Below are 57,671 nucleotides of genomic sequence, written 5' to 3'. Positions count from 1 at the left end.
ATTCAGCAAAACGAACATCACCTGAAACAATGGAGAGTAGTTAAGGTTTCTTTCTGGCTGTAAGGTTTCTACTACTTGCTCAAATGGCACATCTTGGTGAGAGTATGCTTCCATTGCTACTTGGCGTACTCTTTGCAGTAACTCCCAAAAGCTAGGATTGCCAGAAACGTCAGTACGCAATACCAAAATGTTGACAAAAAAGCCGATGAGAGATTCTATTTCACTACAGTTGCGGTTAGCTATTGGAGAACCGACAAGAATATCTTGTTGATTGCTGTAGCGCGATAGTAAGATGACAAAGCCAGTTAACAAGGTCATGAATAAGGTTGCACCTGGCTTTTCACTGAGACTTTTAAGTTTTTGAGTCAGACGATCGTCTAAACGAAAACGCTTGATACCGCCTCGGTTTGTCTGTATTGGTGGGCGTACTCGGTCGGTTGGAAGTTCCAGCAGGGGAGGCGCACCTGCTAATTGTTGCTTCCAGTAGTTGAGTTGAGTGTCTATGACTTGACCTTGCAACCATTGTCTTTGCCAAACAGCAAAGTCTGCATACTGGATGGGCAGATTGGGCAATGGAGAAGGCTTACCAGTTGAAAAAGCTGTGTACAGGGCTGTGAGTTCGCGCCACAAAATACCTTCAGACCAACCATCAAAGGCAATGTGGTGGACACTCAGAAGTAGGACATATTCATTTTCACCCAACCGCACTAAGGAAGACCGCAACAGCGATCCTTGCTCTAAATTAAAAGGTTGTTGAACTTCGTTTTTAACTAGTTGTAAAACTTGAGTTTCTCTTTCTTGTTCAGGAAATTCCTGAAGGTTTACTACAGGTAAGATCAATTTGAGGCTGGGAGAAATTACTTGAACGGGCTTGTTTTCCACAGCCACAAAGGTAGTTCGCAATGCTTCGTGGCGTTGGATGATTTCATTGAAACTATCTTCTAATGCAGTAATATTTAACAAACCCTGAAGCCGAAAAGCAAAGGAAACATTATAAGTAGAGCTATCTGACTGCAACTGGTAAAGGAACCATAATCTTTCTTGAGAAAAAGACAAAGGCAAGTCTTCATTGTAAGATACAGGTACTAAAGCTGGAGCTTGATTTTGTACTTCGAGAATGCTTGTGATCGCTTTCCAGATATCTTCTCCTGTTTTTACTGACTTATTTAGTTCTAGTGGATTTATTTCCGCAGAGTTGTTCATTTTAGTCTTTTTGCTTCAGGTTTTCAGGGATATACTGGAGTTTCTAAAAATGATCAGCCTTGCTTTTCATTAATTAGCTTGACAATACTCGCTACACTTTGAAAATTTTCGGCATTAATATCACTAGCTACAAATTTAATCCCAAAAGTATTTTGTAGTTTTAGCACAAGTGTCATGGCATTGACAGAATCCAGACCTATGCCAAAAAGATTGCTAGAGTCTGACAAATCTTCACTATTCAGATTTGGTAAAACACTTAGGACAACGTTTTTAGTTTTTACCTCAATTAAATCAATGCTTTTCATAATTTTATTGGTTCTGACAAGTTATCAATTAAATTTTTTCTTAATATTTTACCTAATGGATTTTTGGGAATTTCATCACGAAATTCAATAATCCTTGGGATTTTAAAATCAGCTAACTTGCCACTACAATAAGTTAAAATATCTTTTTCGTCACAACTATCTCGATTTTCAGGTACAATAACAGCTTTAATAATTTCTCCTGCATACAAGCCTTTGATCCCAACAACAACGGCTTCTTTAACTTGATGATAAGTTATCAAAATATTTTCTATTTCTAATGGATCGACTTTGTGGCCACCTGTATCAATGAAGATTTGCTTTCTTCCAGTAATGTAAATGCGTCCGGCTTCATCTTTGTTACCTAAATCACCCGTAAAAAATGACCCATCTTTAAATACTTGTTGATTTAGTTCTGGTTTATTACTATATCCTGGCGTCAGTGCTTGACTTTTGATGACTATTTCTCCAATACTGCCAGTTGGAAGTTCTTTACCTGCATCATCAATAATCTTAATTTCAATATTTTTTAAAGGACATCCTACAGAATCGTATGTGTTTTTTAGGTCTTCATCTAGATTAATCGCCACCGAACCGGCTTCTGTGCAACCGTAAAGTTGTCTCACAGAAATGCCGAATCTTTGAAAAAACTTATCAAAAATCTCTTTTGATAAAAAGTTTCCCGCAGAAAAGCACAGTCTCAGTGTAGAAACATCCAATTGAGTGTCATCTGGTGTTTCTGCTAAAGTATTAAATATGTAAGGAACAGCAGGTAAGATGGTAATTTTCTCTTTTTCTATAAGTTCTAATACTCTGGAGCGTCTAAAAACAAATGGTACTTCAATGGTTTTTCCTTGATGTGAAACTTGTTCTAAAATCACCAGAGTTGCACCATTACAAGTAGCTGCTAGTAGGCAATTTCCTAAGCCATGTGCGTGATAAAGTGGCACTACACATAAAATATTATCTGCTGGAGTTATATTAGTAGTGTCAGTAAAATTTTTAACTTCGTGATATAAATTATTTTGAGTTCTACAAACTTTCTTTGGTCTACCTGTAGAACCAGAGGAATATTGATAAAGTACATCACCTGTAAAAGTAGAGGTACTTTCTGTAATTGTTGAGTTATTTACTTCTTTAGTAAGTAGAGCAACATCATCAAGGACAATTAATTCTATTTTTTTGTCTATTTTTGAGATGATTTTACGACTAATTTCTGCACCATCGCTATTGGTAATAATTGCATTAGCATTGCTGTCAATAATGTAGTATTTAAGTTCATCCTCTTTGAGAAGAGGATTGATTGGCAAAGCTACAGCATTTAGTTTAACGGTGGCATAAAAGGCGAGCGCAAATTCTGGAATGTTAGGTAAAATTAAGGCTATACAATCACCTTGGACAATACCAATTTTGCTTAAACGGTTACTTAAATGTGTAATATAAGCATAGAGTTCTTGATAACTAATCTTTAATTGATTGTAGGATATTGCAGTTTTATCAGGGTAATTTTTGACAATTTCGACAAGCCTTTGTTTTAACATTCTTATTCTTCCATTACTTGTTAAAAGTATACAGGCTTAAGTAAGCCCGCCCTGAGTTAGAAAATAAACCGTTCATTATCTTTGATAAAATAGCTTTGTGGGAACTTTTCTGTAATCATCATTATCGGTTGTTTATTAGAAAAAACTCGATAAGTCCGAGAAAACATTTTATCTTCTTTTGAGATATTAAAATAATGAAATAATTCTTCAGATGTTTCTATACCTGAATCAATTATTTCTTTAAAAGTTTCAAGTTTATGCTCTAACCAGAGCCTACCTATTGGTTCCTGCGATTCAATTAGTCTAGACTTGAATCTACTATCTAGTCTTTCAGGTACGATTATAGATTCAGCATAAATAAAGTTATTTAAACTAATCTTGCCGCGTAATAAAACTTTTCTGTTAATTACTTGAGTATTTACTTCTAAATCTAAAGCGGGAATAGGTTTTGTAGTTTTAATTATTTCTTCTGATAATTTAACTAATTGAATTTTTTCTAATAGATAAGCTTCTAAGATTTCTGTCAATGTTCCATCAGTTGTAAGTAAAATCCTTTGAAAAGAACTTAAATTACGTGGTTCAATATATTTTGGTGTCAAGATTTTCTGCATCTTTCTAATTAATAGTTTGTATAAATATTATGTTGGCAGGAATGTATATAAAACTTGTATATCTACTTATAGCATCAATGCTGAGTCATGGACGGTGAACAAGAGTATTAGTCACTTGCAAAAAGCCTTATGCTTGTGTTTAGTCTGAAGTTGATATTAACAAATTTAAATTTATTTATTATTTATTGATTTTTTCAAGTATACAACAAAAAGATAATCTCAGTTTTATCAATAAAATGCAATAACATTTAAGACAGTTAAGAAGATAGTTAAAACATTTAATTAAGAAACTTAAGAAACTTAAGAAACTTAAGCCAACACCGCCGACTGGACTCAATACTTCTCGGTTAAGAACCAGAGTAAGCGCATCTCAAATGCTATTGACAAACCGATTTAGAGGCCTCATTATATTGGGATAAACAAGCAGCAAGAATCGTCACGTCGCTTCTCTAGCAGACGCGCAGCGCAAAAAATACAGCGTCCATTATAAATCCACTAAATTTATTTATGGGGATTAGCTCCTGCCTTCTACTTTGTCTACGACACGCTGCACGAACGTTCTTCTGCCTCCTTTAAAAAAGTTTGGCGTTCGTGATCCACAAGAGTAGGAGAACTTGCTTTCTCACCTTTCCTTAGCACGATTATCATTTAATTAAAAAACTTGAGGATTTTAAATATTTGACAAAAGTTGCTTCATCTTAGCTCCTAACGGATGTAACCGCTAAACTCTCACCCATTTCAACACTTTGGGATCTTTATCATAACGATACATTAAGCCGTCCCTAGTAGTGATAGATTCTCCTTTGCTTGCCTTACTTCTAATAGTGGAAACCGAATAGTGCGTTAATGCATTTATTTCCTTATGAGAAAGCCTTTTGCTTGTACTGATTTCTAACTCATTTTGGGATTTATCTTGAGATGAATTATCTATTGCAATCTCAGTATTTTCGGAAGTATTGGTGACAATTTCTTTTGTTTTTTGCAACCGATAATCCTGCACAGATACAAGTTGCCAACTGGAATCTTGTGCCAGTTCTAAAACCCACTGATGATAATTAAATAGACTTTCTCTATGTCCAACACTAATAAACGTTGTTTTGGTATCTTGTAACTGTTGATATAAACTTCCTTCATTTGCTAAATCTAAGGCACTTGTTGCTTCATCTAAGATAGTAAAGTTAGGATGAGTAACTAATAGTCGTGCAAAAGCAAGACGTTGTTGTTCTCCCAAGGATAGAATATTCTCCCAAGGGACTTCTGCATCAAAGCCGCCAACTTTTTCCACCAAATTTTGCAGGTTAACTTCTTGCAAAACATCTTCGAGTTCCCGAACGCTGACTTGACGAGTTGTCTGCGGATAAAGTAGTTGTTCGCGTAAAGTTCCCAAAATGATATAGGGGCGTTGAGGTAAAAACAAGACTTGTTCCAGAGGAGGTCGCAACAGACGACCCGTTCCCGCATTCCACAAACCAGCGATCGCTCTCAACAGAGAACTTTTACCTCGCCCACTCGGACCAACAATCAATAAGCCTTCTCCTGGTTGAACAGAAAGTGACAAATTTTCAACGATTACCTGTTCATAGTTTGGCGTTTGTAAGGTGACATTCTCGAAAGCTAAACGGTTTTCTTCTATTGTTTTAATAGTACTGACATTCTCTGGTTGTTTGGTAACTGCTTCTAACGCATCTGAAAACTCAGATAAACGCTCAACATAACTGGAAAATCGTCCAGAAGTCCCAAATTCTCTAATTAATGTTGCCATAGCTGAGGCAAACTGATTACAAGCTACACTGGCTTGGACAACTTCTCCAAAATCAGCTTGACCGCTCATATATAAAGGTGCGAGTACCAGATATGGGAATATTTGGATAGCAGACTTATATGCTCCGTCAAAAAGTTCTTGATTCTTCTCCCAATTAATCTTGCGTTCGACATTTTTCAGGAGATTAATAAATCTTCGTTGAATTATATTAGATTCTTGGTTTTCTCCCTGAAAAAAAGCTATTGATTCAGCGTGATTACGAACATGAGTCAGACAATAATTGTATTCTGCTTTCCGTTCTAATTCTTCTTGATTAATTTTATTCAGTTGTTGACCTAAGTAAATAGCAATCCAGTTGCCTACAATTGTATAAACAACCAAAACAATTGCAATAAATTGGGAAATTGACCAAAGAATTACTAAAAAAGTAGTCATTTCCAGCACTTTTTCTAGGAAAGTAGCTGAAAAACTCAAAGCATTACTGGTAATGGGTTCGATTTCTTGGGATATTCGTTGATCTGGGTTATCAACATCGGCTCTAAAGTTGATTTTATAATAGGCACGATTGCTCAAATATTTTGATAATATGTGATTATTTAACCATTTGTACCAATCAAGAGCGATTTTTTTTCTAACAAGTTTAGAAAATCCGTTTAAGAGTGTTATGCAGACAAGAGCAGCGGCGAAAACTACTATTGTATTAATAAAGTTAGGATAATCTTTCTCTTCAATGACATCGGTTATATAGCGAGTAACGAAGCTATTAAAGGCAGTTACGCCCACTAGCGCGATTATTAATAAAATCAGGAGAATCAGCATCCCCCATATCCGAATCACCTCTGGAAATACTCTTTCCCCGGACTCTGTTGGATACCAGTAAGGCTGAACGATCGCTCTGACATTCTCCCAAAACTTATTAGAAGCCGGAGGAGAAAGATCGTTCTTTAAGGATTGACCGCGAGAAACTTTGGTTTGCATATTCTAAAATAAGCTGAACATCTTTTTTGGATTGAAAAACAGAAAAATTTAAATGATTAAACAACACAAGATTTGATATATAGGAATCCGGTTTGATTACTGAAATCACTTGCGTTGGTAGTCAATAGGCAAAAGGCAATAGGCAAGAGGATTTCAGAAGATTAAGGTGTACCGAATTTTTTTCAAAAATTATTTCTGAAAGGTTAAGGTGTTCAGATCCCCGACTTCTTTAAGAAGTCGGGGATCTCGCAACCCAGTAAAATTAATGAGACAGATAACTAGTACCACGAGGCGGAAGTCAAAAGTGTTATGGAATAAGCTCTTTAAAGATTTTAAATGGTTGCTCTATTTCCGCCGTGTTGTACTAGTACCGTGCGGCGTAAATACACATACCATTTTTAAGCCTAGCGTGCAGTCAAATTTTCGTAGCTTTTAATGGTCTGCTTATTTCCGCCGTGTTGTACTAGTAGAGCTTTTAGAGGTTGTTTTAAAAGTGTTTGGCTGTGCTTTTAAGTCCTTCTATATCTCCCCTAGCCCCCCTAAAAAAGGGGGGAATCGGAATTAAAGTCCCCTTTTTAAGGGGAGCCACTGCGTTGGGCGGGCAATGCCCGACTTGAAGCACGTGGCGTGGATTTAGGGGGATCTGAACTTTTGATACCGATAAGGGACTTTTAAAACATCCTCTTAATCAACCACCACTATGCAACGCCAAATTTAGGATATCAAAGAAACTGCGTCATTCTGACTAGAAGCTGTATCAGCAGCCATTGCAACTGCATTACTAACATTAGGCAGTTCATCTTCCACAAACCGTAGGCGAGGGTACAAGTAGGCAATAGAGGTTTCTAAAATGGTCAAGACTCCTATAATCATCAATAGAAGTCCCATCCCACGACCTGACCCAACACCGATGATTTGTCCGATGCTTCCTGCTAAATAACCGTTAGTAGCCATTAAGGGTTCAAAAACCTTTTCGGCTAAAGGCCCAATCGTGATGTAGCCTAAAGGGAAAGCGGCTGCTTCAATCGCTCCTTTGATCGCAAAAATTCTACCTTGTACACTAGGTTCAACTTTATTTTGCATGACAGCTTGTGTGGAACTGGAAACGATCGGTTGTGTTAGGAAAAATAAGAAGATACCAGCAGTGAAAATGACAAGAGAGGGTTGCAAACCGGCGACGAAAATAAATACGCCACTCAAAAGCATACACCCGTATATGGCATATATGTTGCGTTCTAGCCCTCCCCAAATGCTGACGAGCAAGCCACCTGCCACAATCGCAATACCAAATAGCGAAAGAATAGTTCCCAAAAAGCTTACTGAAACGAAATTTAACACTAGCGGAATAGTGATGACATTAATACCTCCCACAATATAAAAGCTGGAAGCTGAGAATAATACTAATCCCAGCAGTCCTGGTCGAGCGATCAAATATGTAAATCCGTAAGTTGCTTCACTTAGGAATGAAATTTTTACAGTTGCAACAGCACTTGTATTAACTTCCGGGAACCGAACCAGCATCAGGGAGACAACAGCAATAAATACAGCGCTTACGTGAAACAAAATAATCCCTTGCAAATGGACAATGCTTAGTAAAACACCTCCGAGAGTTGGTGCAACGATCAGGGAAATACCATACATCAGACTCATTAGCCCGTTGGCACGATTAAGGTGCTGTTTCGGCACTATTAAGACTGTTGATGCTGTATAAGCAGGTGTGTGAAAAGCCATGAAAACAGCAGTGAAGGTATTGGCTAGGTAAATGTGCCAGACTTCTAACCGACCGATGACAAATAAAACGCCGATCGCGATCGTTCCTAAACACGCCAAGACATCAGCAAAAATCATTGTCTTGCGGCGATCCCACTTATCTACCAGAGGCCCAGCGATCGGGGAAATTAAGATTAGCGGTAGAGTATTGAACAGAGAGACTAAAGCAAACTGGGTAACTGAGCCAGTGCGATTATAAACCCAGATATCTAAGGCAAAGGCAGTGGTACTAGAACCAATCAAGGCGATCAACTGTCCTAGCCAAACAATGATAAACAGCCGCATTTCCCGTAAAACAGTCAGTCTGGTTTTTTCCATAATTTGTAAATTTGACATATATAATTACTGAACTTATTGGTGTAAGAAGGGAACTCTTAACTGGGAACAGGGCAGAAGGAAATAAAGTTTGTAGTCAGGACTTTAGTCCTTTTTTTCTGAAGACCTACATTAGAGGTTGTTTGAAAAGTCTAATTTATTACTAGCCCTGGCGACTATAAGTCGCGGCTATACAGACAAAACCCGCCTACGCGGGTTGAAAAGCTTGATTTTGTGTTAGTCCGCGCAGGCGGACTTTGCTTGTGTAGCCGCGATTTCCAATCGCCCAGAACTTTTCAAATATCCTCCTACACGGCATTGAGAATTATGCCGCTCAAATAGTAGGGAAAGGTCACTCAGGCGGCATTCTGAATTAGTAATTAGCAACTCAAGCAACACTAGAAACTGAGTTACCGCACGACTAATAGTAGTAGCATCAAACAAATCGATTTTGTAGCACCATTTCCCTTCAATACTTCCTAATGTTGTTTGTTGAAGATAAATATCCCAATCAAATTCTGCTGTTTTACTTTCAACTGACCAGGGATGAACAGTTAAATTTGTCAGTTTTAAATCTGATGGAGGCAAGAAGTTAAACATCACTTGATATAGCAATGAATGGCTTGGTTCTAGTTTTGGCTGTAGTGCTTCTACTAACTTCACGAAGGGAATTTGCTGGCGATCGCAGGCTGCCAAAAAACATCCACGCACCTGAGACAGCAACTCGCTCAGACTTGGATCGCCCCCTAAGTATGTACGTATTGGCAATGTGTTAATGAAGCATCCAATCAGTTCTTTTGTTTCCAATTGCTGGCGATTGGCAAAGGGAGTGCCCACAATAATATCTGACTGTCCGGTGTAATAAAATAGTACTATTTTAAAGGCCGTTAGCAGAGTCACGAATAGAGTTACATTGTGCTGTTGGCTCAGATGTTTAAGAGCATTTGTTAGGCTCTTAGGGATGATGAAAGTTTGACTTGCACCTTGAAAAGTTCGTATTCGTAAGCGCGGACGGTCAGTAGGTAACTGTAGTAAAAGTTTGCTGTTTCCTAGTTGCTGCTTCCAGTAGTCAAGGTCAGATACGAAAGCAGGACGAGCAACCCACTGCTGTTGCCAATGGGCAAAGTCAGCATATTGGATGGGTAAATCGGCAAGCGGTGAGGGCTGACCATGAGAAAATGCTGCGTATAATTTTGTTAGTTCCTCTAAAAACACACCCACAGACCAACCATCACAAACTAGATGATGGATAGTTATTATTAGTAAATGCTCGGCATCAGATAGCCGCAGCAACTTAATACGTAATAAAGGCTCTTTTTCTAAATCGAAAGGCCGGTTTTTTTCCTCATTCACAAATCTTTGAGCCAGAGTCTTTCGCTCAGTTTTAGACTCAGAAAGTTTCCGCAAATCTACTACCGAAAACGGCAATACGGGCTGTTGAGCAATTTTCTGAACCACTTGTCTATCTGCGATGGGCTTCTCTCCGAGACGCTCCGCGAACGCCCCGCTGGAAGCTATCGCAAAAGTAGTCCGCAGAGTTTCGTGACGACGCACAATTTCCACAAGGCTTTGTGCTAGGGCGGTGACGTTGAGTAAACCCGTCAAGCGATAAGCCAGGGGAATATTATAAATGGGAATGCCCGGATTTAATTGAGCTAATATCCAAAACTCAAGCTGAGTTAGAGAAATTGGCAACTCTTTTGTGTTTCTGGCTACTGGTTTGAGAGATGGAATCAACTCATTTTGGTGGGATTCTAAAATCTGTTGATCTAGCTCAACTACCGTCGGGTAGTCAAACAAACAGCTGATGGGTAACTCCACCTTGAAGGTTTCTCGCAATCTAGAAATGACTTGCATTGCTGATAAGGAATGCCCTCCCAATGCAAAGAAGTTGTCGTAGATGCCAACTTGTTCCAGCCCTAAAACATCGCTCCAAATTTCTGCTAGAACCTCTTCAGTTGCAGTACGGGGTGGGATTAACTCTGTAGAAACGTTACGTGTTTCCCGACTCAAAGGTGCTGGTAAAGCGCGGCGTTCTATTTTACCACTGGGGGTTAGAGGTACATCCAGCAATTTTACAAAAGCAGAAGGTAGCATATATTCGGGTAGCTTTTGTTTGAGGTAACAAAGCAGTTCGCTCGTGTCTAGGTGTTGTTTGGGGACAATGTAGGCGACTAGGCGCTTGTTTCCTGGTTCGTCTTCTCTGGGGATAACTACTGCTTCTCTTACCTGTGGGTGTACGGCGAGTACGGTTTCAATTTCCCCTAGTTCAATGCGAAAGCCCCGCACCTTCACTTGATTGTCAATTCTACCGAGAAATTCGATATTGCCATCAGGTAAATATCGAGCGCGATCGCCTGTTTTATACAAACGACTCCCGTCTTTATCAATGAATTTCTCAGCCGTCAATTCTGGGGAATTAATATAACTTCTAGCGATCGCCACGCCGCCAATATACAGTTCTCCAGCAACTCCAATGGGTAATAGTTGCAGATGGCTATTAAGGATGTAGATTTGCGTATTTGCGATCGCGCGACCAATGGGCGGAAGTGGCGAAGCATCTTTTAAAGTAAAACTTGTTACCACATGGCTCTCCGTTGGCCCGTACTGATTTTGCAGTGTACAACCAGGAAGTTCTCTAAAAAAGTTGACTAAAACAGGAGTAACTTGTAACTGTTCTCCAGCAGTCATAATCTGTCGCAAAGATGCAGGATAGGATTTAGCAATAGAGGCAGCATTGGCTAACTGCTGGAGGGCGACGAAGGGCAAAAATAGTCTTTCTATCTTTTCTCTGGCAATTAACTGTAATAATGCGAACCCATCTTTCTGTATTTCTGCGGTGATTACAACTAAAGTTCCGCCACTACACCAGGTGGAGAAGATTTCTTGAAAAGAGACATCGAAGCTGATGGAAGCAAATTGCAAGGTTTTGGCACAACTTAAAGCACTTTCGCCCATTTGCCAATATAAAAGGTTCACTAGAGAGCGGTGACTCATAGCTACACCTTTGGGTTTGCCGGTTGAGCCAGAAGTATACATGACATAAGCCAAGTTCTCTGGTATCACTCCACTAACAGGATTTTCCTGGCTATTTTGGCAGAAATTCAATGTATCTAAACAGACTACTGTTAATGGTTGCCCAGATAAAGTAATTGATGAATCTGTCAGCAACACCGATGCTTGAGAATCACTCAACATATAAGTTAAGCGTTCTTGGGGCGATCGCGGATCTAATGGTACATAAGCACCACCAGCTTTGAGGATTGCCAAAAGTCCTATTACCATCGATAAAGAACGCTCAACGCAAATCCCCACCCGCACTTCTGGTTTTACCCCAAGTTTTTGGAGGTGGTACGCTAACTGATTAGCCTGAGAATTTAACTGCTGGTAAGTCAGTTGTTGGGATTGAAAAGAAACCGCTACTGCATCTGGTGTTCGTTCCACCTGTTCTTCAAATAACTGAGCAATACATTTGTGGGGATAATCTACTTGGGTATCATTCCATACCAAAAGTTGGCGTTGCTCGGCAGCAGTTAGCATGGGTATCTCGCTTACCGTCTGCTCAATGTTAGTTACCATCCCCTCTAACAAAGTCACAAAATGCCCCATCATCCGGTTAATTGTTTCCCCATCAAAGCGGCTACCATCATAAAGAATGCGTAGGGATAATTCTTGTCCTGGTACAGCGATGACTGTGAGCGGATAATTGGTTTGTTCAATGACGCGCCGTTTGGTAATCTGGATACTGCCACCTAGATTTGATAAAGACGTATCTTGTGGGTAGTTCTCAAATACTACAATGCTTTCAAACAAAGGTGATTCTGGGGGAATTTCACTAACAGCCTGAATTTCTACTAACGGACACCAAGAATACTGCGATCGCTCTACCTGTTGAGCCTGCAATTTCCTCAGCCATTGCCATAAAGGCTTTGCTGCTGGGATTTTCACCCTCACTGGTAAAGTATTAATGAATAGTCCCACCATCGATTCCACCCCCGATAAGGTGGGAGGACGACCGGAAACAGTTGCGCCAAATAACACCTCAGACTCATCAGTATAGCGACTGAGTAAAATTGCCCAAGCTGCTTGCACGAAAGTTGAAAGTGTCAAATGATACTGCTGTGCCTGGGACTGTAAAGCCGCAGTTATAGTTGCCGATAAACAGCACTGCTGCTCGTGGTAAGTTTTTGGTTGTGGTACAATCTGCGCCTCACCCCGATTTAGTTGCAAACGGGTAGGATTAGTAAAGCCTTGAAGTTGTTGTCGCCAAAATATTTCTGCTGCTTTAAAATCTTGTTGCTGTAACCAATTTATGTAATCTCGGTAAGGACGGGGAGTATTTAAATACAAATATTTGCCTTTAAGTAAAGCATTATAAAACGCAAAAACTTCTTTGCAGAGAATTGGCCAACTCCAGCCATCAATTAGTAGGTGATGAAAACTCCAGACAAATTCGTAAATATCATCAGCGATTTGAATTAAGCTAAATCGCATAAGTGGAGCTTTGTCAAGAACAAAACCTTGGACTCGATCTGCTTCTAAAAAAACTTCTAACTGCTCTTGTTGTTCTTCTAAAGATAACGAACGCCAATCATAATTATGCCAAGGCAACTCCACACCCTTACATACTACTTGCAGAGGTTTTTCTTGCTTTTCCCAAACTACAAGTGTACGCAGAACTGGGTGACGCTTCATAACTCGCAAACAGGCTTGCTGAAGCACTGTAATATCAATATTTCCAGAGAGCGTTAAACAGAACTGCTCAAGATACACCCCAGATTCCGGCTCATACAGAGTGTGGAAAAGCATACCCTGTTGCATAGGAGAAAGAGGGTAAATAGATTCAATATTCTTATTTTTAATTATTTCCAGTTTGGTCATAATTCATAATTAATAAACTACCCATCTCCTATCCTTCTCTCCGACTCTGCACCTCTGCGTGACACTAAAACTGAAAATAAACAAAAGGTTGAGGATTAATGGCTGTCAGTCGAAATATTGCTGAAACCAACACCCCAAAGAAAACAGCAAAACTCCAACTAGGAATTTTACGCCACCAATCAGCAAACCAACCCTTATAAGCTGCCCAGTGGAGCATAATTAAAGGTATAAAAATCCATGCAATTTGGAGATTGAGATTTTGAGAACCAAGAGAAGTCAAGGACAAAAAAGATTTCTCTATTTGGATCGCACTGCTAAGATCGTTACTTCTAAAAAAGATGGCAAAAGCGCAAAACCAGTAAAATGTAATGGGCATACCTAGCATCTTTCTTAAAGGTAGCAATGCCTTATAAGAAGCAACCCAATCTGACCATTGTTTTTGAATAACTAAGGCGATACCATTTAATCCACCCCAAATTACAAAATGCCAAGCAGCGCCGTGCCAGAGTCCTGATAAAAGCATCAAAATGAGAAGATTTCTGTATTTAAAAAGTTCTGTACGTTCAGATTTTGGTCGCCTTCTCATTAAAGGAACATAGATATAATCTCGTAACCAACTGTAGAGAGTAATGTGCCAACGTTGCCACAAATCAGTTATATTACTGGCAAAGTAGGGAAAATTAAAGTTTAGAGGTAGTTTGTATCCAAGTAACCCAGCAGTAGCGATCGCCATATCTGAATAACCAGAAAAGTCGCAGTATACTTGGATAACAAAAGCAATAACAGCAACCCAACAACTCAAGAAAGTATAATTTTCTGGATTACTGAAATACTGTTCTACTAAAGGTGAAAGATTATCCGAAACGCACGCTTTCTTGAAATACCCCACAAAAAAAAGTATTAAACATCCCCTAAAATCAACCTCGCCTAAATTTTTCGGGGTTAGCAGTTGCGGTAAAAAAGTAGAAGCCCGGACAATAGGCCCTGCAACCAGTTGCGGGAAAAAAGTTACAAATAGAGAAAAATCCCAAAAATTTCTCACAGGTTTGAGTTTACCTAGATAGATATCCAGGGAATAACTCAGAGTTTGAAAGGTGTAAAAACTAATGCCTGCTGGCAAAATAATATTAAGGATTTTAAGACTTAGGGGTAAACCCAAAAAAGCTAATAAACTGGCAGCAGAATCGGTGAAGAAATTATAGTATTTAAAAAATCCTAATATTCCGAGATTTGCTACTAAACTAAGTATCAACCATGCTTGACGTTGTTGCTGATTTTGTGGCTTATTTAGCAAGCCATCCCAATTCCAAAAACTTGTAGTTTCTTTTTTTTGTACTACCTCAGTGCTGAGAATATCTTGTATTTGCAAATCACTAACCTGCGGTCTAGATAGCATTAAACCGACAAAGTAATCAATGACTGTCGATAGCAAGAGCAAAAAAAGGAAGCGCCAATCCCAAGCACTATAGAAGATATAACTACAGATTAACAGCCAGAATTTACGATGATTGTGTTTCTGTAAAGCCCAATAGACGCAGAAAACAACCAGAAAGAAAAATAGAAACCGAAATTCCGTAAATATCATAAATTATTTAAGTATTGAGCAAATTTTGATGCTAATAAAAGTGTGAATTCTTGAGCGCCTTGGTAATTGAGATGGGCGCTATCAATTCGGCGATCCACCTCATATAAATTACTAAACTTATTGGGATTATTAAAAGCAAATAGGGTATCTATATATCCTGATTGATATGCTTTGTAAAGAGCAGATGGGTTGGAATCAGTCTCTAGGAGTGGCGGAATAAAAAAGACAGCTTCAATTTTCTTATTGTTAATTTGCTGTTGTTCAATTCGGGAAGCAATATTTTTCACCATTTTCGATCCATATATTATGGATGGATTATTAAATGCACTTTCTGAATTTAAAGTGGCTAATTTTATTTGTTCATTTTTGAGATTTTTTTGATAAGTATCCAAACCATTTGTTCGGAATATAGTCTTCCACTTCTCAGCTTTTTTTTGCCAATCTATGGCGTAATATCCAGATTCTTGTAGGAGTCTATCTTCAGATACTTTTGCTAATGGATCTGCATTTGATAAATCTAAATTTAATATTCTTTCCTGCCAGAAAGTGGAAAGCTGACCAATTCCTAGCCATCGGTAGATAAAGCTTTGGAAATTGGCGTAAATATATGGAGCTTTTACTTGCCAACTATCGATTGATGATTCTAAAATTAATTGGAAATTTTCTATAGTTTTACGAGGAGTATGCCAGTATATTTCTTGAGCAGAAGTAGAGCCAATATTGGTAAATAAGTCAACTGAACAATCTAGAAATATCCACTTTAAGTTTGCTGGTTTTAAAGCCAGAATTTTTTGTAAGTAAAAATCTATTTCTGATACGTTTGCACCTGCTATGCCAAAGTTGAAAGATTTTACACTTTTACCCTCTGTTATCATGTATTCATCAAATAATTTTGGAATTACCCCAAAGTAAGTAGTACTTGGCCCCAGAAAAATAGCGTCATAATCATCTTTGTGTTCAGTTAAATATTGCCATTTAACACTAATTTCACCAAGATTTTGGATAGTCTTGTAATAGGGTAAAACTATATTTAAGAATCCAGAACAAAGAAATATAGTAATTATAAAAATTAAACTATAACCAAACATAACTAGTGGTCTTAACATGATTTTTCCTTAGATATTTACAACTACATCTATTTCTGTCTTTGTTAATTGCCAGTTCACCTTCAGGTTGAGCCAGAAATTCCAAAGTGTCACACAAGCGATTGCTACCAATTTAGCTATGTATTCATTCACTTGAAATTGATAAAATAGCAAATTTACAATTAGGCTATTGAAAGTCAGTCCAATTAAACAAATGAGATTAAACTTAACAAAGCGTTGCAGCTTTTGACTGTTTTTCTGCTGAAAAGACACATCACCAAATGTCCATAAATCATTCCAAAGAAAATTATTAATAATTGCTATTTCTGTGGAAAGGATTGCACTCGGAGTTAACGCCAAACATAACGAGCTATGAAAGCAATAGAATGCTCCCAAGTCTACAAATACTCCACTAAAACCGACTACAGCAAAGCGGATAAACCTGCTAAAAAGTGCGGAATGGAGATAAAAGGGGACTTTACCTCTCAGATAATTAATATTAAAATAGTCAAGATATTGCTTCATTCAACTTCTACTTTTTTATGTTTTCTGATTTTTGTCGAGTTGCCAAAATCCTTCAAGTGGGTAGACTAATTTAAGTGAGTTAGTTTTATCTTGCTGGAGTTGATGAGCTAAACTATTTTCCAGGTCGTCAACAAAGAAGATAGATTTATAATCTTGAGGCATTATTGGTAATTGGTTGTTTTGTATGGGAAGTAAGGAAATTTTTGGTTCTAAACTATGACTTAATGTGAGGATGACTCCCAAGTTATAATCATTTTTATTACTTACTAATAAAACATTATTATTAGATTGGTTAATACGTTTACTCATTGCCAGTAAATTCTTGCCACCTATTTGTGGCCACCAAGTTTCAGCCTGAAAAAATCTAACATCAGAAACTAGCCCAAAGACGAGTAATCCCACCAGAATGAATTGCCAAAAGGTTTTCTGCCAACTCTTCGCCAAGAAAAGATGGAAAGCTAAAATATAGACTACAGCAATTTGAATACTGAGGTATAACGGTATTTGATAACGAAAATGAATAGAGCGAATTCCCCCAAAAGCTAGATCATAGAAAAGCAATGTTAACCCTGGAAATCCCCCTAATAAAGCAATAAATAAATTAGTGTTAGTTGATAAATATTTGGTCAAAAAAATAATAATATAAATAATTAAAAATAAGCTAAATATTATCGTAGGAATACTATAGAATAAAGGACTTTCAGAAGCTAAGTTATTGACCCAAGCATCATCAGAAGCCAAATTAAAGTCAAAAAATATACGGCTAATTCGACTAAGCCAAATCCCAATCAGGTCGAAAGGACTATCTGTTTTAAATGTTATCCACGACAAGAGATTTGTGGCTGTGTGAACCTGGGTAATGAGTACAATAAGCCAGGGTGAAAACATCAAGCAAGCGGCAATAGAACTCAGCAGATAATTACGCAGAGTTTTGTTAAGGAACTTCCAAATAAAAAAATATCCAATTAACTCTTGTGGGGTGGGCGTCTCGCCCGCCCTATGGACTGGGCGGGCAGGATGCCCACCCCACAATATTGGATAATTTATTTCTTGAAGTTCCCTAAAGCGAAACCATTGGCTAATAAGTATATAAATGCCATGAGCGATCGCAACCATTACTGTCAATAAATGGGTGTACAATCCTAAAGCTAGGGCGAGAGCATACACAGCCCAACTCAAGTAACTTTCTCGGCGCATGGCTCGTAATAAAGCTGCACTTGATACTAGAATCGTCACCATCCATAAACCGTATTCTCGTGCATCTTGGGCAAAGAAAACCTGCAAGGGAGAAACCCCCATCACAGCCATTGCTACCCACCCCACGAGTGATGATTCAAATAACTCTAAACACAGCCAATACACACTAGGAAATACCAACAGACTAATCACTGCCGATAAACTCCTGACTCCCGCCGGCAAATCCCCAAAAACTTGCGCCCATAATCTCACCATCACATAATACAAAGGTGGATGTTGCGGGTCTGAAGTTATTAAATAACGCACTGTATCAGCAACATTTCGATCTGGGTTAATGCGTTGATATTTGTCTAAAGTAATAACAGTAATTACACCTTCATTATTGTCCAAATCGCTAAAAAATTCTTGTTTAACCTCTGCTAATGAATGACCAGATATCGCCAGCGATGTAGCAGTTTCATCGTACCAATACACTTTTTGCCCTAAATGGGTAAAGCGAAAGAAAATACCTAATCCAATCAGGCTAATTACCAGAAATTTTAACCAATTTGGAGGATTTGACCTTGCTAGCAATTGTATCAACCCTTTTTAAAGTAATGTATTAATTACGAATTACGAATTACGAATTACGAATTAGTAGCTATCCTTTTGGCTGCTTGAAATATTCCTGTGCAAGAATAGGTGGATACTTAGGCACTTCATCTATATCCAAACAAGTCTTAATAGAGTTAATTGGAGCATCGTAATTAGGGCCAGTAAAAAAAGCGCACGAGTATCTTTGTTTAGCACTATGAGATTGAGTTGGAACTATAACTCGATGTCGTGTAGCGCTAAACTTATCGTTCGTCCATCGCTGCATTAAATCTGCCACCAATACGATAATTGCATCAGGAACGAAGGGCGCTACAACCCATTCTCCAGCATTTGTATATACTTCTAACCCTTCGGAATCTTGAAATAAAAATGTCAGAGTACCTATATCGGTATGTTCTGCCAGATAAACTTTTCCTAGTTCGGGAGGCTGATATATAGATGGATAGTGATGCAAAACTATGCCGTGATTCTGTTCAGAATATAAATTTGTAAAGTAATCTTCTGGAATTCTTAGAGAAATAGCTAAAGCTTGGAATACTTTCAAGGCGCTTTCGTGACAACCCGTGAAAAATTCCAGCATCACTTCACGAAATTGAGTCGGATTTTTAGGCCATTTATTCGGTTCAAAAAAAGGATCTTCAATCGCACCAATTTCATCGGGAGTAATTTCTTTTCCAAAATGAAATCCTTCAGTCATTAGCTCATTAGCGTTGTGTTGATCTTCACTTTTTTTAAAATTATGATATCCGCGAAGATTCCGGTCTGGAAAGAAAGATACTTGTTCTTTTTCATGCTCAGGGAGTGCAAAAAAAGACTCTGTTTGTGAAAAAACTTGAGCGATTAGACTTTGAGAAATACCATAATTTTTGAGGTAGAAACATCCGACTTCGTGAATAGCAAGAGAAATTTGTGCAGCGACAGCTTCTTTTGCGGTTGAGTCACCTGTAAGAAAAGGATTGAAATCAATGATAGGAATTTGCATACAAACGATATCCTCTTTAGTTAATCTCAGTCAGTTTCAAGTCGTAAGAGTTCCAAAATGTTCCTAGTAGGGCAGAGTGTTCAATACCTTGGATATGATTTCGTACTGCCACCATTGATAAAGGGTTAACTAGATAAATAAATGGCAGATACTCCTGAGTAATTTGTTGAGTTTCTACATAGATAGCTTTACGCTTTGCTTCATCTACCTCAGACGCAGCTTGAATGTATAAATTACTAATTTCCCGTTCCCAATCTGCTATCTGTCGCCCTATTATCGGCGTTTGTCCTGCTTGGGATTGTTGATTAAAAAAGTGCCAACCCTCTTCAGTCAACCAAACATTGGCCCAATCATTTGGTTCCTGCCCGACAGCAACCTCAAGCAATTGACACTCCCAATCGAAAGTTTGAGTCAATTTGTTGATGAAAATGCTAGCAGCTACGGGATTAAAATCAACAGTTATGCCAAGGTTACTCAAGTTTTGTTTTATGTGTACTCCCATCGCCTGCAATGCATTATTATTAGCATTTGTCATTAAGCTAAAGCGGACAATATTGCCTTGCTTGTCTAATAAATGACCTTGATTGTTATATTTAAATCCTGCTTTTAGAAGTAATTCTTTCGCTTTTTGAAGATTGTAGTCATAGACAGTTTGGACGGGGAAATAATACTTGCTTTGTACAGCAATCGGTGAATTTTGCAGTTTACCCAATCCCTTATAGATATTGTTGAGTATTTGTTGGCGGTCAATTCCATAGGCAACTGCTTGTCTAAATTCTACTGTATTGAACCAACGAGATTTTATGGGATCGACGAGTGCTTGACCATTCCTACTGCCTTTATTGAGATTAAAAGTAATAGCAGTTGATCCGACAAAAAGACCGCCATTATAGATAGTAAATTTTCCTTTACTTTCCTCATGTTTTAATAATGAAAAATAATCAGTATTGACGCTGATGTAATCCAATCCTCCAGAACGAAATTGGATTAAAGAAGTATCTTGATTAGGAATAATTTGCCCAATTACACGCTCGATATATGGTTGTGAATTGCCTTGAGTATCTTTGCGCCAGTAGTAAGGATTTTTGCGGAAAACTATTCGCTGGCTCGGAGTATAAGATTCTATTGTATAAGGGCCGTTGACAATAATATTTTCTGGGGGAGTATCAGTTCCCCAAGTAGACATAAATTTAGGACTGCCTTTCTGGTCTTTTGTTTTGACGCTTTCCCGAAAAATATGGGCTGGTAAAATTTCTAGTTTTGTAGCCCGAATAAATGGAGCAAATGGTTCAGGTAATGTAAATTCTACTCGCAAATTATCAAGTTTTCGCACAGTAGGGAAGGTACGATTTTTACCAATTATGAAGAAGTCTTTAGCGTAAGTAGGAATGTCTGGATTACGGTAAATTTCATTGTAGGTAAAAACGACATCTTCAGCCGTTAGTGGTTTTCCATCTGACCATTTTAGCCCTTTTCTGAGGATGTAAATTACTTTTTTATTGTCTTGGGAAGTTTGCCAAGATTTGGCTAGATTAGGTTCAATTTCTCCACGGGCATTTTCTTTAACTAGCCCTTCATAAGTATAGTTTAAAATATAAGCCGATTCTAGAATTAAAGCTGGATTGAAAGTTGTGGGTTCAGTTGGGAAAGAGACAATAATTTCAGATATTGGTGTTGCTTGGATTTTTAAGGTAATTTGATGATAGATAATTATGGCGATCGCAGTTACAAAAGCCAGTAAAATTACTAGCCAACGATGACGCATTAAAGTATATTTTTTAGTATTTTTTAATAACTGATAATACGACATCGCAAAAACACTCCACAATTTATCCTTCACTAGGTTGAAATAACAACCTATGGGCATCTTCTAATAAAGTTGGTATTTTGTCAGCATGGGGACTATGACGCAGACAATCGCCCAGATCAAATTCTCTCACTCGTTCTGCTGTCAGACCAGGAAACCAAGGATCGGCAGTATTTAAGTGATTGTAACGCCTTGTAGCATATTCCCACATATCAAAAGCGATCGCTAAATTTCGTAACCATAAAATAACTGGAATATTAATCTCACCAGGAGTTTGGGGATATTTGGGTAAACCAGTGTGCCAAGTAGAATACCAGTCTTTTCCCAGTGAGGCGATCGCTTCTTTTTCTAAACGGTTTAAAATTGGTAATAAAATCTCATCCGCTTTGTCTAAAAGTTCTATAACCTGCAAGTGTTCGTCAAAATCTGATGGTTTAGATGCCCCTAAGCTAAGAGTATGCACTTGCGGATGACTCAAACAAAACAAATCGTTAAACACCATCGCGCTGAGAGGATGGCACAAATCCAATAACTTTTGTGGAGGCTTATAGAGCATACCACCTTTATCTGATGGGCTAATAATAAACACCCCCATATCGTGACGTGTGGCTACTTCAATAGCAGGCCAATTAAATTGATTAATGTAGTACCAATGGAGATTTACATAATCAAATTGATTGGTTTCAATAGTTTTAATAATTAAGTCTGTTGGTGCGTGGGTAGAAAAGCCAATGAACTTTACCTTACCTTCAGCTTGCAATTGTCGTGCTACATCAAGACAACCATTAGGACGAATGCTATCTTCAAATTGTTGGTCATAATTAATGCCATGCAGTGTTAATAAATCAACGTAATCTAGCTTTAAGAAAACCAAAGATTTCTCAAACAAACGGCGAAATTCTTCAGAGTCAGATATAGGCGCAACCTTAGTCTGCACAATAATTTTTTCTCTAGGCAACTTAGGTAAAATCGCTCCTAATTGCATCTCAGAAGTTCCATACATTCTGGCAGTTTCGATGTGATTGATGCCAACTTCTAAAGAACGGCGAATAGTGGCTTCTAGATTCCGTTGATTTTCATCGGGAATTTTATCTTGAGGAAGTTCCTCAGATTCAGTATAGATGTAACGCATTCCGCCGCAAGAAAATACTGGCATTGCTAATTCTGTACGCCCAAATCTACGATATTGCATCATAAATGTGTTTTGATAAGAGCGATTTATTAATGACTTTTTGCCGAAATCAAACCCCGCATTACTTTGAGATGAAACATCAAGTATGATTTTTCCAGATATTGCAGGTGAGGTTGAACTAACTCATGTATCTTGGAGTATTTAGAAGGTGGCATACTTGGATAAAGATGATGCTCTACATGGTAATTATTATTCCAGTAATAAAACCTAACGATTGGGTTAGAAATCATTGTTCTTGTATCATTCCATAGGTTGTGATTTAAGTCAGACTCACAGCCATAGTGATCTGTAATGCTGAAAATAAACCCGAATGGAGAAGCAAACGTTATTAATGGTATCCAGTAGCCAAAGAATAAAATCCCAGGAAAAATTACGGTTAATCCTGCCATTAATATAACCCAACCCAATAGTAGCCAATTATTTTGTAAGACAAATTGACGTTGTTCTGGTGTTTTAAAATAGCTCAAATAAAAGCTAGTTGGTAAAGATGATTCCTCTTCTGTATGGCTTTTCAAAGAGTCTAAATATAAATCTTTTGTCACTAGCCACCAGTTCTTCCAGACCGCCAGGGGATAAAAATATGTCAAGGCAAGAAAATAGGTCTTAATATTAGGAAATGTTTGCCAGGCTGAAGTATCTCCTACGATTTTACCTTTAATTTGTGCTTCTCGATGATGCCCGATATGAATATATTTGTGAAACGAAAAATTCATCAATAATACTAATGATAAGAAGGTTCCAACGAATCGATTAACCTGTTTTGATTTGTACAAACTACTATGAGAGCAGTAATGTATTGCCGCAAAAAAACAGACAAATAAAAATCCTTGAACCAACCAGATTAATAACCATGCTGCCCAGTTATTCAACCAGAAACCAATAGCTGCGAGGATGAAATATGTACTAATGACGACAAATGTTTGAATAATCGGTCTAAATCTAGGAATCTCATGCAATAGACGTATTTCTTCATTAGATATTTGAGTAAGTTCTCTAATACTAGGTCTGGTATTCTCAATTATTTGATTGTTTTCTGTAAGTTCCATTTTTTTTCACTTCTAAATTGATATTTTGTTGGACAGAGCAGATGAAATATTAGATAAGTAGGCGAGTATAAATCGAAGTAGATTAATTAAGTATTAGCCGTAGGGTATGTTATGCCGTAGGCTAACGCACCTTGGATTGTTGATGGTGCGGCGCTTGGCGACAACACACCCTACATGAAAATTCCTTAACTGTTTAATTGATATTGGATTGCTTCTGCGAGTTGAACTATAGTAGGTTTCTCAAACAGGTAGATTAAAGGAATATCTACTTGGAAAGCTAACTGTAGTTTGTATATAACTTCAAGAGCTTGAGAAGAATGTCCTGCCAATTCAAAAAAGTTGTCTTGAGTGCTAATTTGTTCTAGCCCTAAAATTTCTTTCCAGATAGTTAACACAACTTCTTCGATAGGATTTTGAGGTGTAAGAAAGTCCTTCGATATCGGGAATATAATATTTTGAATTGGCAATTTTGGAGCTTCAGATATTAAAACAAGTTCAGCGAGACGTTGATTGTAATTGGTCGTTATTTTTTCCAGCAAAGTCTGAAAATTATCGACCATCTTAGTAATAGTGGACTCTGCAAATAAATCGGTTCTATATACAAGCAAACCTTCAATACCTGTTGATGTTTCTTCGAGTGTTAAATCTAAATCAAACTCTGCGGTATCCTTGGTATCTCTGCCAATAAACTGCTCCTTCAAAACTAGATTGGCAAATTCTAAATTATCCCCTGGCGTATTTTGAAAGACAAACATTACTTGATTTATTAATGTGTAACTAGAGTCTCTCACTGGCTGGAGTTCTTCTATTAGCTTGATTAAGGGCATTTCTTGATGAGCATAAACACCCAAAGCTACCTCGCGCACTCGGCCAAGTAGTTCCCGAAAGCTGGGATTTCCTCCTAAGTTGGTACAAAATGGCAGTAAATTGACAAAGAAACCAATCAGTTTCTCAGTTTCTACTCTGGTGCGATTGGCAAGGACGCTGCTGACAATGATGTTTTCCTGTCTTGTATAAGAGAAAAGTAATGTTTGGAATGCTGCTAACAAGGTCATAAACGGGGTTACGCCTTCCTGTTGACTCAGCGCCTTGAGGGCATCGGTTAATTTCTTTGAAAGAACTACTGGTTGACTTGCACCTTTGAAAGTTCGCACCGACGGACGGGGATGATCAGTTGGTAGCTTCAGTACAGATGGATTACTGCCTAAATGCTTTTGCCAAAACTCAAGCTGAGACTCTAATACTTGCCCTTGTAACCACTGTCTCTGCCATTGGGCAAAGTCGGTATATTTGATGGGTAACTCAGAAAGAGGCGATCGCTTATCCTGAGAGAAGGCTGCATAAAGTTCTGCTAGTTCTTGGGTGAGGATACTAAAAGACCAACCATCAGCAACAATATGGTGGGTGACGGCAACGAATAGATATTCTTGTTCATCCAAGCGCCAAAGCTTGCTGCGTAATAAAGGGCCTCGTGCCAAATCGAAAGGCTGCTTAATTTCCTTCTCAGCCTCTTGTGTGGCTTGAGTTTCGCGCTCAGTTTCGCTGATGTGCCGGAGATCGATTACGGAAAAGTCAAAGATAGGCTCATTCACAACAGCATAAACGACTTGCCCATTTTTCACCTGAAAGGTCGATCGCAATGTCTCATGTCGCCGGACAATTTCTCTTAAACTATCTGATAATGCTTTCTCGTTCAGCGCGCCTGTGATGCGATAGACCAAAGGCAGATTATAGATGGAATTCCCTGGATAGAATTGGTCAAAAAACCACAACTCTAGCTGAGTTAAAGAAATTGGTATTGGTTCGTTTTGGGGGGGAAGTCGTTTTAAAGATAACTCCTGCCCGTCTGGTGCTTTAGCTATGACGATTTTTTGGGCTAAAGGTGCGATCGCTGGAGATTCAAATAAACTTAAAAGGGGTAATTCTATGCCAAAGGCTTTGCGCGTTAAAGCAATAACCTGAGTTGCTAGTAAAGAATGTCCCCCCAAATCAAAGAAGTTATCGTCAATGCCAACTTGTTCTAACCCTAAAACATCTCTCCAAATTCCAGCTAAAATTTCTTCGGTGGGATTACGCGGTGCAACAAAAGTTTGACCTAATTCCGGTCGGCTGGTTGTGGGTTCTGGTAGGGCGCGACGGTTTACCTTACCATTGGGTGTAAGTGGGAAAGATGCCATTTCTACAAATGCTGACGGAATCATATAATCTGGCAATTGCTCAATTAAAAAAGTCCGCAGTTGTTCGACTGTTACTGACTCTCCCGGAATTGGCACAAAGTAAGCGACTAAATATTTTTCCCTGGCACTTTCGCCATGCACTTTTGCTACTGCTTGGTTAATTTGGGGATGTTTGCTCAAAACGGCTTCAACTTCTCCCAATTCAACACGGAAGCCCCGGATTTTTACCAAATCATCTATGCGTCCCAAAAACTCAATATTCCCATCCGGTAAGTATCGAGCTAAATCCCCAGTTTTATAGAGGCGGGGATTGGGGATTGGGGACTGGGGATTGGGGAGAATTTCTGCTCCTCTGCTCCTCTGCTCCTCTGCTCCCCCGCTTCGACTGAAGGGATTGGGGAGAAATTTTTGATTGGTCAAATCTGGACGGTTGAGGTAGCCACGAGCTAAACCATCACCACTGACGTAGAGTTCCCCAGGAATGCCAATGGGTAAGAGTTGGAGATTGCTATCTAAAATATAAACTTGCACATTGACGGCAGCCTTACCAATGGGGGGATAAATCGGCCATTCATCTGGTTTTTGGCTAAAAGTATAAGCTGTAACTAAGTCTGCTTCCGTGGGGCCATAGAAATTGTAGAGTGTACAATTTTCCAGACGCTTAAACAGCTTAATCATCGGCTGAGTAATTTGGAGTTGTTCGCCACAAGCGATCGCTTCCCGAATATTCTGAAATAGATGTGATTGCTCTCCGTATATTTCTGCTAATTGCTGCCAAAGGCTAACTGGTAGAAAAACTTTGCCAATGGGGTTGTTTCCGAGTAAGTGGATTAATTTATCTAAATCTTTGCGATCGCATTCAGAAATCATATACAGGGTACCTCCAAAGCCCCACGCCACGGATATTTCGTGATAGCTGACATCAAAACTGAGGGAGGCAAACTGAAGCACACCAATACCTGTAGCCATTTTTGCCTGATGGTGTTCTACTAAATTGGTGAGCGATCGCTGAGTAACAAGAGTGCCTTTAGGAGTGCCAGTAGACCCAGAGGTATATATGATATAGGCTAAATTATCACCTGCTACTTCAACTTGCAGATTACTCTCAGATTCTTTGGCGATTTCGTCCCCATGTTGATCTAACACAATTAGACGATGAGCCAAGTTGCCATTAAATAATGACTGCAAATGCGTTTGAGTTAAGACGACTGGTGCTTGAGAATCGTTGAGCATGAAGGCTAAACGCTCTTGTGGATAGGTAGGATCGAGGGGAACGCAAACTCCCCCAGCTTTGAGAGTTCCTAAAATAGCGATCGCAGCTGCTAGCGATCGTTCCACACAAATACCCACCGGTACATCTGGTTTCACACCGAAGCGTTGTAAGTAATGGGCGATTTTATTGGCTTGCTGGTTTAACTCTTCATAAGTCAACTGTTGGTTTTCATATACCACCGCCAAAGCTTGGGGTGTTTTTTTAACTTGTTCCTCAAATAACTGATGGATGCAACGATTGATGAGATGTGCTGGTGAGTTATCATTCCACTTAACTAACAGCAAATCTTGTTCAGATGGAGTGAGTAGCGGTAACTCGCCTGCGGTGCGGTGAGGATTGATGGTAATTCCTTCCAACAGGGTGAGGAAATGACCAGCCATGCGATCGATAATGTCTGCATCAAAGCGTTGGCGATCGTAGTAAATTTTCACCGTCATTTCCTCGCCAGGAATTGCCAGCAGTGTCAGAGGATAATTGGTTTGTCCCCTGTCTTGTAGCTTCCCGATGCTCAAGTTTCCAGGAAGTTGCTGCAACGTTGCATTTACCGGATAGTTTTCAAATACAACAATGCTTTCAAACAACTGTTGAGTTCGAGGAATTTCACTCACACCTTGAATATCTACCAGTGGGGTGTATGAATACTGCTCCCGCTCTATATATTCTTGTTGCAACAACCCCAGCCAATTTAACAAATCGGTTTTCTCAGGGATTTTCACCCGTGCCGGCAGAGTATTAATAAATAACCCCACCATTGACTCTACACCAGATAAAGTATGGGGACGACCAGATACAGTAGTGCCAAAAACCACATCAAATTCGCCACTGTAGCGACTGAGTAATAGCCCCCAAGCGGCTTGTACTAATGTGGCAAGGGTCAGATGATGTTGTTGAGCAAAGGATTTTAAAATAGTTGTTGTTTCAGCTGATAGATTTTGCGATCGCACCTCAATATCTTGTTGTTGGTGAAAACTCTGTCCTAGCGATCGCTCACTTACCAAAGGCGTAGGTGCAGAAAAACCCTCAAGATTTTGTTGCCAAAACGCCTTCGCTCCAGCTAAATCTTGTTGTTGTAACCAATTAATATAATCTCGATAAGGACGAATAGGAGCTAAATATAACTGTTGACCATTTTGAATTGACTCATATAAAGCAAACAATTCTTTGAAGATAATCGGCCAACTCCAGCCATCAAGTAGTAGGTGATGAAAGCTCCAAATAAACTGGTATGTTTCATCAGCTACCCGAATTAAAGCAAAGCGCATGAGGGGAGCTTTGTCAAGTTCAAAACCTTGTTTTCTATCTGTATCTAAGAAAGAATTGAGCCGGATTTCTTGCTCTTGTTGAGAAAATATTCGCCAATCTAAATTAGACCAAGGCAAATTCACTTGTTTACGCACTACCTGCACTGATTGTTTGCGATTTTTCCAAACAAAAAGAGTCCGCAAAGCCGAATATCGCTCTACCAAACGTTGCCAAGCCCGTTCAAATATACTTGGATCTAAATTGCCATGAAGAGTTAATTTAAACTGCTCAAAATATATTGTCGATTCCGGCTCATAGAGAGTATGAAATAACATCCCCTCCTGCGTAGGCGACAGGAGATAGATAGATTCAATATCTTTACTTTTACTTTGGTTTTGTGCAACTACCATTGTTTTATTTCTTTAAAAAAGATGATATTAATTACTTAATTTATCTCTATCAAGCCATCCTAAAATCTTCTCTGTCTCTTTTCTTTACGCCCTTTGCGCCTTTGCGGTTAGTTAAAAAAAAGTAATTGTCACAAATCAAATAAAACCCATCAATCTAAAACCTAACAAATCCCTTAAAAAGCAGACGTTGACAATCCGCCATCGACGGGAATAGTAACACCCGTAATATAACTAGCACATTCTGACGCTAGAAAGGCAACCAAATTAGCAACCTCATTAGAATAACCGCGACGACCAAGAGGAATATTATTATTCGTTGCTGCGATGATTGAATCCACTGTCCGGCCTTCCTGTTGGGCAAACACTTCTAAATATTCTCTATGCCTTGGAGTATCAATCAGACCAGGATTAACAGCAGTAACTAAAACATTCCACTTAGCAACTTGCGTAGCAACAGTTTTAGTAAAATTTATTAATGCAGCATTCCCCACTCCCGATTTTACAAGACGGCTAGAAGGTTCTTTTCCTGATGTTCCTACAATATTGATAACGCGCCCCCATTGCTGATTTTTCATTGTAGGTAGCACCAAATTAGTCATGCGAATATAACCCAGTAACTTGCCTTCAAAGACAGTTGACCAATCTTCATCAGACAGATTTTCTACTGGTTCATTAGAAAATCTAGCACCTTCAGAATTATTAACCAAGATATCAATTTTTCCAAATTGGCTGAGAGCTTCTTGGACTAAATTTTGGGAATCACTTGCATTTTGGACATCAGCACAAATGGGGATAACTTTTGCTTGATAACCAACCAAACCTTGATAAGCTTGTTCTAATCGCTCAGAATTTCTCCCACAAATTATTAACTGACAACCTTCTGCTGCCAGCTTTTGGGCAACGCTATAACCAATACCAGCACTTGCTCCTGTCACTAAAGCTACTTTCTGTTTTAATCCTAAATCCATGATAAATATGCCTTTAAGAAGTAGCGATCGCTGTTTGTGAAAAAATATTTTTGACTGAGAAATCAGAACTAGGTTTAATCAAAATTTCAATCAAAGATACTGTTTCATCAGAAAGATTATGTCCTCCATAGGGAACATTAGCAGGAGCATAATAAACACTACCATGTTCTAACTGTCGTTCATGTTTTTCTATGGCGATCGCTAATTTACCATTCAGGATTATTCCCATTATTTCACTAGTAGATGAGCGAATTGGTATTATTCTTTTGGGAGGAATCTTGGTAATTAAAATCTCAAACCAGGAACCAACAACAGACTGGCGATCGAAACCTGTAACTTCGTCTTGATTGGGTGTAACTTTTAAAATCTTCTCCTCAGCTTCTTCAGAATTTGTGATGCGTTTTACATCAAATGCTAATGCTGTTTCTGAGAAATGATTGATAGAACCATGAAGAACATTAGAACCAGCTACATAAACTTGTCTAAGGGGTTCCAGAATTTCTTTAGTCCCGTTGAGGTTAAATTCCAAACGTCCCGCAATTTGCATTCCAATTTGACTTTCGGGATGTTTATGTAATTCAAAAGTAGCTCCTGGGGGAATAGAGACTAACTGCACAACTGTGTCTTCACACTGAAATACAATTAACTCTACGTCGTGATTAATTTTGATGGTTTTTGGTTGGGGAAAATATTTAGACATGACTTACTGTTAATTTAATTTTTTCTGAAAAATTGACCAACTCATCCGAATGTTTCCATAGGTGGAAACAAACTCTAAATCGTAAGCTTTCACAGCATTCTCATTAGTAATCGCAAAATCGGCTAAACCCTGCATTACCTGCATCGCTGAATCGCTGGTAGAAGGAGACAAATCTACTTGTATTTGTGTTTGATCTTGAGCATCTGGTAAGAGTTTCGTTAACAAAGGTAGCGGAGCCGGATGAGTAACAATTCTAGAACCTTTGAAAGCTACCTCTTTATTTTTTTTCTTAGCTAATCCATAGACTGGAGTAGGAAATATAAAAACGAAGCCTAACTCAAAATTAGGCTCCATGTAAAACTCATTAACTCGGTCGTAAGCATGAGGAACTAAAGCCATATCTACCTTGTCTTGCAGCAAAGCTTCTCTGACTTCTGTAAAAGTATCAAATAACTGAGTTGATACAGTTACTTGTTCTGAATTTAGATGGTTAGTTATGTGTTTGGCAGCGTAGTCACTACTAGTCGCAGCAGGTCCCAAAGTACCTATGACTAAATTTTTGGAAGGAGGGATACGAGGTTGAAATTCAATCTGAAATTCCAGCATAGTTTTTCCTAAGTGATGATCATGATCTTTTTTGGTGACGAGTTATTGGCAGCTTGGTATAAATAGCCTCCTGAAACTTAGCCACGTCAAATTCAGCAATGCTGAATATTCCTAGCTTTTCAAATACCCGCGATGAAACACTATCTTGTGTAATATAGTTAACGCGAATGTCCTCATGTAAAGATTCAAGTAAAAGTTGGATGTTAGCTAGGCGTGCGTCTGCAATGGCTTTAGTGTTAGGTGCATCTGGATCAAGTGGATGACCGTAACTACGAACGTGAAAACGACATTCACGAGGGCCTGCGGGAACTAACGAAAAAACTTGGACGTGTTCGGGAAACACGCTCAAAGACATAGGCATTGGTGTCTGCTCTTGAGACGACATGGAACAGAAAGCCGAGTAACATAGAGGCTCAGGCAAAGATTGGGTGCTAGTTGCAATATCTTGTAGCTGCTTCTCACGCTCCCAGGAATGCCGCGCTACAGTTTTCATGCTGTGATAGTATGTCCACTCAATTGGGGTTAAGCTCTGTGAAGGTGGATCACGATGGGGGATAATCATGCCATTGATTCCCTCACAATCGCTTGAAACCCCAAATCGCCGGGTGAGTCCTTTATGCATCATTGGGAAGTGGTAATCTTCAAGAAAGTTTTCCCACAGCAATTTATAATCAACCTCCACATTAATGTCATACCGACCCGGCCCACCAATGGGTTGCATATCTTGAAGTTTGTAGGGGTCTAATAAGTGGGGTTGATACCAGGTATCAGCTAGTCTCGAACCTTCCCAAGTAAAGCGGATGAAAATAAATCCGTAAAAAACTTCAATATCAATGGGTTCTAAACCGTAATTGGGCAAACCAAAGTGAGGATAATTGCCTCGCTCTCTGACATCCTTGAGTTTTCCCGCAAATATTCCGCCATCCGTACCCCGAATCACATAAGCTCGTTCACCAATAATGTCTAGCCAAGTGAAGTTACCCGCTTTTGGAACTTCATTCAGATGGCAAACAAACTGCCAGGTCGGTTTTATCAGGTGTTCTACTTCTAGAGCAAATAGTTCTGCATCGCCATAAATCCAAATAGGTAATGCTTCCCTTCTTTCATTAGATGCACCCGACTCTAAGCATTTCACACTATCAGCATCAACCTGGGTAAACTCTTTCAAAGTCAGGTGTTTTTGAACCTCGCCACTGTAAACTTGCTGAAGTACTTGATTAAGTTCTGGTGTTGATGAATTATGATCTATAGTCAAAATGGCTTGTTTGAGTTCCCCAATCAATGACTCAAGCAACAAATTGCTTGACAAAAGTACCTCTGTGCCTTGTATCTTTTGTTGTTGCTCGATGTCTACAATCAGATGTTTTAGCTGTTCCTCTAGATAACCAATCCTGAGCCAAAGGCGGATTTCTTCGGGGAGTGATGCAGTTTCCCCTTCTGCATAACCTGGACTTACAGAATCTAGCAGTTTAGCGATGGCAAAGCCCTCCGTAGGCATCGCTAAACCAATATTTTGCTCGGTGTCAGTTTGTGGTGCTTGAAGAATATGACTATTATTACTCGAACTGTTCCCCACAAGCTTGGCAAAAACTGCCTGATTCTCATCAATTTTTACCTCCACCTCTTGCAAACTATAATTTTTGAGGTCAAAATCAACACCAAATTCTCCTCTATTTGCCCCTGGAGCATTCTTACAGCGCCCATCTATACCAAATCCCCATCCATGATAAGGACAAAGAACCGATTTATCTGTCCCAAGACAACCATGACCTTCAAAAACGGGTGCTTGACGGTGAGTGCAGACGTTGAGAAAAACGCGAATTGTGCCGTTTACTTGGCGCACGGCCACCAGTGGTTCCTGAAAAATCTGAACAGTGACAAAATCTCCTGGGTGAGGAATTTCTGCTAATTGACAAATAAAATACCAATTTTTTGATAGTTCTGATGGTTCAACAGTAATTGAACGAATTATTTTAGCAACAAAATAATCTCTAACAGTTTTAAGATTAACTTTTGTATGATTAACTTGATTATATTTATTTACTACATCTGCCAAATGCTCATGCGCTTGCTCAATGGCAGGATCACCCCTTCCATTTAACAAGGCTGCAACAAAATTATTCCATGCTAATTGAGACTTATGAGCAGTAGCGATCGCTGTAGCAACAAGGCTATATTGTTGTCGGCCAATTTCCACAAAAAGCTGACATATTGCTTTCTGTTTTACTAAAGACATTTCACTTTTTTCCTACTTTTAATGACATTAACAAATAGGTTGCTAATAGCCAGTAAATAATAAAATTGGCTATTAGCAAAACTTAAGATTAATCTTCAAAAATCGGTTCAGGGATGATAGGCACTGGATGATCTAAACGATAGGCATTCCAAGGTCTAGTAAAAGCTTCTCGCTTCAAGTCTGAAAACAGTGCTAGTTGTTGATGAAAAAGATTTTCATAATAGTCTAACTCTTTTTTTAAATAATAAGGAGCTTTTTCTCCATACAATTTCACAAACATTCTGTAAGTATTATAATGTTTAGTGGCTACATCCTCTGAGTAAGACATCAAATCGTCTTCAATATCATTTAAAACTTCTAAAGGCCACATCAATTTCAACTCGTCATTTAATTCCTCATGTAGATAATTCAGACCTAGCATCTTCATTAAAGTACAATGTAAAACTCGATAGTCAGAAGATCGCAACTCCTCTGCTTTTCTAATCATGGCATGGGTAATATGAGAAGTTTTTAATAACTGCGTTTCTAGCTCAAAATAATCTCCGAGCTTATTCAAAAAATATTCAACTTTGAAATGTTTGATATTAAATTCTTCTAGTACAGATAAAATAATTTTTTGTTTGGATTCCCAGGGAGAATTTGAAAATTCGTGATGATAAGCTTCGCTTTGAATTTGTTCGACTTCTTCATCAGTTTGATAAACTAGAGCTTCAATAAATCCTAGTATGGGATAGAATCGAAAGAAATCATTCATTGATAGATTATAAATTGGGAAGTAGTAAAGTACAAACTCCCGGATTACTCGACAAGAACGCCGCATACTTTGATATGAAATACAAGGAATTTTGTAAGCAGTTTCAGCAAACAAAATTTCCTTTTCAAGCAAGCCGGTAACTACAGGTTTGGAGATTTTCATAAAAGACATAGGATTTGTTATTTAATAGTGGGTAAAAAATCAGAAAAACACGTTTTCTCAGCGTGAACGACTTCATTCAATTTCTACTAGCAGTTCGTCCAAAGCTTCTTGACTAAACTCAACTTCTGGGAAATCTGAAGGAGTATAGCCACCTGCATCTGGAGATAAACAGTGAGCAATAATAGTTTCTAAGGCTTCTATATACTGATTAGCCAGCTTTTCTACAGTCGCCCAGGAATGAAAATGCTCGCTATATTGCCACTCTAGTTTCAGCCTTCCTTCCACAACTAATCCATTTACGGTTAACAAATGGCTACGCTGTCCTTTGGGGCTGTGAATAGAACCGCTAGATTCTTGGGCATATTTCCATCCCAGGGTTGCTAACTGGGTTTGATCGAATTGACCCAAGTAGTTAAAGCTTAATTCAGCTTGGGGGAAGGCTTTTAATTGATTGCTCTCATCTGAGCTAAGATAGCGCCAGATGCCATAGCTAATACCCCTGTTGGGAATACGTCGCAGTTGCTCCTTTACTGACTTGATAACCTCTCCAGGATCGTTGCGATCCTCAAGTTTTAACAGCACGGGGAATATACTGGTAAACCAGCCTACAGTGCGGGACAAGTCCACATCCTCAAACAAGTCCTCTCGTCCATGACCTTCTAAGTCAATCAGTAGGGAGTAAGAACCAGTCCAACGAGTGAAGGTCTGCACTAATGCCGTTAGCAGCACATCGTTAATTTGGGTGTTATAGGCTCCAGGAACATCCTGCAACAGGGCGCGAGTCTGTTCTACACTCAGGTATACAGACACAATCCGACTAGAAGCTACAGTGTTATCTTGGGCAACAGCAGCATAATCCAACGGTAAAGGAGCAATTGGGAACCGCATTGAGTCCAGCCAATAATCTAGCTGTGCATGGAGTTCTGGACTGCGGGCATAATCCTGCAATCTAATTGCCCAATCCTTAAAGGAAGTTGTTTTTGCGGGTAGTTGGATACTTTTGCCAACTTCTAATTGTTTGTATGCCTCAGATAAGTCTTCTAGCAAAATCCGCCACGAGATGCCATCGACAGCCAAGTGATGGATGACGATAAGTAAACGTGCGGGGGAATTGCCTAAGTTAAACAGAATGACCCGCATCAGCGACCCATCTGTTAAATTCAGCGTCCTTTGTGCTGCCTCTGCCCTGAGTGCGATCGCATTTAATTGTTCTGCTGGGGACAGATATGATAAATCTGCAATGCCCAGCGATACTTTATCGCTGGCATCACTGTTGTACTGCTGCCATTGCCCCTCCTGCTGCACAAACCGCAGGCGTAAAGCATCGTGATGGTGCAGTAACTTTTGTAGTGCCTGCTTTAATAATTCCGGTTGCAAATTTGCGGGAACTTCTAGCAGGAAGGATTGGTTAAAGTGATGAGGTTCCAGCAGGTTTTGCTCAAAGAACCACTTCTGAATCGGTGTTAGAGGGACAACCCCTGTAACTAAACCTTGTTCTGATTTAACCGAATTTATTATACCAGCAACAGTAGCTAATTCAGCAATTGTTTGCTGTTGAAATAATTGTTTGGGAGTCAGTTTGAGTCCAGCTTGATTGGCTTTGGCAATAATTTGCATACTAATTATAGAGTCTCCACCCAATTCAAAGAAGTTATCGTGGATACCAACTTGTTTTAGTACTAAAACATCCCGCCAAATGTTGGCCAAAATTTCTTCAGTGTGGGTGTGGGGGGAGACAAAGCCAGTGGATTCATCGGACTCGAACTCTGGTACTGGTAATGCCCGACGGTCTACCTTGCCATTGGGGGTAATGGGCAGAACTTCTAGAACTGTGAAGGATGCAGGAACCATGTAATTAGGGAGCTTTGACTTGAGAAACAGGCGTAGCTCATTACTGGTAGGCTGTGTCAGTTCTGGAATGATATATGCTGCCAAATTCTTTACACCGGGTATATCTTCCCTGGCAATTACAACAGCATCCCGGACCTGGGGATGTTGAGTCAAAGTCGCCTCAATTTCCGAAAGTTCGATGCGGAAGCCGCGAATCTTCACTTGGTGATCAATGCGACCCAAAAATTCTATATTGCCATCGGCTTGGTAGCGAACTAAATCGCCCGTGCGATAAAGTCGTTCTTGAGGTGCGAAAGGGTTAGGAATGAAGCGTTCTGTTGTCAAGTCGGGACGGTGGAGATAACCCCGTGCCAAGCTTTCACCACCGATGTACAATTCGCCAGTCACACCAATGGGTACAGGCTGTAATAGGGAATCTAGTATATAAACTTGGGTATTTGCGATCGCTCGACCAATCGTAGGTGGTAAGTAGGCTTGTTGTCTTTTAGGAACAGTACCGGATGTTGCGACTACAGTATTTTCTGTTGGCCCGTAATTATTCACCACCTCAAAAGGATGAGAAGTTGAAGGATACTGATGAAGTTGATCTCCACCTGTGAGCAAAGTTCGCAAAGCAGCATTGGCCGGCCAATTTAATGACAGAATTTTCTCGGCCATTGGTGTCGGGAGGAAAGTAATAGTTATTGCCTTTGATAACAACCAGTCTCGCAGTTGTTCAGGATCAAGCCGGGTTTCATCATCGGGAAAGTGAATGCTAGCTCCCGCCGTCAGATAAGGCCAGATTTCCCAACCGCAAGCGTCAAATGCTACTCCAGCAACTTGTGTTACTCGATCGAGAGACAACACTGCAAAAGCTTGTTGATGCCAAAAGACGAGATTTAACAATCCTCGATGTTCAATTTGCACTCCTTTAGGTCTGCCGGTAGAACCAGAGGTATAAATCACATAAGCTAGATTGTTGGTTGTGACTGTGTGGAGTAAATTTTCTGTTCTTGTGCTGGAAATGTCGCTATCAAGACAAACTACCCGCGCTTGATGTGGCGGTAAGGTTGCAACCAAACTTTCCTGGGTTAACAGCACCGATACCTGAGCATCTTCTAGCATGAACGCCAACCGCTCTTGGGGATATGCGGGGTCAAGCGGTAGGTATGCCCCACCAGCCTTGAGTATGCCCAACAATCCGACCACCATTAAGGGCGATCGCTCGACGCAAATTCCCACCAATACCTCTGGTTTTACCCCCAGCGATCGCAAATAATGCGCCAACTGATTTGCGCGATCGCTCAACTCCTGGTATGTGAGGGACTCATTCTCATAGACGACTGCGATCGCATTTGGTGTTTTTTCTACCTGTTCCTCAAATAACTCATGGATGCATTTGCTCTGAGGATAAGACCTATAAGTATCATTCCATTCCACTAACAACTGATGTCGCTCCGGCTGACTCAGCAGTGGTAATTCACCAATAGCTTGATTCGGATTAGCAATAATCGCTGCTAACAAAGTCTGGAAATGACTTGTCATCCTAGTAATAGTATCTGGCTCAAATAGGTCGCTGTTATATTCCCACGAACCTATCAGTCCCGCTTTTGTCTCCCAAACGGCCAAGGTCAAATCAAACTGAGATGTACCACGTTCTACAAATTGAGGAGTTAGGGTTACATCGGGCAATTCTAATGTATCCAACAAGAAATTCTCTAAGACAAACACCACTTGGAATAGGGGATTGTAGCTGAGAGAACGTTCTGGTTGCAATGCTTCTACCACTTGTTCAAAGGGAACATCTTGGTGAGTGTAAGCGGATGTTGCAACTTGTCGCACTTGAGAGAGAAACTCACTAAAACTCGGATTTCCTTTGATTTGGTTACGCAGTACCAATGTATTGACAAAAAAGCCAATTAATGATTCTAATTCTCTACGGTTGCGGTTGGCAATGGGGCTACCAATGCAGATATCATCTTGACCACTGTAGCGAAAAATTAAAACCGCAAAAGCCGCTAGTAGGGTATGAAATAGGGTAGCTCCTGACTGTTGGCTGAAGCTTTTGATTTGCTTGCTCAAATTCTGGTCAATTTGAAATTCCTGGGTAGCACCACAGAAAGTCTGAACGGCGGGGCGTGGTTTATCTGTGGGTAGTTCTAATAAGGGTGGCGCATCGGCTAACTGTTGCTTCCAGTAATTTAGTTGCTGTTTTTGAATTGCCTCAGTCAACCACTGTCGTTGCCAAACTGCAAAATCAGCATACTGGATGGACAACTCAGCCAAAAGCAAAGGGGAATTAAGAATAAAACCTCGGTAGAGATTGGACAACTCTTGGATGAATATCCCCATTGACCAACCATCTGTGATGATATGGTGCATAATCAACACCAACACATGGGACTCTGATCCCAGCCTTAGTAAAGTAACCCGCAACAAAGGGGCATTACTCAAATCAAAAGGTTGGCGAGCTTCTTTTGTGACAATCTGTTGTACTTCTGCTTCTTCTAAGCCTTGCAAGTCCAGCACTGGTATGTTGATTGTCAAGCTAGGAGAGATGACTTGCACGGGTTTCCCGTCAACTGCGGGAAATGTTGTCCGTAAAATTTCGTGGCGGCGAATGATTTCGTTGATACTCTGTTCAAGAGCTTCTACGTTGAGTACACCTGCAACGCGCAGCTGTAAACCCTCGTTATAAAATGGGCTTTGGCTTTCTAATTGATAGAGAAACCACATCCTCTGCTGGGCAAAGGATAAAGGCAACTCCCTAGAGCGTTCTATAGATGGTATTGGCTCAAAGAAGGAGTCTGTTGCAGTCTTAGCTTCTTCTAGAAAAGCCAGGATTTCTGATTTGCGCCCTAGCAGTTTGCTTTTCAGGTCTGGGTTCATCACTCCCTTGGGAGCGCGATAATTTAACTGGTCGCCTTCCAGCCAAACTTTGATGCCTAAACTATTTAAATAAGAGACAAATTCTATTGTTGTCATTTATAACACCCCTCCCTCATATTCTGGTTCTGCGTCATCAAAAGCGACATTCCACTTGTTGACGACAGTTAGCAGCGCCTCCAGACTTTCTCCCAAACCAGCTACGGTAGGGGATGCAAAAAAACGATTGGGCGACAATTCAACAGAAAAAGTCTCGCGCAACCGAGAAATGACTTGGAAGGCTAACAAAGAATTTCCTCCTAGTTCAAAGAAGTTGTCGTGAATGCCGATTTGGGGTATGCCTAAAACTTCTTGCCAGGTTTGGGCTATTTGCCGTTCCGTTTCGTTGCGGGGAGCGATGGCGCAAGCGCCCGCCGAAGGCATCGCTTCTGTACGAGTCATCCCCCTAGCTAGTAAATCTCGATTAATTTCGCCACTAGCAGTGAGGGGCATTTCTGAGAGTTGCACGAAGTCGCAGTTAACGGTGGTTGTGAAGCGATCGCGCACCGTAAAATCTGATAACTCTGGTACAGCAGCACCGTTATGTGTAGTGAAATAGGCAGTTAATTTCTGTAACCCCGGAAAATCCGAGGTAAAACGCCGAATTTTGGCATTGCTACCATCTAACCCGACTATCATCTGTCCTTGATGATGATATAAACCAGCCAAGAAGGAAGATAACCCTTGTTGCAGACTCATCTCATAAAAGCCTTGAGCTTGGGTGATTTCTTGCCTCTGATAACCCTTGTTGATCCCGGTATCACGCCAAATTGTCCAGGCAAAGCAATAGTTGTGCAACTCACCAACAGAACGCTGGTATTGATTAAAGCTTTCCAAAAAATTGTTAGCCGCAGCATAAGCAGAAATAGTAGCGCCACCAAAGAAACTCGCCAAAGACGAAAAGCTAATGAAAACCCCCTTTCCTTGCTTGTTTAGAACCTGATGCAGCACCCAAGCACCTAACACTTTGGGACGTAAAATAGCAGCTAAACTCTCTGGTGTTTCATCCACTAACATTTGTTCGTGATAAGTTCCCGCCAGATGAATCACCCCATCTAGCTGACTTCCCCAGTTAGCCTTGACTTTTGACACCACTTGTTGAACACCTTGAAAGTCGCAGATATCCACTGTTTCATAAACCACCGTTCCCAACTGCTTTAATTCCTGATAAAGCTTGACTTTTTCTAATATTTCCCTAGAGACATTGGATGTAATATATTCACTTGGTAAACGAGTCCGACCTACTAATAATAATTTGGCGTTAAAAGACTTAATTAGATATTTAGCAATTTCAATTCCCACGCCCCCAAGTCCACCACTTATCAGATACATTCCCCCTGATTTAAAGGGAAGTTCTTGTTTTGGTTTGTCTTGCAGATTAACTTTTTCTAAACCTGCAATTAAACGCTGTCCATTCCGATAAGCAACTTCTTGCTCTTTTGATAAAACTTCGAGTTCTTGCAGAATATAATTCCCATCAACTTGTACCGAATTTGGTACTAAATCAATGTGGCGACAATTTAACCAGGGTATTTCCTGGGGAATAGTTTTAATTGCTCCCAAAACTGGAGATTTTTCATAAGCTATTTTGTCTGTTGCTTGTGCAAACTGGGTGTAGCTAGAAACAAATAATAATTGAACTAAATCTTGAATTTCCTGAGTTTTTGCTAAAGCTTGCACAAGAAATAATAAACTATAAGTTCCCTGTATTTGGGCTATTTCCAGAGCATCTAGGCTGGTGATTTCTCCCCTATACTCCTGATAATTACACAAATGAAGAATTTGACCAATAGTCTGATTGTCTGCCTTTATCGTCTCAAATAATCTTTGATAATGGTCTGCATTACCAGGAGCTAAAGAGAAATAATTAGGGCTTTTTTTAGAAAAATCATATCCAGGTGAAATGCAAATATAGGGCAGATTTTGCTGTTCTAGTTGCTGACAAATAAATGCTCCCAATCCTAAATCGTCGAGGAATATTATAGTCAGAGAATTTTTGAATAACGTCTTCAAAGCCTTGGCTTGCTTGGGTCGCCAGACTTTTTGATAGAACCAATTAGGAATAGTATTAGTATTATTTAGTAAGATATCAAACCGTTTGAGAATTGAGTTAAACTCACCTGCATGGAAGCGATCGCTAAGTTGCAATCGCTGGATTTTACCAATAACTGTTTTGGGAATATCTTCTTTAGCTAATAAAATTAAATAATCAGGATTCAACCCGATTTTACTAACAACTGTATGACGAATTTTCTTCAGCAATTCTAATAGTTTTTGGTCTTCCGTAATCGGTGAGCTGAAGAAGATAGCTAGTTTCTCGGTTGCACCATCAGCATTACTAACTGCACAAGCGGCGGTGTAGGAAACTTCAATTTCGGCAATTTCTTCAACTACTGCTTCAATTTCATGACTGTAGTAGTTAGCTCCATTAATAATAATAGTTTCTTTAGCACGACCAGTAACTACTAATTGTCCATTAGCAATAAATCCTAAATCGCCAGTATCAAACCAACCATCTTGTAAAAAGGATTGACTGTTGGCATTTTGGTTGTTGTAATATCCCGGAGAAACGGCATCACCTTGAACTTGCAAACGCCCTATAGTATCTTCTCTTAATACAGAGTTTTGTTCGTCTAAGATGCGAATGGTAATTCCCGGAATGACTGAGCCTAAATCGGTAAAAGTATTATAATTTGGATGGTCTATTTCTACTCGTTGAATAGTACCTTGCAAGATAGATTTATCTATTCTATGGAACAACAAAGGTGCTTCTTTAATAGGCTGATAATATGTAATTCCTGAACCCATCTCAGCCATGCCAAAAGCCGGTCGAATTGCCGTTGCTTTGAGTCTGTATGCAACTAAATTTTCTCGAAAATCCTCCACAGCTTTACTAGATACAGCTTCACCAGCTGTCAGTAGAAATTTCACGCAGGATAAGTCCCAACTCTGTTCTGATTCTTGTTTGAGAGAATCATTAACTATAGAGTATGCAAAGTTAGGCGCCCAGCTATGAGTAATGCGGTATTTATGAATCAAATCCAACCAATTGAGGATGCGACCCAAGATATATTCTTTTTGGGCATAAACCAGCGTGCAACCTGCTTCCACAGCCCGGATATGCCAATCGGAAATGCTGCCAATGTGATCGAATGGCAGCCAATTCAAAATCATATCTTCTCGCTCATGCTGATTGAGTTGGTTAGCCCCTCTAGCACGAGAAATTAGATTCTTATGAGTCAATTGAACGCATTTTGGTATTCCTGTACTTCCAGAAGTCAGGTTGAAAAGAGCTACCTCATCTGGTTGACTATGATAATATTGTTTGCTGGCAGTATTGTTTTTTAATACTTCAATTGTGCCTATTTTTATGCGTTCTGCTGGTAGCCATTGCGATAGGAATTCTATCTCTGGTTTGAGAGCTTCTGTAGTTAAGATGACTGGACTATCTAAGAACTGCCAAATATGACAAAGCTTATCTACCACCTTGTTCGATTCTCTATAAGTCGGTGGGACTTCCATGATTACGGGGACAAAGCCTCCCAATATGCAGCCCCAAAAGGTGGGAATAATATCACAGCTAAGTTCCATCTGCAAGATGACTTTGTTGGTTGGCTTGAGTCCCAACTTTCTCAAACCAGCAAGAATCTGCTCTGCAACTTCCAGTAACTCAGTGTATGATTGGCGTAGTTCTGTGCCATCGGGCAACAGATAAATAATTCCCGCACTTTTAACCTGTTGCGCGGCTCTTTGCAAAACTTCGGGCAAGGTAATAGGTGCATAGGGATCGTCCGGGAGAATACTGCCGTGGCTAATGGCAAGTGGCTTTGGCTCTAAGAAATGTTGTTGTGTATCTGGTTGGGAATCTCTGGGAATTGGGGCAACGTTAGCGATGGGCAAAGCCCCGCCTCCCGCGATCGCGTTTTTGTCTTGCCAATCTGGGATTAAATCTGATAAATGAAGTGAGGGGATATTCTTTTTCAACTCCTGCACCACTACCACTGCTTGTTCAATTTTGTGATGAGAGTTAAGTTGCTTTTCTACTTGCTCAATTAAACTTTCATCAATAATAGGAATGTTTATCAGAGCCAATTCGTCTACCTCTCCTGTGGCAGTTAAAGGTATATTTGACACTGGTACTACGGCTTTGGGTAATAATGTTTCCCCGGACACATTTTGAAGATAAGAACAAATTTGCTTTAGCGAGTTATTTGAGCTTGAAACAATATATAGTATGACTTCCGGTGGATATGTTTTATTCACAATCACTGTGCATTCGTTTAATGGAGCTTCCTCCAATAAAACTAATTCAAACTTAGTTTTAAGTTGCTGTATTTTATTCAAATATAAACTCTCTTCTTCTAAAAAACTCATTTTTTACACTCTTTACCATAATACTTAAAAATTACAAGTCTATACTTACTAATCTATAATTTAGGCAAACGAGAAACTATTGCAAAATATAAATTTTGCTTTTGTTTTATATCAATATAATTCATAAGTAGCCTTTTTTTGTTACATCAATTTACTATAGATAATATTTAGAAATTATTGTTCTATTAAAGGACAAATTTTATGAAATTAGTCTGTTTGACCTAAATCTTTTAAATAATCTCAGTTTTATCAATAAAATGCAATAGCAGTTAAGACAGTTAAGTAGATAATAAGGTGGAATTTAAGAAAATTAAGAAAATTAAGAAAATTAAGAAATTTAAGAAAGTAGATAAACACAATTAAACCGAACTATGTGAACTGATGTAAAGCGCCCTAAATGCTTTAAAAATAAGCTTTTAAGCGATTTGCATTTCTTAATTTAGTTGTGTTTTTTAGCGCCTACCTACTTAGATAATAAGGTGGATAGTTAAGACAGTTAAGCAAACATTTAACGTAAGAATTCAGGAATCACAATTCAGAATAATTAAAGAATCAGGAGAACATTTGATGACTAAATATACCAACCATTCTAGATTCCTGATAAATTCTGGCTCCTGACTCGTGGGTGCTGATTGATATTGATTACTTAATATTGATAAATAGTTAATCAATTTATCTTATGTCTTTGCTTAACTTTCCTAAATTTCTTAACTTTCTTAAATGCTTGAAAATAATTACTTATTAACTGTCTTAACTGACCTTGAAAATATATTTAATTACTGATATATATTTAATTGAAAAAATAATTTCCTTTAAGGAAAACTCTATGCCTAAAAACAAAGTCAAAACAGTGGATGTTGGGGCGTTACCATTTTTTGCGCGTTTCTTGGAAGAGCAAGCTAGTGGAGATGAAGGAACAGATGTTCCTTGGACTTACAAGTATCCTTCAGATTTGGAAGATAAATAATTTATTTAGTCTTCTACATTTGAAAGTACCTTTCTAATCGGGAAGATACTTTGTAATTGGCTCGATCATAATTTAATAGAGTAGCAGTTATCAAATAACTGGAAACTATTCTTAGAGACGCGATGGCGCAGAGCGCCCCTCGTAGGCGATCGCTTTCATATTACCTTTTCCAAAGATGGAGGTGATTGCTTTTTCCTAACCCTAAATTCTTCAAAGATTTTTGGGTATCGAAAGCAATTTGTTTGCTAATATTTAATAGCTACCTCCTGAAATTATGATAAAAAATATTTATGCACCTGTCTCGTGATGTGGTTTTATTAATTACCCACAGTGGTGATTTCTTCACAATAGATAGAGTTGCAGAAGCCTTATCAAAAAAAGGGGTGCAACCATTTCGTCTAGATACTGATAAATTTCCTCTAGAAGTGCAATTAACAGCACATTTTGATAAGTCTAAAAGCTACCACACTATAGAATGTAACAACTACTCTATCAGCACAGAGCAGGTGCAAGCTGTATGGATGCGCCGTATTTGGGAACCACAACTGAGTCAAGAATTAGCGCCAAAGTTCCGAGAAGCTTGCCTTAGAGAATCACAAGCAACTTTAGATGGTTTTTGGGACAGCCTGAAGGGAGCTACGTGGGTAGATAATTTAGAGCGGATAGATTATGCAAGTAACAAGCTGCGTCAACTACGGATTGCGTCTGAAGTAGGTTTTGTTATTCCCCAGACTCTTGTCACCAACAAAGCCCAAGCAGCACGAGAGTTTTTTCAGCAAGTCAACGGCAAAATGGTGAGCAAGCTTTTAACTGCTCTTTGCCGGAGTATGGAAGCTAACTCCTCGTTTTTTCTTTACACCAGCATCGTCAAGGAAGAAGACTTACAAGATGCCGAGTCACTGCGCTATTGCCCAATGGTTTTTCAAGAGCAAATTCCAAAGCAACAGGAATTACGGGTGGTGTATGTGAATGGTAAAGTATTTGTGGGGGCGCTAAATGCAGATGTGTATGCAGCAGTTGATTGGCGAAAACCAGGTGTTGGGGTTGGCGCATGGCAACATCACCAGCTTCCTGATGAAGTAACTCGCCGTCTCAAAGACTTTATGGGGAAATTTGGGCTGTTGTTTGGAGCGTTAGATTTCATCGTCACACCATCAGGCGAATACGTCTTTTTGGAAATCAACCCTGTGGGGGAGTGGGGAATGCTAGAAAAGGATCTAGACTTACCGATTGCAAGTGCGATCGCAGATGCTCTTGTACCAATTCGTAATTAAGAAAGTCAATTACTGTAGGGTGTCTTAGGCGCAACTCAATTATGACTGTATTAATAGTCACGTTTAGCAAAGACAACGAAAGCATTCCTCTAGTCATCAAAGAAATTGAGGCTAGAGGAGAAAAAGCATTTCGGTTTGATACAGACAGATATCCCACCGAAGTCAAGCTAGATATTTACTCTGGCGATACTGAACGAGTAATTATTACTGATAGCGAACAAAAGCTCGATTTGAGCGAGGTATCCTCAGTTTGGTATCGGCGGATGCGCTACGGACAAAAAATCCCCGACTCAATGGACAAGCAATACAGAGATGCGTCAATTAACGAATGTCGCGCCACAGTCAGGGGTATGATTGCCAGTCTTCAGGGATTCCACTTTGATAAAATGTCCAATGTGGATCGGGCTAATAATAAGCAACTACAATTGCAAGTTGCACGAGAAGTTGGTTTTATAACTCCACGCACTCTGACTTCAAATAATCCAGAAACAGTCAAGCAATTTGCTCAAGAGTGTCAGCAAGGTATAGTTACCAAGATGCTTTCTTCCTTTGCTATTTATGACGATCGGGGGCGAGAAAACGTTGTGTTTACCACTCCAGTTACAAATGACGATCTGGAGAATATGGAAGGACTGCGTTTTTGTCCAATGACCTTTCAAGAAAATGTGCCCAAGGCGTTGGAGTTGCGGACAACGATTGTCGGACACCGCGTATTTACTGCCGCAGTAGATTCCCAAAGCTTGTCAGGATCTACTTACGACTGGCGCAAAGAAGGGAGAGCCTTAGTTAAAAATTGGCAACCCTACGATTTGCCAGAAGATATTGAGAAAAAACTGCTCAAACTGATGGCTTATTTTGGCTTAAACTATGGAGCAATTGATATTATTGTCACCCCCGATGGTCGTCACGTATTCCTCGAAGTTAACCCAGTCGGGGAATTTTTTTGGATGGAGATATATCCACCACACTACCCCATTTCGCAGGTGATCGCAGAAGTATTACTGACTAATAAAAGTTAGGGAATTGAGCCTTGTGTATTTTTATCGTCTTCTATTTTGAAATGTGTTAGTAAGATTTCACTATTAAGTTTATTAATATTAAATTCTTTATTTAAAAGTATAAAATATTGATATTTGGAGATTAAATCCTTGTGATAAACCTAGTAAATACACAAACAGTTTTAACATTTGATGGAGTAAATGATTATATAGATTTTGGTAGAAACGATATTGGTGGCGTTTTCGCTCAAGGGAGTTCAGCTTTTACGGTTTCAGGATGGGTAAATCCACACGAACTAACAAATAAAGCCACTAGTTACGGGACGCGCAATGTATTTTTTGCCCGTTCTTCAGAGAGATATAGCGATAATTTTGAATTCGGCATCAGTGAAGCAGGAAGCCTAGATGTCTACATTGATGAAACAGTTAGCAAGGGTATCAAAACCTTTGGGCAAGGAGAATTAACTATAGAACAATGGCACTTTTTTGCTATTGTTTTTAATAGTGGTCAACTAGCCGTATACCTTGACGATCGTGAATACAACGATTCTCTTAGAGGTTCATCTTTAAACAAAGCCACAAGTTCTATAACTCTGGGAGCAACGTTACATAAACAGGTCTATTTCAAAGGGCAATTAGCAAATATTAGCGTTTGGAATTATCCTTGTACTCAAGCAGAAATCCAGGCTCATCGTTGTGGGCTAATAGTCGGAGATGAAGAAGGATTAGTGGCTTACTGGAAATTAGACGATGGGCAAGGTACAACGGTCAAAAACCAAAAGGCAAAATCATATCAAGGAAATTTTCGTGGTAATCCTATTTGGACTTTAGCAGAAATTCCATTTGCAACACAACCATCAAATCCAGTTATATTTGCAACAGAACCATCCAATCAAGAAGATATTCAACTTGAAGAGATCCAAACTGAGACAGCAGTTATTCCTGAAGAAAATATCTCACTACTAACCACAAGTTTATTAGCAGCAACGGTATCGTTAGTAAGCGACGACGAAAACCAAGAAAAGGAAATTCAACAGACAGAAATAAACAGCGAAGAATCCGAGATTATTCCAACTGCGATCGCTCTCGAACCAGATGACAAGGAAACTAAAACAGACCAAATTGAAGATCCCGTCAATATCCAACAAGCACAAATATTAACTCAGGAGGAATCCTCAGAAACTATGAATACAGAAGCCCGTCCCAAATATAAAATACTTTCCATTGATGGAGGCGGTATTCGGGGCATTATTCCGGCATTACTCCTAGCAGAAATTGAAAGGCGGACACAAAAGCCTATATTCAGTTTGTTTGATTTAATTACTGGCACTTCCAGTGGCGGAATTTTAGCACTTGGACTAACTAAACCCCGATTAAGTTCTGATGTATCTGATAACTTGCCTGTAGCTGAATATACTGCTGAGGATCTCCTACAGCTATTTCTGGAGTATGGGGTAGAAATATTTTATGAGCCGTTGTTTGAAAGACTACTTGGCCCGTTAGAGGATATATTTCTCCAGCCAAAATATCCTTCCGAAAGCAAAGAAGAAATTTTCAGACAATATTTTGGTAACGCCCTTATACAAAATAATCTCAAAGAAGTTTTTGTAACGAGTTACGATATCGAGCAGCGAATTCCGATATTTTTTACAAACAAACTAGAAAAACAGCAAACAGAATCTAAGAATTTTCAGAAGTTATCTGGGGGTTTTTCGCTCCTAGATGCAGCATTGGCAACTAGTGCCACTCCGACTTATTTTGCTCCTCATCGGCTTGTAAACCCCCACAATAGCGGCATCGCCTATACTTTAATCGATGGTGGAGTATTTGCTAATAATCCAGCCCATTTAGCTATTTTAGAAGCACAAATTAGTAGTAAACGAAAAGCCCAAAAAGTCCTGAATACAGAAGATATTTTAGTAGTTTCTTTAGGTACAGGTTCGCTGACAAGTGTCTATCCTTATAAAGAAGTTAAAAATTGGGGACTCTTGCAATGGGGAAGACCACTTTTAAATATTGTGTTTGACGGTGGTAGTGAAGTGGTAGCTGGAGAGTTAGAACAATTGTTTGAACCTAGCGATAAAGAAGCTCAAAATTTTTATTATCGCTTTCAAACATTGTTAGATAGTGAACTAGAAGAAATAGATAATACCAAACTCCCAAATACTCGTCAGTTACAAACTATAGCCCATCGACTAATATCTAACAAAAGTCAACAAATCGATGAACTGTGTAGTCTTTTGTTGAGCTAAATCAGATTTCTTATATCTTGCACCAGTTAGTTGGTGCAAAATGTAAGATTTTTAATTTCTTCCCAAAAGAAATTAGTAATGACTCTCTTAGTCATGTTTTCACTTTATAAGGATTGTAGGTAAGTACAATGGATGAACTCGTCAAAAAAATTTCTGGTTTAGGCCTTCCTGGCATACTTTTCGTGATCGCAACGGGTGCATCAGGGGGTAATGTCGCTGCCGTTGTCGCTATGCTTTCAACGCTGGGCGGGCCTTTAGGCCTCTTAGGAGGTTTAGGCTTACTTGGGCTGGTAGCCGTTCTAGGGGAATATATAGCGGGATTTGGAATTGAAAACATTCTCAAGCTCGTCTATACAGAACGTAGCAAAACTGAATCTGTCAGATTTCTTCTCAAAGAAATTCAAGAATTGCCCATTTCAGATGAGTTAAAACTCAAACTGAAACATCATATTAGCCCAGTAGTCGTTACTGAGCCTGACCAAGGCCCTTTTCCGAGAACAGTCGAAATTGTCGATGAGGAACCATTGATTTAGTGCATTCAATTTGATCCTCCTAGCCCCACGCCAATCGCTAGCCTGCTTTAACACTTACAGCGTTAAAGCAGGCTCCCCTTTAAAAGGTGTATACACAAGTCAAATTACCCCCCTTAATTCCCCCGATGTTTTAGGGGAAACATAAAATTTAGCTCCCTCCCCAATAAACGGGGAGGTTTAGAGGATGTCTGAGAAGTATCAAAGATTTCTTTATCTCCCCGAACCCCCCTTTTTTAAGGGGGGAATAAGAGTCTTAAAGTCCCCCTTTTTAAGGGGGATTTAGGGGAATCTACAAATCTCGAATACAACACCATAAAAGTTTTCAGACATTCTTTAAAAGGAAAAATGGCCTCTGAGTCTAACTTAATTCTCAAAGGTTATTTCAAAATTCCTAGTGTAATTAGTAACGGCTACATTTTTAGATTATGCAAACTCCATCTGTGCGCGAGCAAAATACAACAAATCCTTTTTCAGCCTTGATTCAATTTTGGCTGGATGTGAAAGTAGTTGCCGGGCCTTATTGGTATCCAACAAAAGCAGAAGGAAGAGCATTTTCAGATGTGATTCGCTCATGGGTAATGCTCATTTCTTTAGTATTATTAATAGTCGTAATTGTGGGTGCAAATGCTGCAAATAGTTACTGGAATCGCTATGTAATTGATATTGTTATTGAACAGAAAGACCTTGATAAATACAATGGTACTTTATGGCTGTCCAGTCTCATTATTGTCGGGATGGTCTTGTTAGTAACTGTTTTGAGATATGTTAGAAAAAAAATAATTCTTGACTGGTACAAATGGCTAAATCTTCATGTTTTAGAAAAATATTTAAGCAATCAAGCTTATTATAAAATAAATTTTACATCTGATATAGATAATCCAGATCAACGCTTATCCCAAGAAATAGAACCTATTACTAGTATTGGCTTGAGATTCTCATCTTCTTTACTAGAAAAATCTTTAGAAATGGGAAGCTCTTTGATAATTCTTTGGACAGTTTCTTCACAAATCGCAATTTATTTGTTTATTTATACAATTATAGGCAATTTAATAGCTGTTTACTTGAATCAATCAATAAATAAAATTAACCAAGAAGAACTTGCATTTAAAGCGGATTTTGCATATTGCTTAACTCATGTTCGTAATCACGCTGAATCAATCGCTTTTTTTCAGGGGGAAGATGAAGAATTTAATATAATTCAGCGCCGATTTAATAATGTTTTAAAAACTGCTGAACGCAGGCTGAATTTAGAGAGGGGACAAGACGCTTTTGGCAGAGCATATCAATCTGCCATTAGCGTATTCTCGATGTTTATTCTTACACCTTTATTTCTTCAAGATCAAATTGATTATGGACAAATAAACCAAGCTAGTTTTGCTTGCTTTATGTTTTCTAATGCACTAGGAGAACTAATATCTGAGTTTGGGATTTCAGGGCGATTTTCTGGCTATGTAAAGCGTTTAGCAGAGTTTTCAGATGCGCTACAGGCTGCTAGTAAACAACCAGAGAACGCCAGTACTATTCAAATTATAGAAGAAGAACGTTTAGCTTTTGAGAATGTTACTTTACAAACACCAAATTATGAACAGGTAATTGTTGAAAATTTGTCATTTGCTGTTGCCCCAGGTGAAGGGTTATTGATTGTTGGCCCTAGTGGTAGGGGTAAAAGTTCTTTGTTGAGAGCGATCGCTGGTTTGTGGAATGCGGGAACTGGCCGTCTAGTGCGTCCTCCCCTAAAAGAAGTATTATTCTTACCCCAACGCCCTTATATTATTTTAGGGACTTTGCGCCAACAGTTGCTCTATCCTCACACAGATAGGAAAATGAGCGATCGCGAACTTGAACAGATTTTGCAACAAGTTAACCTGCAACACTTACTTTCCCGCGTCGATGGTTTTGATACTGAAGTTCCTTGGGACAATATATTGTCTTTAGGAGAACAACAACGCCTCGCTTTTGCACGGCTATTAATTACACATCCTAGTTTCACTATCTTAGATGAAGCAACGAGTGCTTTAGATTTAAATAACGAAGGTAATTTATATCAACAGTTACAATCAACGAAAACAACTTTTATCAGCGTTGGTCATAGAGAAAGCTTATTTAATTATCATCAATGGGTGTTAGAACTTTCACAAGAATCTAATTGGCAACTTGTTTCTATGCCAGATTATCAATTGCAAAAAGGGATTGTTATTAAACCAGTTGAAAAGGAGCAAATTACGATAGATATTTACCCAAAAAATGAACTCAAAATGAAACCAGAATCAGCAGCGAGCGTCACAATTATAGGACTTTCTCATAAAGAGCTTCAGACATTAACAGACTATTCTCTTACTACGATCAGAAGCAAAGCTAGTCAAGAAAAGTCTGTGACTACTAAGGATGGTGTAACCTACCGCTATAATAAAAACCCGGAGGTATTGAAATGGGTAAGAGTTTAGTAACTATTGGTATATTTCAAAACAAGTGATGCTAACTAGAAAGCAAAAACAATTAGTTACTTATAAATCTATTACGATTTATGAAAAACCTTACAAATTTCCTACCTTAAAAAATCCCAAACTAAAAAAAGTTCAAAGAAAAATTAGAAAATGTCAAAGCTTAATTAAAGAAGGTACTAAATATCATTCTTATTTTTGGGGAATAATCAAATGGAAAAAAGAAATTAGTCAAGGAGAAACCTTAGCAAAGGTTAAATTATTAATTACAGATTATATTCAACTTCTGGATTTTTTAGAAAATTATAAAAATAGTTATCAAAATTTTTTATTAAAATTTATAGATGACTGGAAAAATCTGTTTAATCAAAAATATTATGAAATTAAAAAAGTCAATGAAGAAAGAAGTAAGTTAGAGATAAAAAATAATAAATATTCTCAAATAATTGACAAGTTAAAATGGGAAGAAAAAGAAAATTTAAAATCTATTTTGTTGTTAAGTAATACTAATTTTTTAATTTTAGAAAAAGTAAAACTACTCAGCGAAGGAATTAAAAATTTAGCGGAAGATACCAAAAATCAAAAGCAAGCTATTCAGAAAATACTTAAAGATATAGAGGTGTATCAAGAAATTTATGAATATCAAGTCAAAGCTACAAAAATTCGTCAAGAAATCGCAAAAATAGCTGAAACAGTAATTAATCTAGAAAACTCTCTACAAGATTACTTTAGCCCGTTTCAATCTTTAATAGATGATGTAGTAAAAGTAGATGCAGATTTTTACGCAATTGTAGGAGAAATTCAAAATTTAGCAAGTAGTACTTTAAATGTTCAAGTTAATTTATTAACGATACAAGATACTAGTACTATGTCTCATGACATCCTCAATTTATTAGTGGCAAGTTATGATAAAAAAGATAGACTACAAGATGCTTTTTTTCAGTCAAAATTATTAGATTTACAGGTTCATGACTTTGATTTTAGTAAAGATGAGATAACTTTAAATCAAGCGATTTACTTAATATCTAATTATATGTCTACTCAACTGGTTGCTCAAAAGAAAGTGCTAGGGATAGAAGAAGCAGATATTGTTTATTCTTATTCTCAACTTTCTATCGAGAAAACAGAATTGGCGGAACAACCTAATAATAATACTGATATTGAGCTTTCCACAGAATTTAAAAATAATTGGAATATTGATTATAGTAAATTGCAAAACCTTCTTACGCAGAATAAGTGGCAAGAAGCTGATATTGAAACATCTAAATTAATGCTACAAGTCATGGGTAAGAATGATTGGAATGAAGTTTATAAACAAGATATTCTTAACTTTTCATGCCAAGCTTTTCATAAAATCGATCGACTTTGGCAACAATACAGTCATGGTTACTTTGGCTTTAGTGTTCAGCAAAGTATTTGGAACGAAATAGGCGGTCAAATAGATTATGAAACAGAAAAAAGACTTGGCGATCGCCTGGGTTGGCGAAAAGAGGGAAACTGGTTAAATTACGACCAACTAAATTTTAAATTATCCCCGACGACACCGATGGGACATCTACCAGTTAAATGGTTACATTATGACCAAAATATATTAGACATACCCCCACACTCATCTACAGCTCCCCTGTCAATGGCAGCTTGGCGAGTTGGGTCTTGGCTAGTATGGCAGATGCATTTATTTTTCACTCGTGCTAAAACTTGTCATGAAACTTTACCATGAGTTGAATCGCACATTATTTAATAATCGGGGAGAAAGCTAATGAATAATATGAATCTATCTGATACAGAAATAGAAATTTTACTTTTTGGAAAATGGCGTTTTAATACAGATTGGGAAAAAATTTCTATTGAATTTAAAGATAATATGACTTATGAGCAAACTAGAATTCAAACGTTTCTTTTATCTAAACCCAGCGAATTTATCACGGGTAATAAATTTACTGGTGTATGGCACGTAAATGATGGAAGGTTATGTTTAATTGTTAAAACTGTTCCTAAATCATTTTTCAATTTGCGATTACTGATATTATCTAGAGTAGATTTGGCAGATATGATAGCTAGCATCTACTCTATATTTATAACAGAGAATTACGAAGTTATTGAAATTGATAAATTAAAATTTTTAATGATCGACAAAAATCAGAGAATTGCTGGTATAAAAATCAATTAATACTTTTTTCATACTTGTAATTAAAAAATATAGGTAAAATATTAAGTCTGCATAAGTTATTACGATTCTGTATTTTGGTAGTAGACTTATTGAAATTAATTTACAATATTAATCTCATGTATAGAGAGCTTAAAAAATCTTAGAGCTTGCAAAATTTATTGTTCTAGCCTAGTGGTCTATCGCAAAGTTTTGATAGGTTTGTAGTAAGCAGTAAGGCTCCCCATCAGCCACCCCAAGAGAAAAGCCAACTTTTGGGACTAATTCACTGTAGAAGTCCCCAGCGCTATTTAGCCCAAGCTGCATTTTCACCATCAGCCCCTTCCATCGAAGAATCGCAATATTTTCTGGGGTATGTGGTGCTGTGTCACTGACTGGTGTAGTTGTACTTGTATTATTGCTAATGTTGAGAATTTCGTTTGACTAGCACAGGAGGAAGGCGGTGAAACTGGTAATATTTGGTCCAACTGGCATGATCGGAAGTCGGATTGTTGATGAAGCATTGTCACGGGCACATCAGGTAACTGCCATTACCAGAGATCCATCCCGATTTTCTATTTCCCATCAAAACCTGACGATTGTTGCTGGTAATGCCCTCGATCCTGCCAGCGTCGTTGATGTTGTTAAAGATCATGATGCAGTGCTGAGTGCCATCGGGACGAGTGGTTCTTCAGTAGAAGTGATTGCAGACGCGGCTCGTTCTCTGATTGAGGGTTTATCACAGGTTGGAATTCGTCGCTTAGTTGTTGTCGGTGGGGCAGGTGTTCTTGAGGTTGAGCCAGGGGTTGAATTTGTCGATAGCCCCAATTTTTTTGAGGCGTACCGCCCTCTGGGCCTTGTTCATCGCCAGGCATATAATCTCTACAAAACTTCCGATTTAGATTGGACGTTTGTCTGTCCAGCGGCTGAGATTGCACCAGGGGAACGAACTGGCAAATTTCAAGTTGGGGCTGACCGCTTGCTGACCAACGAAAAGGGTGAAAGCCGAATTTCGGCTGAGGATTTTGCGATCGCCTTCGTCAATGAAGTTGAAACCCCCCAATATATCCATCACCGTTTAACAGTTGCCTACTAAATTAATTGTTTCCCAAGGTAGGTAGAAACCCCTCTTCCCGTTGTGTCTGTCTTGATCAAAAAGCGTTAGCGCAGCGTTAGCGACGTAGGAGCGTCATGGGCGAAAAAGCGAACTTGTACTGAGCGCAGCCGTTGGCGCAGCCTCTCGTAGAGAAGTATTGCGAATTGGTTTCATGGGGTTTTCCCCCAGCAATTCTCATTTTGAAAAAAAATCAGATAAAATTCTCTTGTTTAAATAGAGAACTTGTGTCGAAGCATCATTTTTTGACAAATAATTATCATCCAACACTAGAGATAGACAGTTTTTTAAAAGTCTGTCCATGAAAAATTTATTTCAACTCATAAATCCAGTTGAAATTCTAACCAACTTTGTAGTTTTTATTGGTAAATAGCTTTCTCCCCCTCTTTCAAGATATTGACATTTTTTACAGCAATTCTCATTTTGAAATAAATAGAGTATTAACCCCATTTTGAAATTCAAAATATAGTACAAAATAACTAGTTTTTTAGAGAAAGGAGATAGCTAAAAAAATAATTGCTCCATCAACTAAGTATAAATACTCAATAGACTGGAGGAGATTGCCTGACAACTAAGGGTAAACTCAGGAAAATAGTTCTATGAATGAGAATATAGAACTCAATCGAAATAACAAATTATTAATAGTTGTCGAGCTTTGGTAAAATTGGTGAATTGAAAATTATTAATTAGTCAAACGACTCCAAGATGGTTCAAAAGGCAGCGACCATAGAAATTCCTGAATTAATGCAATTTTTACGGTCATCATTACATGACTTACCCTCCGGAAAGGAAACCTGGAAATAATACGAAATATCAGGTAGAAGACGCAGTGATGGCAGCATTTTCTATCTTTTTTACGCAGTCAGCGTCTTTTTTAGAGCATCAACGTTTAATGAAAAGCAATAAGGGAAAAGATAATAAAGATGGTTAAATAAGAATCATAAAAATAAGTATGGCTATCCTGTAACCCTTTTAGGGGATGACTTGTATTCTCGCCAACCTGTTTGCGAATTAGCACTAAAACAAGGTTATAATTTTATTTTTGTTTGTCTGGAAACGTCGCATAAAACTTTATATGAATGGCTAGAATTTTTAGAAAGAAGCGGAGAAGTTTCAATTATTGAAAAGAAACAATGGGATGGGCGAAAAAATCTAATTTATCGTTATCGTTATGCTTCTAGACTTCCCTTACGAGATGATGACTCAAGTCTCGAAGTTAATTGGTGTGAAGTAACTGTTATTAATGAGAAAACACAAAAAACTATCTACCAAAATAATTGGATAACCAATCATAAAATTACTGAAAATAATGTTGAAGAAATTGTCAAAGCTGGACGTAGCAGATGGAAAGTTGAGAACGAAGGTAATAACGTTCTAAAAAATCACGGTTATAATTTAGAGCATAACTTTGGTCATGGTGAAAATCATTTATGCGAGTTCTTTTTGTCTTTAAATTTGCTATCTTTTTTATTTCATACTGTTTTAGATTTAGTTAATTACACCTATCAAAAAATTCGTGATTTATTAGTAACTAGGACTTCTTTCTTTAATGATATTCGTACCCTGTTAAAATTTTTATGGTTTAAAGATTGGTCGGATTTTTTCTCCTTCATTCTGAGGGAATATGTCCCATTCAAAAAAGTAAATTCTAGTTAAAAAATGTCAATATCTTGAAAGAAGGGGAGAAAGCTATTTACCAATAAAAACTACAAAGTTGGTTAGAATTTCAACTGGATTTATGAGTTGAAATAAATTTTTCATGGACAGACTTTTAAAAAACTGTCTATCTCTAGTGTTGGATGATAATTATTTGTCAAAAAATGATGCTTCGACACAAGTTCTCTATTTAAACAAGAGAATTTTATCTGATTTTTTTTCAAAATGAGAATTGCTGAAGTTAAAGCTTCTAGTTGTTGAGATAATTGGTTCTTGCGTTACTTTTATGGAGAATTAATACTAAAGTGCCAGTTTAATAAACTGCGGAGTCGAAAATTGCTAAAGTTACGAAAGCCATATCCAAGTCTTTTAATTAACTTCAGCTTATTATTAATTCCTTCTACAGTACCACTCGTAGTTTTTCAATTCAATTTAACCTACTATTTCTCCAAACCATCTAACCATCGTACCAATGCTTTTCGGTAAATATGAAAGTGCTTCATGCATCCAATCTAATAATTTAATTACACTATCTCCCCAATATTTAGTTAATTCAAATATATCCCGAAAATCTTCTTTGAGTTGATGCATTTTAGCCAAAATTGGTGAAACTTCTTGAGCAGATTTTAACTTTTCTTTTTGCTTTTCGTTCAAAGAGTCTTCATTTTTGATGAAGCTATATTTGCTTTTACTTAATCCCTCTAATATTCTGTCTTTTTCTGATTTATTTTCTAGTGACATTGCTGCCTTCTTTTCAGCTTTACGCATAGCATCTAACTCATCATTTACTTGTTTCATTACATGAAATCTATCAGCAGTTACGTTGGCGTTAGGCATTAATTCTTCTACTAAGCTTTTATAAGGCGACCAGAGATCAATACTCACTTCTTGAATTTGTTCCAGCACCTGAATATCCCAACTCACAAGGACTTCCCGGATTTCTTCCATTCTTCTGGACTTCACTATTTCAATGGGTTTATGAGTATCCAAATCTACTAACACTGCTTTGGGATTACCTTGGCCTTTAACCAAGGCAATTTCATCTATGCCTAACCTTTTTAATTGACTTAAATTTATGTTTAATATTTGTGATACTTGTCCTTTTAACATTGATTCTACTTCTTCATCGCTTAAGTCATTTCTTTCGGCGACACTATGAATATTGGGAGCATCCCAATTTGGCAAGAAAACCAAAAAAAGGAAAAATAATTCGCGATGATAGCTCGCTAATTATGGGGGGACTATACGAATGCTGTC

The 57,671-nt window shown here is 38.6% G+C and carries 32 protein-coding genes and 2 pseudogenes (1 of these 34 running past the window's edge); 10 read left to right on the top strand and 24 right to left on the bottom strand.

All coding sequences use genetic code 11. The annotated features are described in order from the left end of the window. The 23 genes from V7K76_RS24680 to V7K76_RS24570 form a co-directional block, all read right to left on the bottom strand. Window positions 1-1,203 carry the start of a non-ribosomal peptide synthetase gene (locus V7K76_RS24680; protein ID WP_335030115.1) on the bottom strand. Its footprint begins 2,145 nt before the window's first position, so the window shows 1,203 of its 3,348 coding nt (coding positions 1-1,203); the start codon lies at window positions 1,201-1,203; its stop codon lies beyond the left edge, outside the window. A 53-nt stretch (window positions 1,204-1,256) separates the two neighbouring features. Continuing rightward, window positions 1,257-1,508, bottom strand: coding sequence for an acyl carrier protein (locus V7K76_RS24675; RefSeq protein WP_334698834.1), 252 nt, complete (start codon window positions 1,506-1,508; stop codon window positions 1,257-1,259). After that, complete coding sequence (locus tag V7K76_RS24670; protein ID WP_334777463.1) at window positions 1,505-3,046, bottom strand: class I adenylate-forming enzyme family protein; 1,542 nt, start codon at window positions 3,044-3,046, stop codon at window positions 1,505-1,507. Before V7K76_RS24670 ends, V7K76_RS24675 begins: the two co-directional genes overlap by 4 nt. Before the next feature lie 56 nt (window positions 3,047-3,102). Beyond that, window positions 3,103-3,657 carry a chorismate--pyruvate lyase family protein gene (locus V7K76_RS24665; protein WP_334777464.1) on the bottom strand — a complete coding sequence of 185 codons (555 nt, stop codon included), beginning with the start codon at window positions 3,655-3,657 and terminating at the stop codon, window positions 3,103-3,105. 721 nt (window positions 3,658-4,378) lie between these two features. Continuing rightward, a complete protein-coding gene (locus V7K76_RS24660; protein WP_334777465.1) occupies window positions 4,379-6,397 on the bottom strand; it encodes an ABC transporter ATP-binding protein/permease in 2,019 nt (672 codons plus the stop codon). Window positions 6,398-7,111: 714 nt separating this feature from the next. Beyond that, window positions 7,112-8,503, bottom strand: a complete 1,392-nt coding sequence (locus V7K76_RS24655; RefSeq protein WP_334777467.1) for an MFS transporter — start codon at window positions 8,501-8,503, stop codon at window positions 7,112-7,114. A gap of 216 nt (window positions 8,504-8,719) precedes the next feature. After that, on the bottom strand, window positions 8,720-13,363 hold the full coding sequence (locus V7K76_RS24650; protein ID WP_334777468.1) for an amino acid adenylation domain-containing protein: 4,644 nt from the start codon (window positions 13,361-13,363) through the stop codon (window positions 8,720-8,722). Window positions 13,364-13,427: 64 nt separating this feature from the next. Beyond that, window positions 13,428-14,948, bottom strand: coding sequence for an MBOAT family O-acyltransferase (locus tag V7K76_RS24645; RefSeq protein WP_335030114.1), 1,521 nt, complete (start codon window positions 14,946-14,948; stop codon window positions 13,428-13,430). After that, window positions 14,945-16,054: a hypothetical protein gene (locus tag V7K76_RS24640; protein ID WP_334777470.1), complete on the bottom strand. Its 1,110-nt coding sequence runs from the start codon at window positions 16,052-16,054 to the stop codon at window positions 14,945-14,947. The genes V7K76_RS24645 and V7K76_RS24640 overlap by 4 nt, the downstream gene beginning before the upstream one ends. 9 nt (window positions 16,055-16,063) lie before the next feature. After that, window positions 16,064-16,558 (bottom strand): GtrA family protein, encoded by a 495-nt coding sequence (locus tag V7K76_RS24635; protein ID WP_334777471.1) that lies wholly within the window; start codon window positions 16,556-16,558, stop codon window positions 16,064-16,066. Between the two features lie 15 nt (window positions 16,559-16,573). Beyond that, on the bottom strand, window positions 16,574-18,328 hold the full coding sequence (locus tag V7K76_RS24630) for a glycosyltransferase family 39 protein (protein WP_334777472.1): 1,755 nt from the start codon (window positions 18,326-18,328) through the stop codon (window positions 16,574-16,576). A 67-nt stretch (window positions 18,329-18,395) separates the two neighbouring features. After that, window positions 18,396-19,331 carry an isopenicillin N synthase family dioxygenase gene (locus tag V7K76_RS24625; protein ID WP_334777473.1) on the bottom strand — a complete coding sequence of 312 codons (936 nt, stop codon included), beginning with the start codon at window positions 19,329-19,331 and terminating at the stop codon, window positions 18,396-18,398. Window positions 19,332-19,347: 16 nt separating this feature from the next. Next, a complete protein-coding gene (locus tag V7K76_RS24620) occupies window positions 19,348-21,141 on the bottom strand; it encodes an ABC transporter substrate-binding protein (RefSeq protein WP_334777474.1) in 1,794 nt (597 codons plus the stop codon). Between the two features lie 19 nt (window positions 21,142-21,160). Then, window positions 21,161-22,330 (bottom strand): aldo/keto reductase, encoded by a 1,170-nt coding sequence (locus tag V7K76_RS24615; RefSeq protein WP_334777491.1) that lies wholly within the window; start codon window positions 22,328-22,330, stop codon window positions 21,161-21,163. 29 nt (window positions 22,331-22,359) lie between these two features. Then, window positions 22,360-23,376, bottom strand: a complete 1,017-nt coding sequence (locus V7K76_RS24610; RefSeq protein WP_334777475.1) for a fatty acid desaturase family protein — start codon at window positions 23,374-23,376, stop codon at window positions 22,360-22,362. Between the two features lie 185 nt (window positions 23,377-23,561). Continuing rightward, complete coding sequence (locus V7K76_RS24605; RefSeq protein WP_334777476.1) at window positions 23,562-28,478, bottom strand: amino acid adenylation domain-containing protein; 4,917 nt, start codon at window positions 28,476-28,478, stop codon at window positions 23,562-23,564. A 173-nt stretch (window positions 28,479-28,651) separates the two neighbouring features. After that, a complete protein-coding gene (locus V7K76_RS24600; protein WP_334777477.1) occupies window positions 28,652-29,446 on the bottom strand; it encodes an SDR family oxidoreductase in 795 nt (264 codons plus the stop codon). A gap of 13 nt (window positions 29,447-29,459) precedes the next feature. After that, complete coding sequence (locus tag V7K76_RS24595) at window positions 29,460-30,146, bottom strand: cupin domain-containing protein (RefSeq protein WP_334777478.1); 687 nt, start codon at window positions 30,144-30,146, stop codon at window positions 29,460-29,462. 9 nt (window positions 30,147-30,155) lie between these two features. Then, window positions 30,156-30,752, bottom strand: coding sequence for a LysR family transcriptional regulator (locus V7K76_RS24590; RefSeq protein ID WP_334777479.1), 597 nt, complete (start codon window positions 30,750-30,752; stop codon window positions 30,156-30,158). A 19-nt stretch (window positions 30,753-30,771) separates the two neighbouring features. Beyond that, on the bottom strand, window positions 30,772-32,988 hold the full coding sequence (locus tag V7K76_RS24585) for a Rieske 2Fe-2S domain-containing protein (protein ID WP_334777480.1): 2,217 nt from the start codon (window positions 32,986-32,988) through the stop codon (window positions 30,772-30,774). A gap of 88 nt (window positions 32,989-33,076) precedes the next feature. Beyond that, window positions 33,077-33,904 (bottom strand): hypothetical protein, encoded by an 828-nt coding sequence (locus tag V7K76_RS24580; RefSeq protein WP_335030110.1) that lies wholly within the window; start codon window positions 33,902-33,904, stop codon window positions 33,077-33,079. Window positions 33,905-33,976: 72 nt separating this feature from the next. Then, window positions 33,977-38,719, bottom strand: coding sequence for an amino acid adenylation domain-containing protein (locus tag V7K76_RS24575; RefSeq protein ID WP_334777482.1), 4,743 nt, complete (start codon window positions 38,717-38,719; stop codon window positions 33,977-33,979). Beyond that, window positions 38,720-43,033, bottom strand: a complete 4,314-nt coding sequence (locus V7K76_RS24570; protein ID WP_334777483.1) for an SDR family NAD(P)-dependent oxidoreductase — start codon at window positions 43,031-43,033, stop codon at window positions 38,720-38,722. It lies immediately after the preceding gene. A gap of 826 nt (window positions 43,034-43,859) precedes the next feature. On the opposite strand from V7K76_RS24570, the gene V7K76_RS24565 reads away from it, so the two are divergent. The 10 genes and pseudogenes from V7K76_RS24565 (at window position 43,860) to V7K76_RS24520 (ending at window position 56,328) form a co-directional block, all read left to right on the top strand. After that, the gene (locus V7K76_RS24565) at window positions 43,860-44,000 is read left to right on the top strand and encodes a microviridin/marinostatin family tricyclic proteinase inhibitor (protein ID WP_334777484.1); all 141 of its coding nucleotides are present in this window, start codon (window positions 43,860-43,862) and stop codon (window positions 43,998-44,000) included. A 290-nt stretch (window positions 44,001-44,290) separates the two neighbouring features. Further along, complete coding sequence (locus tag V7K76_RS24560; protein WP_334777485.1) at window positions 44,291-45,274, top strand: MvdC family ATP-grasp ribosomal peptide maturase; 984 nt, start codon at window positions 44,291-44,293, stop codon at window positions 45,272-45,274. A gap of 41 nt (window positions 45,275-45,315) precedes the next feature. Beyond that, on the top strand, window positions 45,316-46,293 hold the full coding sequence (locus V7K76_RS24555; protein WP_334777486.1) for an MvdD family ATP-grasp ribosomal peptide maturase: 978 nt from the start codon (window positions 45,316-45,318) through the stop codon (window positions 46,291-46,293). A gap of 131 nt (window positions 46,294-46,424) precedes the next feature. Continuing rightward, window positions 46,425-48,524 (top strand): patatin-like phospholipase family protein, encoded by a 2,100-nt coding sequence (locus V7K76_RS24550; RefSeq protein ID WP_334777487.1) that lies wholly within the window; start codon window positions 46,425-46,427, stop codon window positions 48,522-48,524. 128 nt (window positions 48,525-48,652) lie between these two features. Next, complete coding sequence (locus V7K76_RS24545) at window positions 48,653-49,057, top strand: hypothetical protein (protein WP_292748986.1); 405 nt, start codon at window positions 48,653-48,655, stop codon at window positions 49,055-49,057. A gap of 425 nt (window positions 49,058-49,482) precedes the next feature. Beyond that, complete coding sequence (locus tag V7K76_RS24540; protein ID WP_334777488.1) at window positions 49,483-51,501, top strand: ABC transporter ATP-binding protein/permease; 2,019 nt, start codon at window positions 49,483-49,485, stop codon at window positions 51,499-51,501. Window positions 51,502-51,529: 28 nt separating this feature from the next. Then, entirely contained in the window at window positions 51,530-53,218 is a 1,689-nt protein-coding gene (locus V7K76_RS24535; RefSeq protein WP_334777489.1) for a GUN4 domain-containing protein, read from the top strand. A gap of 39 nt (window positions 53,219-53,257) precedes the next feature. Continuing rightward, complete coding sequence (locus V7K76_RS24530; protein ID WP_334777490.1) at window positions 53,258-53,668, top strand: hypothetical protein; 411 nt, start codon at window positions 53,258-53,260, stop codon at window positions 53,666-53,668. 439 nt (window positions 53,669-54,107) lie between these two features. Next, complete coding sequence (locus V7K76_RS24525; protein WP_335030109.1) at window positions 54,108-54,740, top strand: NAD(P)-dependent oxidoreductase; 633 nt, start codon at window positions 54,108-54,110, stop codon at window positions 54,738-54,740. Between the two features lie 723 nt (window positions 54,741-55,463). Then, window positions 55,464-56,328 (top strand): annotated as a pseudogene (locus tag V7K76_RS24520) (hypothetical protein). 370 nt (window positions 56,329-56,698) lie between these two features. Here V7K76_RS24520 and V7K76_RS24515 read toward each other — a convergent pair. After that, window positions 56,699-57,578 (bottom strand): annotated as a pseudogene (locus tag V7K76_RS24515) (ISL3 family transposase); the annotation flags it as partial. Window positions 57,579-57,671 lie beyond the last annotated feature (93 nt).

The sequence above is a fragment of the Nostoc sp. genome (assembly GCF_036917975.1).
Classification (GTDB): domain Bacteria; phylum Cyanobacteriota; class Cyanobacteriia; order Cyanobacteriales; family Nostocaceae; genus Nostoc.
Note: the sequence above shows the minus strand (reverse complement) of the source record. Positions and strands in the feature narration are given on the sequence as shown.

Bases quoted from the DNA above. Each gene is read 5' to 3' on its own strand.
- V7K76_RS24675 (WP_334698834.1), bottom strand. From the start codon at position 1,508: ATGAAAAGCATTGATTTAATTGAGGTAAAAACTAAAAACGTTGTCCTA.
- V7K76_RS24670 (WP_334777463.1), bottom strand. From the start codon at position 3,046: ATGTTAAAACAAAGGCTTGTCGAAATTGTCAAAAATTACCCTGATAAA.
- V7K76_RS24665 (WP_334777464.1), bottom strand. From the start codon at position 3,657: ATGCAGAAAATCTTGACACCAAAATATATTGAACCACGTAATTTAAGT.
- V7K76_RS24660 (WP_334777465.1), bottom strand. From the start codon at position 6,397: ATGCAAACCAAAGTTTCTCGCGGTCAATCCTTAAAGAACGATCTTTCT.
- V7K76_RS24655 (WP_334777467.1), bottom strand. From the start codon at position 8,503: ATGTCAAATTTACAAATTATGGAAAAAACCAGACTGACTGTTTTACGG.
- V7K76_RS24650 (WP_334777468.1), bottom strand. From the start codon at position 13,363: ATGACCAAACTGGAAATAATTAAAAATAAGAATATTGAATCTATTTAC.
- V7K76_RS24645 (WP_335030114.1), bottom strand. From the start codon at position 14,948: ATGATATTTACGGAATTTCGGTTTCTATTTTTCTTTCTGGTTGTTTTC.
- V7K76_RS24640 (WP_334777470.1), bottom strand. From the start codon at position 16,054: ATGTTAAGACCACTAGTTATGTTTGGTTATAGTTTAATTTTTATAATT.
- V7K76_RS24635 (WP_334777471.1), bottom strand. From the start codon at position 16,558: ATGAAGCAATATCTTGACTATTTTAATATTAATTATCTGAGAGGTAAA.
- V7K76_RS24625 (WP_334777473.1), bottom strand. From the start codon at position 19,331: ATGCAAATTCCTATCATTGATTTCAATCCTTTTCTTACAGGTGACTCA.
- V7K76_RS24620 (WP_334777474.1), bottom strand. From the start codon at position 21,141: ATGTCGTATTATCAGTTATTAAAAAATACTAAAAAATATACTTTAATG.
- V7K76_RS24615 (WP_334777491.1), bottom strand. From the start codon at position 22,330: ATGCAATATCGTAGATTTGGGCGTACAGAATTAGCAATGCCAGTATTT.
- V7K76_RS24610 (WP_334777475.1), bottom strand. From the start codon at position 23,376: ATGGAACTTACAGAAAACAATCAAATAATTGAGAATACCAGACCTAGT.
- V7K76_RS24605 (WP_334777476.1), bottom strand. From the start codon at position 28,478: ATGGTAGTTGCACAAAACCAAAGTAAAAGTAAAGATATTGAATCTATC.
- V7K76_RS24600 (WP_334777477.1), bottom strand. From the start codon at position 29,446: ATGGATTTAGGATTAAAACAGAAAGTAGCTTTAGTGACAGGAGCAAGT.
- V7K76_RS24595 (WP_334777478.1), bottom strand. From the start codon at position 30,146: ATGTCTAAATATTTTCCCCAACCAAAAACCATCAAAATTAATCACGAC.
- V7K76_RS24590 (WP_334777479.1), bottom strand. From the start codon at position 30,752: ATGCTGGAATTTCAGATTGAATTTCAACCTCGTATCCCTCCTTCCAAA.
- V7K76_RS24585 (WP_334777480.1), bottom strand. From the start codon at position 32,988: ATGTCTTTAGTAAAACAGAAAGCAATATGTCAGCTTTTTGTGGAAATT.
- V7K76_RS24580 (WP_335030110.1), bottom strand. From the start codon at position 33,904: ATGAAAATCTCCAAACCTGTAGTTACCGGCTTGCTTGAAAAGGAAATT.
- V7K76_RS24575 (WP_334777482.1), bottom strand. From the start codon at position 38,719: ATGACAACAATAGAATTTGTCTCTTATTTAAATAGTTTAGGCATCAAA.
- V7K76_RS24570 (WP_334777483.1), bottom strand. From the start codon at position 43,033: ATGAGTTTTTTAGAAGAAGAGAGTTTATATTTGAATAAAATACAGCAA.
- V7K76_RS24565 (WP_334777484.1), top strand. From the start codon at position 43,860: ATGCCTAAAAACAAAGTCAAAACAGTGGATGTTGGGGCGTTACCATTT.
- V7K76_RS24560 (WP_334777485.1), top strand. From the start codon at position 44,291: ATGCACCTGTCTCGTGATGTGGTTTTATTAATTACCCACAGTGGTGAT.
- V7K76_RS24555 (WP_334777486.1), top strand. From the start codon at position 45,316: ATGACTGTATTAATAGTCACGTTTAGCAAAGACAACGAAAGCATTCCT.
- V7K76_RS24545 (WP_292748986.1), top strand. From the start codon at position 48,653: ATGGATGAACTCGTCAAAAAAATTTCTGGTTTAGGCCTTCCTGGCATA.
- V7K76_RS24540 (WP_334777488.1), top strand. From the start codon at position 49,483: ATGCAAACTCCATCTGTGCGCGAGCAAAATACAACAAATCCTTTTTCA.
- V7K76_RS24535 (WP_334777489.1), top strand. From the start codon at position 51,530: ATGCTAACTAGAAAGCAAAAACAATTAGTTACTTATAAATCTATTACG.
- V7K76_RS24530 (WP_334777490.1), top strand. From the start codon at position 53,258: ATGAATAATATGAATCTATCTGATACAGAAATAGAAATTTTACTTTTT.